The sequence below is a fragment of the Marinobacterium profundum genome (assembly GCF_001528745.1).
Taxonomy (GTDB): Bacteria; Pseudomonadota; Gammaproteobacteria; order Pseudomonadales; family Balneatricaceae; genus Marinobacterium_A; species Marinobacterium_A profundum.
Genome location: NZ_BCNS01000210.1, coordinates 57,318 through 98,762, shown reverse-complemented (window position 1 = coordinate 98,762; position 41,445 = coordinate 57,318). Strand labels below are relative to the sequence as shown.

The 41,445-nt window shown below is 57.4% G+C and carries 33 protein-coding genes (1 of these 33 cut by a window edge); 20 read left to right on the top strand and 13 right to left on the bottom strand.

Features of this window, described 5'->3' with window-relative positions; genetic code table 11:
* Window positions 1–96 precede the first annotated feature (96 nt).
* Window positions 97–1,560: a membrane-bound lytic murein transglycosylase MltF gene (gene mltF, locus MPRO_RS23925; protein ID WP_067298825.1), complete on the bottom strand. Its 1,464-nt coding sequence runs from the start codon at window positions 1,558–1,560 to the stop codon at window positions 97–99.
* 108 nt (window positions 1,561–1,668) lie between these two features.
* Between mltF and purL the strand changes: the two genes are divergently transcribed.
* Window positions 1,669–5,571, top strand: coding sequence for a phosphoribosylformylglycinamidine synthase (purL, locus tag MPRO_RS23920; protein ID WP_067298824.1), 3,903 nt, complete (start codon window positions 1,669–1,671; stop codon window positions 5,569–5,571).
* Between the two features lie 431 nt (window positions 5,572–6,002).
* Here purL and MPRO_RS23915 read toward each other — a convergent pair whose 3' ends face one another.
* The 3 genes from MPRO_RS23915 to MPRO_RS23905 all read right to left on the bottom strand — a co-directional run bounded on the left by MPRO_RS23915 (window position 6,003) and on the right by MPRO_RS23905 (window position 7,681).
* Window positions 6,003–6,617 carry an OmpA family protein gene (locus tag MPRO_RS23915; protein ID WP_067298823.1) on the bottom strand — a complete coding sequence of 205 codons (615 nt, stop codon included), beginning with the start codon at window positions 6,615–6,617 and terminating at the stop codon, window positions 6,003–6,005.
* Window positions 6,618–6,809: 192 nt separating this feature from the next.
* Window positions 6,810–7,109, bottom strand: coding sequence for a YciI family protein (locus MPRO_RS23910; protein WP_067298822.1), 300 nt, complete (start codon window positions 7,107–7,109; stop codon window positions 6,810–6,812).
* A gap of 29 nt (window positions 7,110–7,138) precedes the next feature.
* On the bottom strand, window positions 7,139–7,681 hold the full coding sequence (locus tag MPRO_RS23905; protein ID WP_067298821.1) for a septation protein A: 543 nt from the start codon (window positions 7,679–7,681) through the stop codon (window positions 7,139–7,141).
* Between the two features lie 69 nt (window positions 7,682–7,750).
* On the opposite strand from MPRO_RS23905, the gene MPRO_RS23900 reads away from it, so the two are divergent.
* From MPRO_RS23900 to rluB, 4 genes are all read left to right on the top strand, one after another.
* On the top strand, window positions 7,751–8,587 hold the full coding sequence (locus tag MPRO_RS23900; protein ID WP_067298820.1) for a PHP domain-containing protein: 837 nt from the start codon (window positions 7,751–7,753) through the stop codon (window positions 8,585–8,587).
* A gap of 57 nt (window positions 8,588–8,644) precedes the next feature.
* Window positions 8,645–9,265, top strand: a complete 621-nt coding sequence (locus MPRO_RS23895) for an L-threonylcarbamoyladenylate synthase (protein ID WP_067298819.1) — start codon at window positions 8,645–8,647, stop codon at window positions 9,263–9,265.
* Between the two features lie 165 nt (window positions 9,266–9,430).
* A complete protein-coding gene (locus MPRO_RS23890) occupies window positions 9,431–9,826 on the top strand; it encodes an H-NS family histone-like protein (RefSeq protein WP_067298818.1) in 396 nt (131 codons plus the stop codon).
* A gap of 73 nt (window positions 9,827–9,899) precedes the next feature.
* A complete protein-coding gene (gene rluB, locus MPRO_RS23885) occupies window positions 9,900–10,751 on the top strand; it encodes a 23S rRNA pseudouridine(2605) synthase RluB (protein ID WP_067298817.1) in 852 nt (283 codons plus the stop codon).
* 166 nt (window positions 10,752–10,917) lie between these two features.
* On the opposite strand, the gene MPRO_RS23880 is transcribed toward rluB, so the two are convergent.
* Genes MPRO_RS23880 through ubiG form a run of 3 tightly spaced genes read right to left on the bottom strand, consistent with a single transcriptional unit; the run spans window position 10,918 to window position 13,093 of the window.
* Window positions 10,918–11,658: a YciK family oxidoreductase gene (locus tag MPRO_RS23880; protein ID WP_067298816.1), complete on the bottom strand. Its 741-nt coding sequence runs from the start codon at window positions 11,656–11,658 to the stop codon at window positions 10,918–10,920.
* Window positions 11,659–11,688: 30 nt separating this feature from the next.
* A complete protein-coding gene (locus tag MPRO_RS23875) occupies window positions 11,689–12,375 on the bottom strand; it encodes an HAD family hydrolase (protein WP_067298815.1) in 687 nt (228 codons plus the stop codon).
* A gap of 1 nt (window position 12,376) precedes the next feature.
* A complete protein-coding gene (gene ubiG, locus MPRO_RS23870; RefSeq protein WP_067298814.1) occupies window positions 12,377–13,093 on the bottom strand; it encodes a bifunctional 2-polyprenyl-6-hydroxyphenol methylase/3-demethylubiquinol 3-O-methyltransferase UbiG in 717 nt (238 codons plus the stop codon).
* 214 nt (window positions 13,094–13,307) lie between these two features.
* Here ubiG and gyrA point away from each other — a divergent pair, with 214 nt between their 5' ends.
* The 11 genes from gyrA (at window position 13,308) to MPRO_RS23815 (ending at window position 26,261) form a co-directional block, all read left to right on the top strand.
* The gene (gene gyrA / locus MPRO_RS23865) at window positions 13,308–15,965 is read left to right on the top strand and encodes a DNA gyrase subunit A (RefSeq protein WP_067298813.1); all 2,658 of its coding nucleotides are present in this window, start codon (window positions 13,308–13,310) and stop codon (window positions 15,963–15,965) included.
* Window positions 15,966–16,032: 67 nt separating this feature from the next.
* Window positions 16,033–17,115 (top strand): 3-phosphoserine/phosphohydroxythreonine transaminase, encoded by a 1,083-nt coding sequence (serC, locus tag MPRO_RS23860; RefSeq protein WP_067298812.1) that lies wholly within the window; start codon window positions 16,033–16,035, stop codon window positions 17,113–17,115.
* A 24-nt stretch (window positions 17,116–17,139) separates the two neighbouring features.
* The gene (pheA, locus tag MPRO_RS23855; RefSeq protein WP_067298811.1) at window positions 17,140–18,243 is read left to right on the top strand and encodes a prephenate dehydratase; all 1,104 of its coding nucleotides are present in this window, start codon (window positions 17,140–17,142) and stop codon (window positions 18,241–18,243) included.
* A 187-nt stretch (window positions 18,244–18,430) separates the two neighbouring features.
* The gene (hisC, locus tag MPRO_RS23850) at window positions 18,431–19,534 is read left to right on the top strand and encodes a histidinol-phosphate transaminase (protein WP_067298810.1); all 1,104 of its coding nucleotides are present in this window, start codon (window positions 18,431–18,433) and stop codon (window positions 19,532–19,534) included.
* Window positions 19,531–21,744 carry a bifunctional prephenate dehydrogenase/3-phosphoshikimate 1-carboxyvinyltransferase gene (locus MPRO_RS23845; RefSeq protein ID WP_067298809.1) on the top strand — a complete coding sequence of 738 codons (2,214 nt, stop codon included), beginning with the start codon at window positions 19,531–19,533 and terminating at the stop codon, window positions 21,742–21,744. The genes hisC and MPRO_RS23845 overlap by 4 nt, the downstream gene beginning before the upstream one ends.
* Window positions 21,744–22,442, top strand: a complete 699-nt coding sequence (cmk, locus tag MPRO_RS23840) for a (d)CMP kinase (protein ID WP_067298808.1) — start codon at window positions 21,744–21,746, stop codon at window positions 22,440–22,442. The genes MPRO_RS23845 and cmk overlap by 1 nt, the downstream gene beginning before the upstream one ends.
* Before the next feature lie 28 nt (window positions 22,443–22,470).
* Window positions 22,471–24,144, top strand: a complete 1,674-nt coding sequence (rpsA, locus tag MPRO_RS23835) for a 30S ribosomal protein S1 (protein WP_067298807.1) — start codon at window positions 22,471–22,473, stop codon at window positions 24,142–24,144.
* 108 nt (window positions 24,145–24,252) lie between these two features.
* Entirely contained in the window at window positions 24,253–24,546 is a 294-nt protein-coding gene (ihfB, locus tag MPRO_RS23830; RefSeq protein ID WP_067298806.1) for an integration host factor subunit beta, read from the top strand.
* Between the two features lie 35 nt (window positions 24,547–24,581).
* On the top strand, window positions 24,582–24,887 hold the full coding sequence (locus MPRO_RS23825) for a LapA family protein (RefSeq protein ID WP_067298805.1): 306 nt from the start codon (window positions 24,582–24,584) through the stop codon (window positions 24,885–24,887).
* Window positions 24,888–25,162: 275 nt separating this feature from the next.
* Window positions 25,163–25,876 carry an orotidine-5'-phosphate decarboxylase gene (pyrF, locus tag MPRO_RS23820; RefSeq protein ID WP_216821363.1) on the top strand — a complete coding sequence of 238 codons (714 nt, stop codon included), beginning with the start codon at window positions 25,163–25,165 and terminating at the stop codon, window positions 25,874–25,876.
* A gap of 85 nt (window positions 25,877–25,961) precedes the next feature.
* Complete coding sequence (locus MPRO_RS23815) at window positions 25,962–26,261, top strand: ComEA family DNA-binding protein (protein ID WP_067298803.1); 300 nt, start codon at window positions 25,962–25,964, stop codon at window positions 26,259–26,261.
* Between the two features lie 125 nt (window positions 26,262–26,386).
* Here the strand turns inward: MPRO_RS23815 and MPRO_RS23810 are convergent, their stop codons facing one another.
* The gene (locus MPRO_RS23810) at window positions 26,387–27,280 is read right to left on the bottom strand and encodes an AEC family transporter (protein WP_067298802.1); all 894 of its coding nucleotides are present in this window, start codon (window positions 27,278–27,280) and stop codon (window positions 26,387–26,389) included.
* A gap of 340 nt (window positions 27,281–27,620) precedes the next feature.
* A complete protein-coding gene (locus MPRO_RS23805; protein WP_067298801.1) occupies window positions 27,621–30,482 on the bottom strand; it encodes an FAD-binding and (Fe-S)-binding domain-containing protein in 2,862 nt (953 codons plus the stop codon).
* 573 nt (window positions 30,483–31,055) lie between these two features.
* On the opposite strand from MPRO_RS23805, the gene pdhR reads away from it, so the two are divergent.
* From pdhR to MPRO_RS23785, 4 genes are all read left to right on the top strand, one after another.
* Window positions 31,056–31,817: a pyruvate dehydrogenase complex transcriptional repressor PdhR gene (gene pdhR, locus MPRO_RS23800; RefSeq protein ID WP_067298800.1), complete on the top strand. Its 762-nt coding sequence runs from the start codon at window positions 31,056–31,058 to the stop codon at window positions 31,815–31,817.
* A gap of 311 nt (window positions 31,818–32,128) precedes the next feature.
* A complete protein-coding gene (gene aceE, locus MPRO_RS23795; protein ID WP_067298799.1) occupies window positions 32,129–34,804 on the top strand; it encodes a pyruvate dehydrogenase (acetyl-transferring), homodimeric type in 2,676 nt (891 codons plus the stop codon).
* 48 nt (window positions 34,805–34,852) lie between these two features.
* A complete protein-coding gene (gene aceF / locus MPRO_RS23790; RefSeq protein WP_067298798.1) occupies window positions 34,853–36,823 on the top strand; it encodes a dihydrolipoyllysine-residue acetyltransferase in 1,971 nt (656 codons plus the stop codon).
* A 444-nt stretch (window positions 36,824–37,267) separates the two neighbouring features.
* Window positions 37,268–38,281 (top strand): NAD-dependent epimerase, encoded by a 1,014-nt coding sequence (locus tag MPRO_RS23785; RefSeq protein WP_067298797.1) that lies wholly within the window; start codon window positions 37,268–37,270, stop codon window positions 38,279–38,281.
* A gap of 283 nt (window positions 38,282–38,564) precedes the next feature.
* Here MPRO_RS23785 and galU read toward each other — a convergent pair whose 3' ends face one another.
* The 4 genes from galU to MPRO_RS23765 form a co-directional block, all read right to left on the bottom strand.
* Complete coding sequence (gene galU, locus MPRO_RS23780; RefSeq protein ID WP_067298796.1) at window positions 38,565–39,473, bottom strand: UTP--glucose-1-phosphate uridylyltransferase GalU; 909 nt, start codon at window positions 39,471–39,473, stop codon at window positions 38,565–38,567.
* A gap of 85 nt (window positions 39,474–39,558) precedes the next feature.
* Window positions 39,559–40,125, bottom strand: a complete 567-nt coding sequence (gene efpL / locus MPRO_RS23775) for an elongation factor P-like protein EfpL (protein WP_067298795.1) — start codon at window positions 40,123–40,125, stop codon at window positions 39,559–39,561.
* A 143-nt stretch (window positions 40,126–40,268) separates the two neighbouring features.
* Window positions 40,269–41,174, bottom strand: a complete 906-nt coding sequence (locus MPRO_RS23770; RefSeq protein WP_369406757.1) for a transglutaminase family protein — start codon at window positions 41,172–41,174, stop codon at window positions 40,269–40,271.
* Window positions 41,156–41,445: the 3' end of a circularly permuted type 2 ATP-grasp protein gene (locus tag MPRO_RS23765; protein WP_067298793.1), read on the bottom strand. It continues 2,287 nt past the right edge of the window; the window shows 290 of its 2,577 coding nt (coding positions 2,288–2,577); the start codon falls outside the window, past its right edge; it ends in the stop codon at window positions 41,156–41,158. Before MPRO_RS23765 ends, MPRO_RS23770 begins: the two co-directional genes overlap by 19 nt.

Below are 41,445 nucleotides of genomic sequence, written 5' to 3'. Positions count from 1 at the left end.
TCTCGGACAGCCTCCTAGAGGGGCCCTGCAAAAGCCGCTAACTCCCTACCTGGGAATCCCACCAGTAGCGCCTAGCTGCTTTTTCCTAGTTGGGTATCAGAGTGTCGGTGGCAGGGTTTCCAGCAGGGATTCGCGCGGGCTGGGTTCAGTGGGGGTAATGTCACGATTTTGGCGGATACGGTCCAGTTGTTTTTCCCAGCGCAGCAGGTCGATGTATTTCTGGATATTGTTGACGTAGAGCACGGGCTCATAGCCGCGGGCGTACCCCAAGCGCACGGTGCTATAGTATTTTTCCTTGGTTAGCAGGGGCAGGTGTTTGGCGACATCCTCCCAGCTATCGGGGTTCTTGCCAGCGCGCTGGGTAAGGATGCGGGCATCTTCAAGGTGGCCGAAGCCGACGTTGTAGCCGGCGAGGGCCATCCAGGTGTGATCGGGCTCGGGGATGCGGTCGGGAATCTGGTTCTTTACGCTGATCAGGTAATGGGCCCCGCCTATGATGCTCTGGACGGGGTCCGTGCGGTCTTCAACCCCCACTTCCGAGGCCGCGGCATTGGTCAGCATCATGATGCCCCTTACGCCGGTGGGTGAGACTGCCGCCGGATCCCAGTGTGATTCCTGGTAGGCCACCGAGGCGAGCAGGGTCCAGTCGATATCGGTTTCCTGTTCGGCGATGTAAAAGTACTGCTCATATTCCGGCAGGCGCTCGCGCAGGTCTTTCTTGAAAGTCACGGTATCGAAGTAATTGAGAGCGTTGCTGCGCTCGAAGTACTTTTCCCGCAGCTGGCGGATGAGCTCTCGGGTTTCTTCCTTGGCAAAAAAGCTGTTCAGCGCTTCCAGCATGGAGCCGTCCTGTAGCTTGGGCAGCATCCAGGCGACGGGCTGGGGCTGTTCCAGCGCGAAGGCTTTTTCGAGGCCGGGGAAGAACGAGTACTGGCCGTCGAAGCGGATGCTGTCGGCAATGGTGTAATCGATTTCCTGGTTGTGCACCTGTTCCAGCAGGTCGTTAACGCTAAGCGCGTCTGTTTCTTCCCAGTTCAGTTCCGGAAAGTCCTGCTTGTACTGGCGCAGCAGTTCGCTGTGGCTGGAATTGGCAACCACGCGGATCTGCTTGCCAATCAGGTCCTTGATGGAGGTGGGTGCTGGCTTTCCCTGGGTGACGCGATAAATGAGGTTGGCGGCGCTTTCCATGTAGGGCGGTGCGAAGCTGAAGTCCTGCTGGCGCTCGGGGGTGATGGTCAGGCCGGCGGCAGCGAGGTGGGCGCTGCGCTCGCGAACCTGGCGCAGCAGGTCGGAAAAGTTGTCCGGAATCTGTAGTTCCAATCGCACGCCAATCTCGCTGGCGAAGGCCTGGGCGAGCTCATATTCGAAGCCGGAGGGTTCGCCCTTGTCGAGAAAATAGTCGCTGGGGGTGTTGCGGGTCGCCAGGCGCAGCACGCCGCGTTCCTGGATAACTTCCAGTCGCGTCAGGCTGTTATAACTCACAAGTGCCGGAAAACTCAGCAAAACAAGCAGGCTGAGCAGGATAAGGGCATCTTTGCGGCGATGAAGGCTTAGCAACATAGTTCGGGCTTTTCTGGTATCCGTAGGGCTGTTTCGGTAAAATTCAGGGCCTGTTTTTTCTGTAATCCCTGTCCGTCCAGGCATACTTTCAAGAGGCTCGAAAACGACATGCTCGTACTGCGTGGAGCGCCCGCTCTTTCTGCATTCCGTCACGAAAAGCTGCTGTCAGCCCTGCAATCCAAAGTTGCAGCGGTTACGGCGCTCTACGGCGAGTTCATTCACTTTGCCGACCTCAAGCAGGAGCTGGCGGATAGCCAGCGTAATGTACTGGATCGAATCCTGCGTTATGGCCCCAAAGCCGAAGCCGGTGAGCCGCAGGGCGAACTGGTGCTGGTGGTTCCCCGTCCCGGCACCATTTCACCCTGGTCTTCCAAGGCGACCGATATTGCCCGCAACTGCGGACTGTCCGACGTCAAACGCCTCGAGCGTGGTGTGGCGTACTATATTCAGTCATCCCAAGCCCTGGATCAAGCTGATCGTGCGTTGATTCGTGCTGAGCTGCAGGACCGCATGGTCGAAGCTGTGCTGGGCTCGCTGGATGAAGCCGCGCAGCTGTTTGTGGAAGATGTGCCGCAGCCGCTCAGTCGTATCGATATACTTGGCGGTGGGCGTGATGCTCTGGTTCAGGCCAATACGGCCTTGGGCATGGCGTTGGCCGACGACGAGATCGACTACCTGGTCGACAGCTTCAAGAAGCTGGATCGTAATCCGACCGACGTTGAGCTGATGATGTTTGCCCAGGCCAACTCCGAGCATTGCCGTCACAAGATCTTTAATGCTTCCTGGGATATCGACGGTGAAGAGCAGGATCGCTCCTTGTTTGCGATGATCCGCAACACCAACGAACTGGGCGGTGAGGGCGTGCTGTCGGCGTACAAGGATAACGCTGCCGTTATCGTTGGCAGCCGGGCCGGGCGTTTCTATCCGGATGCTGAAAGCCGTGAATATGGCGCCAATCAGGAAGATATCCACATCCTGATCAAGGTCGAAACGCACAACCACCCCACCGCCATTGCGCCCTATTCGGGTGCGGCTACGGGTTCCGGTGGCGAGATTCGTGACGAAGGTGCGACTGGTCGTGGTGGCAAGCCGAAGGCAGGTCTGACCGGTTTCAGTGTTTCTGATCTTAATATCCCTGGCTTTGTGCAGCCCTGGGAGTCTCAGTACGGCAAGCCGGAGCGCATCGTTTCTGCGCTGGATATCATGCTGGAAGGTCCTATCGGTGGTGCGGCCTTCAACAACGAATTTGGCCGCCCGGCCCTGACCGGCTATTTCCGTACCTTTGAGCAGCGCGTTAACGGTGTTGCCGGTGAAGAGGTGCGTGGTTACCACAAGCCCATCATGCTGGCCGGTGGTCTGGGCAATATCCGCGGGGACCATGTCGAAAAAGGCGAGATCCAGACCGGTGCCAAGCTGGTATGTCTTGGCGGGCCGGCCATGCAGATCGGTCTGGGTGGCGGGGCGGCATCGTCCATGTCCTCGGGTACTTCTTCCGAAGATCTGGATTTTGCATCGGTTCAGCGCGGCAATCCCGAGATGGAGCGTCGTTGTCAGGAAGTTATCGATCAGTGCTGGCAGCTGGGTGAGGTTAATCCCATCGCCTTTATCCACGATGTGGGTGCTGGCGGCCTGTCCAATGCGTTCCCCGAGCTGGTAAAGGACGGCGGTCGCGGTGGTGACTTCGGGCTGCGCAATATCAACAGTGACGAGCCTGGCATGACGCCGCTGGCCATCTGGTGCAACGAAGCGCAGGAACGCTATGTGCTGGCGGTGCAGCCGGAAGACATGGCGCGTTTCGAGGCCATCTGTGCCCGTGAGCGCTGCCCCTATGCAGTCGTCGGTGAGGCGACCGAAGAGCACCACCTGACGCTTGGCGATACGCATTTTGACAGCAATCCGGTGGATCTGCCGATGAGCGTGCTGTTCGGCAAACCGCCGAAGATGCATCGCAGCGTGCAGCGCAGCAGCTACGAAGTGGCGGAGTTCTCGACCGATGATCTTGTTCTGGGTGAAGCGGTTGAGCGAGTGCTGCGCCTGCCGGCGGTAGGTTCAAAGTCCTTCCTGATCACTATTGGTGACCGCTCCATTACCGGCCAGGTTGCCCGTGACCAGATGGTCGGTCCCTGGCAGGTGCCGGTGGCTGACTGCGCTGTCACCACTTCGGCCTACGATACCTATGCTGGTGAGGCCATGGCGCTGGGCGAGCGTACACCGCTGGCGCTGGTGGATGGGCCTGCATCCGGTCGGATGGCGATCGGTGAAACTCTGACCAACCTGGCGGCTGCCCGTATTGGCACTATCGGCGAAGTGCGGCTGTCGGCCAACTGGATGTGCGCCGCCGGTCATCCGGGTGAAGACGAAAAACTGTACGACACCGTGCGCGCCGTTGGCATGGAGTTGTGTCCGCAGCTGGGCATTACCGTGCCGGTGGGCAAGGACTCCATGTCCATGCGTACCGTATGGGATGACAATGGCGAGCAGAAGAGCGTCACGGCGCCTTTGTCGCTAATTATTTCCGGCTTTGCACCTGTGCTGGATGCGCGCAAAACCCTGACGCCGCAGCTGCGTACCGACAAGGGTGAAACCGACCTGATCCTGCTGGATCTGGGTAACGGTCAGAACCGCCTTGGATTGTCCGCGCTGGCTCAGGTGTACAACCAGGTGGGTCAGGCTGTACCGGATGTGGATGATGCCGATCAGCTGGCAGCGTTCTTCGCGGCCGTGCAGGAGCTGAACGAGCAGGGTCTGTTGCTGGCGTACCACGATCGTTCTGATGGTGGCCTGCTCGCGACCGTGGCCGAAATGGCTTTTGCCGGTCATACCGGTGTAGATCTGCATCTTGATCTGCTGGCAGCGGATGAATCCGAAATCGCGGCGGCGCTCTTTGCCGAAGAGCTGGGTGCCGTTGTGCAGGTTTCCAGGGTCGATACCGAAACCGTGCTGACGGAACTGAACGCTGCGGGTCTGGGCGATATTGCCAAGGTCGTAGGTTCGCTGAATGATGATGATCAGCTGTGTATCCACTTCGATGACGAAGAAGTGTATAGCGCATCGCGCATCGAACTGCAGCGGGTCTGGTCTGAAACCTCCTACCGCATTCAGGCGCTGCGTGATAACTCTGAATGTGCGCAGCAGGAATTCGATACTCTGCTGGATGCGGCGGATCCGGGTCTGCATGCCGAGCTGAGCTTTGATCAGAACGAAGATGTGGCTGCGCCTTTCATTAATACCGGCGTGCGTCCGCGCATTGCGGTATTGCGCGAGCAGGGTGTTAACGGTCAGGTGGAAATGGCAGCGGCCTTCGACAAAGCCGGTTTTGCCGCGGTCGATGTGCACATGAGTGACATCATTTCCGGGCGTCGTACGCTGGAAGAGTTCAAGGGGCTGGTCGCCTGTGGTGGCTTCTCCTACGGCGACGTTTTGGGTGCCGGTGAGGGCTGGGCCAAGTCGATACTGTTCAATACAGTCGCGCGGGAGCAGTTCGAAGCCTACTTCAATCGCACCGATACCTTTGCACTGGGCATCTGTAACGGCTGTCAGATGCTGTCCAACCTGCATGAGCTGATTCCGGGTGCCGGACTCTGGCCGCACTTTGTGCGTAACATGTCCGAGCAGTTCGAAGCCCGCGTTGCCATGGTAGAAGTGCAGCAGAGCGCCTCCATTCTGTTGCAGGGCATGCAGGGCTCGCGTATGCCAATCGCCATTGCTCACGGCGAAGGCCGTGCGGAGTTCCGTGACGAAGCGCACCTGATCGGCTTGCAGGGTGCGGGAGACATTGCGCTGCGCTATGTGGATAACTATGGCCGCGTGACCGAGCAGTATCCAGCCAACCCCAATGGCTCGCCGGTCGGTATTGGTGGTGTGACCACGGCGGATGGCCGTGTCACCATCATGATGCCGCATCCGGAGCGCGTGTTCCGGGCGGTACAGAATTCCTGGGCGCCGGATGCCTGGGAAGAAGACGGTGCCTGGATGCGCATGTTCCGCAATGCCCGCGTCTGGGTTGGCTAAGCCGCTTTCCGCTCTCGAAACTAAAACGGCAGCCTTCGGGCTGCCGTTTTTATATACAGGGACGTATGTATCCCGCGTGCGCATGGATGCGCAGGAGCGGGGTTTACAGGGACGTATGTATCCCGCGTGCGCATGGATGCGCAGGAGCGGGGTTTACAGGGACGTACTTTATTGTTATTTGCTCCTGCAATAACAATAGTTCCACCATCCCTGGCTGTCTCCTACGGGCGTATGGATGCGCACGACTGCAGGGATGTAGAAGGTAGGGCGACGCAGGATGCCAAAGCCGAGGAGTAGGGTTTATACAGGATGTATGTACCCCGCAGGCGCATGGGCAGTTTTTTGCTCGACGGGAAGGGGGCTGGCGCGAGCTGGAATAAAAGGCACAAAAAAAGCCGGCAGATGCCGGCTTTTTTACAGCTTAAGAAAGATTACATGTCTTTCTTGTCACCGGAGATCTGCACGTCTACACGACGGTCTGCGCGCAGGCAGGCAATCAGAGCAGCGCCGCGGCCGGAGCAGCTGGCGACAGGTGCGGATTCACCCAGGGAGCTGACGCTGATCTTGCTACCGTCTACGCCGGCTGCACGCAGCTCGGAAGCAACGGCATCAGCGCGACGCTGGCCCAGGCGCTGGTTGTAATCGGCGTTGCCGATGAAGTCAGCGTTACCCACCAGGTCTACGTTGTCCAGTTTGGACATGGAACCGATGTAGTTGACGATAGCGCTGATGTCTTCTTCAACCTTGGCGCTGTCGAAGTCGAAGAACAGGCTGAATTTCTTGTCAGCGCTGACCATCATTGGCGCGGCAGGAGCCGGAGCCGGAGCCGGTTCTTCGGCTTTAGCCATGGCCTGGTAGCCATCGCAGCCTTCAACTTTGGCATCTGCTTCGGTGAAGAAGCCGGTGTGCCAGCATTCGCCGAAGCTGTTGCGCCAGATAGTGGCGGAAGAGTCTTCAACGTAGCCTTGGTTAGTAGGGTGCGCCTGGGCGACGGCAGACAGAGTCATAGCCAAAGCGACACCGGCGGAGAGGGCAAACTTTTTCATAGTAAGATTTCCTTGTGCCTGTTGTGGGTGGTCAGTCTATAAAAATAGCCCAAATTCTCTCCCACGGTTCCTGAATGAAGGTTGAATGTAGCCTTCAAAGTCCGTGGTGGCCAGGGGTACTTTTCACAGATGTAGACAGCTACCGGTTACGGTATAGCTAATCGGCAACATACTAACATACAGATTGTGTGTTTATGGTAAAACTTTTTTGTATGGTTTTACTGTCACGCGCGCGTATACGCCTGCCTTTATATAGGGGTCTTCGTTGGCCCAGGCTTGTGCTGCTTCCAGTGAACTGAATTGTGCAATAACCAGGCTCCCGGTAAAACCTGCCGGGCCCGGGTCTTCACTGTCAATTGCCGGGTGTGGACCGGCTACGAGCAGAAGCCCTTCATTTTTAAGCTGTTCGAGGCGGGCGAGGTGTTCGGGCCGCGCCTGTAGTCGTCGCTCCAGGCTGTCGGGTTTATCCTCGGCCATGATTGCGTAAAACATGTTACCGGTACTCCTCTTTTTTGTATGCGTTATTTTGGGGCGTCGCTCTGGATATGCCGGGACATGTAGAAGCCCTGAGCCAGTATAAATACAAAGGTGAGTCCAAGCATACCGAACAGTTTGAAGTTTACCCAGGCTTCTTCGCTTAGCGAGTAAGCCACTGCAAGGTTAACAATGCCCATGCTGATGAAGAATATAACCCAGGCAATGTTGAGGTTGCGCCATACCTGCGCCGGCAGATCAATATTGGCCTCCATGAGGCGCTGCACAACCGTTTTTTTGCCGATAAACTGGCTGCCCAGAAATACGGCGCCAAAGAGCCAGTTAACGACGGTGGGCTTCCACTGAATAAATGTCTTGTCCTGAAAAAGGACGGTGGCGCCGCCCATTAGTACGACCAGCACCAGGGTGACCAGCTGCATCTTCTCGATGCGATGTGTGCGTATCCAGGTGTACAGCATCTGCAGCATGGTGGCCGGGATCAGTACGGCTGTCGCCATAATGATGTCGCCGCTGGTCTTGTAGACGGCAAAGAAGATGATAATGGGCAAAAAATCGAGTAAAAGTTTCATTGGCTTGATGTCTACTGTGTGGAGCCCCAGTATAAAGGCCTGTTCATGACTTATAAACCGGACCCTGTAATGGTATTACCGAAATATGATCTGCATTGCCACACGACGGCTTCCGACGGCGTGCTGAGTCCTGTCGAGCTCGTGGCCAGGGCGGCGGATCAGGGGGTTGAGGTGCTGGCGATCACTGATCATGACAGTGTTGGCGCCCTGCATGAGGCTTCGGTCGCAGCGCAGGCGGCCAATATGCGCCTGTTGTCGGGGGTTGAGCTTACGGCCAGCTGGGGGTCGCGGGTCGTTCATCTGGTGGGTCTTGGTTTTGATCCGGCGGCGCCGTCGCTGCAGCGTTACCTTGAGGATCTGACGGAGCTTCGCACGGATAGAGCCCAGCGTATCGCCAAGAAACTGATTGGCCGTAAATTGCCGGATGTGCTGCCGGCTGTGCTTGAGCTGGCGGGGGATGGGCAGGTAGGTCGGCCGCATTTTGCCATGGCGCTGGTGGCCGCCGGAGTCTGTGAAACCGAGCAAGAGGCGTTTAAAAGCTATCTGGGCACCGGCAAGGTCGGCGATGTGCAGATGGCCTGGCCGGCCATGTCGGTGGCGCTGGATCTGTTGCATGATACCGGGGGGGTGGGCATATTGGCGCACCCAACCAAATATCGACTTACCTTTACCCGGTTGCGCTCCCTGCTGACGGATTTTGTTGCCGCCGGGGGTGACGGTATTGAAGTAAGTTATTCAGGTATAAAGCCGGAGCATCAGCGAGAGTTGCAAAAGATTGCCCGTAAAATGGATCTTATGGTGTCGGCCGGCAGTGATTTTCACCAGCCAGGCAAACCCTGGGTGGAACTTGGCCGCTTTCTGCCGCCGGATCCTGAGTGTCGCCATGTGTTGTCCTCTCTTCTTTAGTCCTCTGTGCTGGGCTACACTGCGCCTTGAGAGGGAATCAGGACAGGCAGGTTAATCGTGAGTCAATTTTTTCAGATACATCAGGAAAATCCTCAGAAGCGTCTGGTGCAGCAGGCGGCCGAGATAATCAGGCAGGGCGGTGTCGTTGTCTATCCCACGGATTGTGCCTATGCCCTGGGGTGTCATTTGGGTGACAAGTCGGCGATGGAGCGCATTCAGCGTATTCGAAAGCTCGATGACAAGCATAACTTTACTCTGGTGTGTCAGGATCTGAGTGAAATCAGTACCTACGCCAAGATGGACAATCAATGCTATCGCCTTATCAAGGCACATACGCCTGGGGCTTACACCTTTATACTGAATGCGACCAGTGAAGTTCCACGTCGGCTGATGCACCCCAAGCGCCGCACTATCGGTATTCGTATTCCGAATAATCCGATAGCGCTGGCACTGATGGAGGCGCTTGGCGAGCCTATTATGAGCACGTCCCTGATATTGCCGGGGGATGTTGAGCCGCTGGCGGATCCTTATGATATCCGTGATTTGCTGCAGCACAGTGTTGATCTGGTCATTGATGGCGGTTATTGCGGCGTTGAAGCTACAACCGTGGTTAATCTGGTGGAGGGTGTGCCGGAGATCGTCCGTCAGGGTGCGGGGCCGGTCGATACTCTTGTCTGAGGCGGTTTTTCGCTGCGGTATCATTTGTTTTTGAGTTACTGGTGCCGCTGTTTTTAGGGTGATTAAATGAAGTGGCATTTTAATTAAGGCCGCTTTGCTTGAAATTAAGAGTTTTAGAACGATAATTGCCTTACCCATCCTCTCTAATTTGCGAGCATCCGGCCCATGTCTGATTTTGTGAAAGTCCTCACCCGTAAAAATTCACTGCGCAAACAGTGCCAGGATCTGTCTGTATCCGATGTGGAAAAACTACTGACGGACCTGAGTGAAATACTTGAGGAGCGCCATGCTGAAGAAGCCCAGGCACAGGTGGCGGAACAGCAGCGCATGAAAAAGATTGCCGAGATTCGCAAACGCATGGATGAGGCGGGTATCGGGCTGGATGACTTGAAAGCCATCAAGGCCTCGGAAGGCCCCAAGCGCAAGGTTGAGGCGAAATATCGGATCAAGGATGCTGGGGGCGCTGTGCATGAGTGGTCTGGGCGTGGTCGTACGCCGGTAGTGTTTAATGAGTACTTTGAAAAGCACGGTGTGACCAAGGAAGATACCCTTATCAAATAAGTTACGTGCTATTATTCGTCCAAGCTCTCCACGACAAACATGGGGAGCTTTTTCGTTTTAAAGGAAGCGTCAAATGTCAGGTGAAAAACTGCAAAAAGTACTGGCGCGCTCCGGATTGGGCTCACGTCGTGAGATGGAGCGTTGGATCGACGAGGGTCGTTTCACCATTGATGGTGCAACGGCAACACTTGGCGATCGTATTGGGCCTAAGGCTCAGGTTTTGATGAATGGCCGCGAGGTCAAGCTGGTGTTCGAGCGCGAAAGTCAGCGCCGGGTGCTGATTTACAACAAGCCTCTGGGCGAAATATCGACGCGTCACGACCCTGAAGGTCGCAAGACTGTATTCAGTCATCTGCCGCCGCTGAATCAGGGGCGCTGGATAGCGATTGGTCGTCTGGACATTAATACCAGTGGTCTGCTGCTGTTTACCACTGATGGTGATCTGGCTAATGCGATGATGCATCCGTCTGCCGAGATCGACCGTGAATACGCGGTGCGCGTATTGGGTACTGTTGATGAGGCCATGCTGACCCGCCTGAAAGAAGGCGTGTTACTGGAAGACGGCATGGCGCGTTTTACCGACGTGCAGTTCTTTGACGGTGAGGGTGCCAACAAGTGGTATCACTGTGTGGTGATGGAAGGCCGCAACCGTGAAGTACGTCGTCTGTGGGAATCCCAGGGTATTCAGGTCAGTCGCCTCAAGCGCGTGCGCTACGGGCCGCTATTCCTGCCCAGTGATGTTCCGGTAGGCACCTGGAAGGAGTTGGCGCCCAAGGAGATCACCAACCTTGGCAAGATGCTGGAGTTGAAGGAAAAGCGACCGGTTAAGCTTGATACCAAAGAGAAAGAAGTGCTGGAACGTCGTTACAAGCGTCAGCGCAGCCGTCGCGAGGTAGGTGGTCGTCGCAAGCCATCCGGTGAATAAGTGATATGAGTACCCGGTGCGATCCGTTGCGGATCGCACCGCCTTTTACAGAGTTACAGAGTTGCCGCTATACCACTTCTGCTTTATGTCCGGCCTGGTTTTCTCGAAGGGCCAAACCGTTTTACCTTAAAAGTCTCTTCGTATTTTGAACAAGCGGCATTGTGGCTTACTGGGCATCCAGTGACTGGCCGTTGACTGTTTTGCTGTCCGGTCCCATCAGGTACAGATACAGCGGCATGATCTGCTCAGGCGTGGGGTTGGTGTCTGGGTTTTCGGCGGGGTAGGCGCTGGCGCGCATCTGGGTGCGGGTGGCGCCTGGGTTGATGCAGTTAACGCGGGTGTTGCTGGTGTTTTCCAGTTCCTGCGCCAGAATCTGCGCCAGTCCTTCGGTGGCAAACTTTGATACGCCGTAGGCGCCCCAGTAAGCCTTGCCGGTACGGCCAACGCTGGAAGTTGTGAAAACGATGGAGCTATCCTGGCTTTCCTTGAGCAGGGGTATCAGTGCCTGGGTCAGCATAAAGCCTGCATTGACGTTTACCTGCATGACCTGGTTCCACACCACCGGGTCATAGGACTCTATGGGCGTGCGCAGGCCCAGCAGGCTGGCGTTGTGCAGCAGCCCGTCCAGGTGACCGAACTCCTGCTCCAGGGTGTTGGCCAGTTCCTGGTACTCGTGTTCGTTCGCGCTTTCGAGATTTAGGGGCACTATGGCAGGCTGAGGGTGGCCGGCGGCTTCTATTTCGTCGTACACCTGCTCCAGCTTTTCCAGTGTGCGCCCAACCAGCACAACGGTCGCGCCCTGGGCTGCATAGGCGAGGGCGGCGGCGCGGCCAATACCTGCACCTGCGCCAGTGACGAGGATGATGCGATCTTGCAGCAGGTTTTCCGGAGCTTTGTATTCGAACATGAAACTTCCTTCGTGGGCCGGCGGCCGGGTTCAACTCAGGCGATAAAGGGATTGTAGCAGGGGTTTGATTGCATCGGCGTGATCGACGTTGTGATCACTGTGCCAGTCACACGGGTTCTCGTCAGGCCCAATGTAGCCGTAGAGTGCCGCGATGGTGGTGAGTCCTGCTCGGCGCCCTGCGTCTATGTCGCGGATGTGATCGCCGATATAGACGCTGTTCTCCGGGGTGCAATCAAGCTCCTTGCAGGCCAGCCAGATAGACTCCGGATGCGGCTTGCGTTGCTGTACCTGTTCGGGGCAAATAATGCTGCCGGCCCGGTGGTGCAGATCGAGCCGTTGCAGCAGCTTGTGGGTGTAGAGTTCCGGCTTGTTGGTAACAATGCCCCAGGGTATGGCGCAATGCTCAAGCCAGTTGAGCAAGGGCATAATGCCCGCGAAAGGCTCGGTCTTGATGGCCAGATGCTCAAGGTATATATCCAGAAAGCGCTGGCGCAGTGGCGTGACCCGGGGGTGCTGTTCAGGCAGGTTGAAGGCAGTGCAAACCATGGCGGTGGCGCCGTTGGATACCTGCTGTCGCAGCGCCGCGAAATCCAGCGCGCTATGTTGTTCTTCTGCCAGCAGGCGGTTAATCACCCAGATGAAATCCGGTGCTGTGTCGAGCAGGGTGCCGTCCAGGTCGAACAGTACCGCCTGCAGTGGGGTGTCTGGCTGGGGCATATTATTCAGGCTTGCTCGCGGCCATGATGTAGTTCACGTCCACATCATTGGGATCCAGTCTGTACACCTTGGTCAGCGGGTTGTAAGTCATGCCGGTGGCATCATCCAGGCGCAGGCCGGCTTCGCGAATCCAGCGTCCAAGTTCGGATGGGCGGATGAACTTGTTGAAATCATGGGTGCCCTTGGGAACCAGCTTGAGCAGGTGCTCGGCACCGAGGATGGCGAACAGGTAGCTTTTTGGATTCTTGTTCAGTGTCGAGAAGAACAGCTTGCCGCCGGGGCGGGTCAGGCGGGCGCAGGCATTGATAATGGATGCGGGGTCCGGCACGTGCTCCAGCATTTCCAGGCAGGTGATGACATCAAAGCTCTCGGGGGCTTCGTCGGCCAGTTGCTCTACGGTGATCTGGCGGTAGTTGATCATGATGCCGCTTTCCAGGCCGTGCAGTTTGGCGACCTTTAGAGGCGCCTCGCCCATGTCGATGCCCGAAACCTCGGCGCCGCGCTGTGCCATGGATTCTGACAGTATGCCGCCGCCACAGCCTACATCCAGCACGCGCTTGCCAGCCAGGGGCGCGATGCGGTCTATATAGCCCACGCGCAGCGGGTTGATATCGTGCAGCGGCTTGAACTCGCTGTTTCGGTCCCACCAGCGACTCGCCAGTTCTTCGAATTTGGCAATCTCGTCCGGATCGACGTTGCGGTTGTGCGAATCGGTCATGGGGGCTGTTTTCGCTGGCAGTAAAAGGATGGCGATCATTCTAGCATCGGGCTTGAAGTGAATACAGGTCGGGCCCGGCTGCTGTCAACGGGGTCTGACGCAACGCCTTCTTTTAAAGGGAATCTTTGTGTTGCTTTGTGGTATACTCGCCCGGTTAAAAACGCCGGAATACCGGCCCTATCGAGCAGACCGGATCTAAGGAAAGCTGAGACGAATGGGTGATCTAGCCAAAGAGATTCTGCCAGTCAATATCGAGGACGAGCTGAAACAGTCGTACCTGGATTATGCCATGAGCGTGATTGTCGGTCGGGCGTTGCCAGACGTGCGCGACGGCCTCAAGCCTGTGCATCGCAGAGTTCTGTTCGCGATGAGCGAACTGAACAATGACTGGAACAAACCATATAAAAAGTCCGCTCGTGTCGTTGGTGACGTGATCGGTAAATACCACCCCCACGGCGACAGTGCCGTGTACGACACTATAGTGCGAATGGCGCAGAGTTTTTCCATGCGCTATCCGCTGGTCGACGGCCAGGGCAACTTCGGCTCCGTCGATGGTGACTCCGCGGCAGCCATGCGTTACACCGAAATCCGCATGGCCAAGATCTCCCATGATCTGCTGGCGGATCTCGACAAGGAAACCGTCGATTTCGTGCCCAACTATGACGGCACGGAACAGATTCCTGACGTACTGCCGACCCGTGTGCCCAATCTGCTGATAAACGGTTCATCCGGTATCGCAGTGGGCATGGCGACCAATATACCGCCGCACAACCTGTCCGAGGTCGTGCGTGGCTGTATCGCACTGATCGATGACAGCAGTCTGACGGTTGATGACTTGATGGAATATATCCCCGGGCCGGACTTTCCGACCGGCGGTATCATCAATGGTCGTGCGGGTATTCTGGAAGCCTATCGCACGGGTCGCGGTCGCATCTATGTGCGTGCCAAACACCATGTGGAAGAAGATCCCAAGACCCACCGTTCGACGATTATCGTCACCGAAATCCCGTATCAGCTGAACAAGGCTCGACTGATCGAAAAGATCGCCGACCTGGTGAAGGAAAAACGCCTCGAAGGCATTTCCGAGCTGCGGGACGAGTCCGACAAGGACGGCATGCGCATCGTGATCGAATTGCGTCGCGGTGAAGTGCCTGAGGTCGTGGTCAACAACCTGTTTTCACAGACGCAGATGGAAAGCGTCTTTGGTATCAACGTTGTTGCCCTGGTGGATAATCAGCCGAAGATTCTGGATCTCAAGTCACTGATCGAAAACTTCGTTCGCCACAGGCGCGAAGTCGTCACCCGTCGTACGGTGTACCTGCTGCGCAAGGCGCGTGAGCGCGGTCATATCCTTGAGGGGCTGGCGGTTGCGCTGGCCAATATTGACCCGGTTATTGAGCTGATCAAACGCTCGCCGACACCGGCCGAGGCGAAAGAAGGTCTTGTCGCCATGGCATGGGAGCCTGGCAACGTGCTGGAAATGCTCGAGCGTGCCGGCGAAGATGCCTGCCGTCCGGAGGATCTCGAGCCGCAGTTTGGTCTGCGTGAAGGGCGCTATCACCTGTCGCCGGTTCAGGCACAGGCGATACTTGATCTGCGTTTGCACCGCCTGACCGGGCTGGAGCATGAGAAGCTGATCGGTGAATACCGTGAGCTGCTGGAACGCATTGCCGAGTTGCTGGAGATTCTCGGATCCCACACCCGTCTGATGGAAGTCATCCGCGAAGAGCTGGAAGCCGTGCTGGAAGAGTATGGCGATGAGCGTCGCACCGAGATTACGGCATCGCGCCGTGACCTGACGGTAGCGGATCTGATTACCGTCGAAGACATGGTCGTGACCATTTCCCACGGCGGTTATGCCAAGACTCAGCCGCTGACGGACTATCAGGCGCAGCGCCGTGGTGGCCGTGGCAAGTCGGCGACGACGATGAAAGATGAAGACTTCATCGAGCATCTGCTGATCGCCAGTACCCACGATACCATTCTGTGCTTCACCAGCCGTGGCAAGGTGTACTGGTTGCGGGTGTTTGAAATTCCGCAGGCCAGTCGCGCTGCCCGCGGTCGCCCGATCGTGAATATTCTTCCGCTGGAAGAGGGTGAACGTATCACCACCATCCTGCCGGTGAATGAATACCGCGAAGACCGTTTTGTCTTTATGGCGACCGCCAACGGTACCGTGAAGAAAACACCGCTCAACAGTTTCTCCCGTCCGCGTACCAGTGGCCTGATTGCGCTGGGGCTGGATGAGGGCGACACCCTTATCGGTGCTGCCATCACCACCGGTGAAGACGACATTCTTCTCGTGACCAGCGCCGGCAAGGCGATGCGTTTCGAGGAAGATGCCGTTCGCGCCATGGGTCGCTTGGCGCGCGGTGTGCGCGGTGTGCGCATGCAATCGGGCACCTCGGTGATTTCCTTGATCATTCCGCAGCCTGAAGGCAAGGTGCTGACAGCGTCGGCCCGGGGCTTTGGCAAGCGTACTGCCATGGAAGACTTCCCCCGCAAGGGGCGTGGTGGCCAGGGTGTGATTGCGATGCAGTGTACCGATCGCAACGGTGAACTGGCCGGTGCTGTGCAGGTGTTTACCGGCGATGACGTGATGCTAATAAGTAATCGCGGCACCATGGTTCGCACCCGTACCGAAGAGATCTCGGAGCTGAGCCGAAACACCCAGGGCGTGATGCTGATTCGGGTAGCCGAAGATGAAACCCTGGTGGGTCTGGCCCGTATCGAAGAGCCGGAAGAGGTCGAACTGCCAGAAGGCAGTGAGGACCTTGATGGCGAGGCGATTGATGGTGAATCCACAGTCGTGGTCGCTGATCAGGGCAGCGATGCACCAGAGCAGGACCCTGCGCCTGATACCGAGGCGTAATCCCGCGGCGGCCCTTAGGGGCCGCCGTCTTATTATCTGTAACCTTGGATCGAGTGTGAGCGAGAACATGAGTCGCAAATACAATTTCAGTGCTGGCCCAGCGGCGTTGCCGGCAGAAGTCCTGGAACAGGCCCGTGATGAAATGCTCGACTGGCATGGCCAGGGGCTGTCGATCATGGAAATGAGCCATCGCAGCGACGCTTTTGTGTCGGTCGCCGAGCAGGCCGAGCAGGATCTGCGCGACCTGATGTCTATTCCGGACAACTACAAAGTGCTCTTCCTGCAGGGCGGCGCCACCAGTCAGTTTGCCATGGTGCCGCTGAACCTGCTGGGCGACAAGACCAGCGCCGATTATATCAATACCGGTATCTGGTCCAAGAAAGGCATTGCTGAAGCCCGGCGCTATGGCTATGTGCGTATTGCCGGCAGCACCGAATCCGAGCAGTTCACGCGCGTGCCGACCCAGGACGAGCTTGAGCTGGATCCCAATGCTGCCTATGTACACTACACACCGAATGAAACCATCGGTGGTGTCGAGTACAACTATATTCCGGACACCGGATCGGTGCCGCTGGTGGCGGACATGTCTTCCAGCATTCTGTCCCGGGAAATTGATGTCAGCCGTTTCGGCCTCATCTATGCCGGTGCGCAGAAAAACATAGGTCCTGCGGGTCTGACCGTGGTGATCGTGCGCGAAGACCTGCTCGGCAAGGCGGCGGCATCAACGCCCGCCATGTTCGATTATCAGGTGCATGCCGGTGCGGACTCCATGAACAACACGCCGCCGACCTTCGGCTGGTATCTGGCGGGGCTGGTGTTCAAGTGGCTTAAGCGCCAGGGTGGTGTGGCGGCTATCGAAGAGGTGAACCGTCGCAAAGCGGCCAAACTCTATGAATATATAGATAGCAGCAGCTTTTACGCCAACCCCATAGCACCGGACTGCCGTTCCTGGATGAACGTGCCCTTCACCCTGGCGGATGCCGGGCTGGATGGCGTTTTCCTTGAACAGGCTGAAGCTGCGGGGCTGCTTAACCTGCAGGGGCACCGTTCAGTGGGTGGAATGCGGGCGAGTCTTTACAACGCGGTGCCGGAAGCCGCTGTGGATGCCTTGATTGAGTTCATGCAGACATTCGCGCAGCAGCACGCTTAAGTCAGATATGAGAGTGGCATAGCCATGAGTGACCAGGAAACGGAACTGCAGGTTCTGCGTGATCAGATCGATCAGATCGATCAGCAGCTTCAAACGCTGCTTAACCAGCGTGCGGCCTGTGCTCAGAAGGTAGCCGAGGTGAAGCAGAAGTATCAGGGCAGCCGCGATGCGGTGTTCTACAGGCCTGAGCGCGAAGCTCAGGTGCTGCGCCGGGTGATGGAGCGCAACACAGGGCCTTTGCCTGAGCGGGATGTCGCACGCTTGTTTCGTGAGGTGATGTCAGTCTGCCTGGCGCTGGAGCAGCCCATGCGAATCGCTTTTCTGGGACCCGAGGGTACCTTTACCCAGCAGGCGGCGGTGAAGCACTTCGGCCTGTCGGCGATTACTGCCCCTCTGGCGTCGCTGGATGAGGTCTTTCGCGAGGTGGAAGCAGGGACCGCGCACTATGGCGTTGTGCCGATCGAAAACACCAGTGAGGGCATGGTCAATCATACGCTGCACCTGTTTTCGCGCTTTCAGTTGTCGATCGTCGGTGAGGTGGAGCTGAATATCCATCATCACCTGCTGGTAGGTCCCAGTATCGATCGCAATGCCGTCACCCGTATCTATGCCACCCAGACTGCACTGTCCCAGTGCCGTAGCTGGCTGGATGCACACTATCCTTCGGTGGAACGGGTTGCTGTGGCGACCAATGTGGACGCCGCCCGCCAGGCTTCGGTCGAGACCGATGTCGGTCTGGCTGCCGCCATTGGCAGTGAGCTGGCCATCGAACTGTATCCGCTGCAGGTTGCGGTGCGCAATATTGAGGATCAGGCCGAAAGCAGCAGTCGCTTCCTGATTCTCGGTTGCCAGGACGTTGGTCCCAGTGGTCATGATAAAACATCCATTCTTGTATCTGCCCACGACAAACCCGGCGCGCTCTATGATCTGCTGGCGCCGTTTCGCCTGCGTGGCATCAGTCTGACGCGGATCGAAACCCGTACCCTGTCAGGGCCCTGGAATACGGTGTTCTATATTGATTTCGAAGGCCATGTATCCGATGCGCCTGTGCAGGCGCTGTTCAAGGATCTGGAGGCGGAGTCGCTTGAGCTGAAAGTCCTTGGATCTTATCCGCAGGCGGTGCTTTAGCATCCTCGCAGGTGTCACAAGGTTCCTCGGGTCTTACTCGCCGGCGGTGCATTAGCGTCATTGCAGGAATCACAAGATTCCGCGGACTGTGCCCGTGGGCGGCGCTTTAACGTCATTGCAGGAATCACAAGATTCCTCGGATTTTACCCGCAGGCGGTGCTGTAACCGTCATCGCAGGAGTCGCAATATGGGTTGTGATTTTATTGCCCGGGCCACCCCGGGTGTGCAGGGGCTGCAGCCGTACGTCCCTGGCAAGCCGGCACAGGAACTCGAGCGCGAGCTGGGTCTGAGCGACATCATCAAACTGGCCAGCAATGAAAACCCCCTGGGCCCAAGCCCGGTGGCGCTGGCCGCGGCGCAGCACGCGCTGACCGAGTTGCACCTTTATCCCGATGCCAGCGGCTACCGTCTGAAACAGGCGCTACAGCAGCACTATGGCCTTGGTCCTGACTGCATTACCCTGGGCAATGGTTCCAATGATGTGCTGGAGCTGATTGCCCGCACTTTTCTGCGCCCGGGCGATGAGGTGATTTATTCCCAGTATGCGTTTTTGGTCTATCCGATCATCACCCAGGCCAGCAGCGCCACGGCAGTAGTAACCGAGGCGCAGGACTGGGGGCATGATCTGGACGCCATGCTGGCGGCCGTAACCGAACGTACCCGTCTGGTGTTCATCGCCAACCCCAACAATCCTACCGGCACCTGGCTCAGTCAGGCGCAGCTCTGTGCCTTTATGGATGCGCTGCCGGCGTCCGTGGTGCTGGTGCTCGATGAGGCCTATACCGAATACAGTGAAGATCCCGAATTCCCTGATGGCCTTGAGTTGCTGGCACGTTATCCGAACCTGATAGTGACCCGAACCTTCTCCAAGGCCTGGGGGTTGGCGGGGCTGCGGGTCGGTTTTGCCGCCGCCAATTGTGAAATTACGGATCTGCTGAACCGGGTGCGCCAGCCGTTCAACGTTTCGGGGCCAGCGCTGGCCGCGGCCGAAGCCGTACTGCAGGATTCTGACTATCTGATACGCACGCTGGAATGCAACCGTACTGGCATGCGGCAGCTGGTGGAGGGGCTGGAACGCCTGGGGCTGGCGGTGATTCCATCGGCCGGCAACTTTGTTTGTGTCGGACTGGGGCGCCCGGCGGGACCGGTTTATCAGCAGTTGCTGCAGCGCGGAGTCATAGTGCGGCCTGTGGCCAACTATCAGATGCCGGATCATCTGCGCATTAGCATAGGGCTCCAGGCGCAGAATCTGCGTTGTCTACAGGTGCTCGAAGAGGTTTTGTCGGCGTGAAATTTAGCATCGATAACGTGCTGGTTGTTGGCCTGGGGCTGATCGGCGGTTCCCTGGCCAAAGCCCTGAAGCATCGACGTTACTGTAGTCGCGTGGTCGGCTACGACCGTAACCCCGCTGAGCTTGAGGCGGGGCTTGCGCTGGGCGTAATTGACGAGGCGGCGCATGATTTGCGCCAGGCCGTTGCCGCCGCCGACTTGGTGGTGCTGGCGGTACCGGTCAAGGCGACCGATGCGGTGCTGGCAGAAATCAGTTCGGTGCTGCGCCCGCGAACCCTGCTGACCGATGTTGGCAGTACCAAGGGTAATGTGGTGGCGGCGGCCGAGGCGGTATTCGGCAGTTTGCCCGCCACCTTTGTGCCGGGTCACCCGATTGCCGGTTCTGAAAAGAGCGGTGTGGCGGCGGCCGATGCGCATCTGTTCGAGCGTCACAAGGTTATCCTCACGCCAACGACTGCGTCCTCCGCTGAAGCGACTTTGGTGATTGCCCGCATGTGGCAGGCTGTCGGGGCCGAAGTGCTGCAGATGGATGTGGCGCGTCATGATCAGGTGCTGGCAGCGACCAGTCATCTGCCACACCTGCTGGCGTTCTCCCTGGTCGACACCCTGGCCGCAGAAGCGGCCAATACCGATATCTTTCGCTATGCCGCCGGTGGCTTTCGGGATTTTACCCGTATCGCCGCCTCAGACCCCACCATGTGGCATGACATCTGCCTGACCAATGGTGATGCGATACTGGAACAGCTGGATCGCTTTAGTGCCGGTGTTGAAAAACTGCGCCAGGCGATCAGGTCCGCCGATAGCCAGGCGATGCTGGGTATTTTTACCCGCGCCAAGGCATCGCGGGATCATTTCACTCGCATACTGTCCAGCTCCGCCTATTCACAGAATCAACACAGTGGCGCGGTAACTTATCGGGCGCAGCAGGGTGGGGCGCTGGCAGGGCAGGTACGAGTGCCGGGTGACAAGTCGATTTCGCATCGTGCCATCATGCTGGGATCTCTGGCGACGGGGGTTACGCACATAGAGGGTTTTCTTGAAAACGAAGACAGTCTCGCCACGCTGCAGGCATTTCGCGATATGGGGGTGGTGATTGAGGGCCCGCACCAGGGGGCCGTGAAGATCTACGGCGTTGGTCTGCAAGGCCTGCAACCGCCGCCAGGCCCGCTCTATCTTGGGCGCTCAGCCATGTCGATGCGGCTGTTGTGCGGTGTGCTTGCGGGCCAGAGTTTTGATACCGAACTGACGGGCGACGCTTCGCTGTCGAGTTGGCCTATGGAGCAGTTGGTGCGGCCATTGCGCCGGATGGGCGCACAGATAGACACCGCAGAGGCGGGTCTGCCACCGTTGCGGATTCATGGCGGCCAGTCGCTGCAGGGGATTGCGCAGCAGTTGCCGTTGCCTAGTGCCCAGGTTAAGTCGGCGCTGTTACTGGCAGGGCTCTACGCCAGCGGAACCACGGCGGTGATCGAGCCGACTCCGTCCCGCGATCATACCGAACGCATGTTGCAGGGGCTGGGCTGGACGCTGGATCGCACAGTGGGACAGGTGGCGCTGCAGGCGGGTGGTCAGTTACAGGCGGCCCGCATTGATGTGCCGGGCGATATGTCCCTGGCGGCATTCTTTATCGTTGGCGCGGCTATATCGCCGGGCTCGGAATTGCTGCTAGAGCATGTGGGTATTAATCCGACTCGCATTGGCCTGATCGAGATACTGCGCCTGATGGGGGCAGATATTGAATTCGTCAATGCCACTGAGGTGAGCGGTGAGCTGGTTGCGGATATTCGCGTACGCTATCGCCCGTTAAAGGCCATCGAAGTGCCGGGTGTGCTGCTCGCCCGTGCCAGTGACGAGCTGCCACTGCTGATGGCGGCGGCTGCCTGTGCAGACGGCACTACCTGGATTCGGGATATTGGTGAGTTGCGTTACGGGCTGGATACATTGCTGCAGGCCGTGGCGGTGGGGCTGGTTGAGCTGGGGGTTGAAGCTCTGGTGGGTAGTGGCAGTGTTTGTGTCCGGGGCGGCCCCATCGGTGGTGGTGATCTGAATGCTGGGGGCGATTACCGTGTAGCTCTGGCTTTTTCGGTCCTTTCGCTGCGTGCCGGCGAAGAAGTTCATATTACGGAATGTGCCCGTCTTGAGGCTGCGTTCCCCGAATTTGTTGCCCTCGCCTGTCAGGCGGGGTTCAGAATAGGTAAGGAGAGGGACTGATGGTCTCGAAACAATTGAGGGTGCCGGTAATCAGCATCGACGGTCCCAGTGGTTCCGGCAAGGGAACCATCTGCCGCCTGCTGGCACGCCAGCTGGGGTGGCATCTGTTGGACAGTGGTGCCCTGTATCGATTGACGGCGCTGGCAGCCAGGCACCATGGCGTTGCGCTGGACGACGAAGAGGCGCTGGTCGTACTGGCGGCGCATCTGGATGTGAAGTTTGTGCCACGCGGTGAAGAGTCTGAGGTGCAGGTGCTGCTTGAAGGCGAAGAAGTGACCCTGCAGATTCGTACCGAAGAGGCTGGCGCCGATGCATCTCGGGTGGCAGCCAGCGGGCCTGTGCGCGAGGCTTTGCTAGAGCGCCAGCGGGCCTTTCGCGAGGCTCCAGGGCTGATTGCAGATGGGCGGGACATGGGTACTGTGGTGTTTCCCGCGGCTGAGTTGAAAATTTATCTGGATGCCAGTGCGCAAGAGCGTGCACGGCGTCGTTATAACCAGTTGATAAATAAGGGTCTCGGTGCTAGCCTTGAAACGATATTGGTTGATATTCAAGCACGTGACGACCGCGATATGAACCGCGCAGTGGCGCCGCTGAAACCCGCGACCGACGCGGTGATTCTGGACTCAACCCAGATGAGTATCGATGAGGTTTTGAAGGTGGTTATGGATCAGGCCAGACATAAGGGTTTGACTTGGTAAGCTTCTGTTTTGTGAGGATGGGGCGGTAATGAGCGAAAGTTTTGCCGAACTTTTTGAGGAAAGCCTCAAAGACCTGAAGATGGCGCCTGGCTCCATCGTCACGGGAACAGTAGTCGCGATCGAAAATGACTTTGTCATGGTGCATGCGGGCCTCAAGTCTGAAGGCTTTATTCCCCGAGAGCAGTTTTTCAATGAGCAGGGTGAGTTGGACATTGCTGTAGGCGATACCGTGCAGGTGTCACTTGAAGCGGTTGAAGACGGCTTTGGCGCCACCATGCTGTCCCGCGAGAAGGCCAAACGTGCCGAAAGCTGGAATTTGCTGGAGCAGGCGTTCGAGAACGACGAGGTTGTCAAAGGCATGATCGTCGGCAAGGTACGCGGTGGTTTTACCGTGGATCTGGACGCTGTGCAGGCCTTTCTGCCGGGCTCGCTGGTCGATATTCGTCCCATTCGCGATACGGCCCACCTTGAAGGTGTGGAGCTTGAATTCAAGCTGGTGAAACTTGATGCCAAGCGCAACAACATAGTGGTATCCCGTCGTGCGGTACTACAGGCCTCCTACAATGAGGAACGCGACAAGTTGCTGTCGCAGCTCAAGGAAGGCGTTGTTATCAAGGGTATCGTCAAGAACCTGACCGACTACGGCGCCTTTATAGACCTGGGAGGTCTGGATGGGCTGCTGCACATTACCGATATCGCCTGGAAACGGGTGAAGCATCCGAGCGAAGTGCTGCAGGTCGGCGATGAAATCGACGTCAAGGTGCTGCGATTTGATACTGAACGCAATCGTGTATCCCTGGGGCTGAAGCAGCTGAGTCAGGATCCCTGGCTGACGCTGATGGATGGCCATGCGGTTGGTAGTCGTTCGAGCGCCCGGGTCACCAATGTCGCCGATTACGGCTGCTTTGCGGAGATCGAGGCGGGCGTTGAAGGTCTGGTGCATGTGTCCGAAATGGACTGGACGAACAAGAACGTGCATCCCTCCAAGGTGGTGCAGGTGGGCGATGAAATCGAAGTCATGGTGCTTGATATTGACACCGAGCGACGCCGTATCTCACTGGGCATGAAACAGTGCCGCGACAACCCATGGCAGGCCTTTTCCAGTCGTTACAGCAAGGGCGATACCCTGAGCGGCAAAATTCGCTCCATTACCGATTTTGGCGTCTTTATCGGCCTGGATGGTGGTATTGATGGCCTGGTGCATCTGTCCGACCTGTCCTGGGATCTGCCGGGCGAGCAGGTCGCCAAAACCCTCAGCAAGGGTGACGATCTGACCGCAGTGCTCTTGTCGATCGATACCGAGCGCGAACGCATTGCGCTGGGCGTCAAGCAGCTGGCAGGGGATCCGTTTGGGGACTTTGCAGCGCAGTTCGGCAAGGGCGCGCTTGTGACCGGAACTGTGACTGAGGTTGATGCCAGGCAGGTTAGCCTGCAGCTGGCAGACGGTATCACTGGTGTGTTGCGCTCCTCCGAGGTGTCGGCTGAACATGGCACGGCCCATTTCAAGCTGGGTGACAAGGTGGAAGCCTCTGTTATCAATGTGGATAGGCGTAACCGCAGCATCCAGTTGTCGCAGAAAAAACGTGATGCCAAGGTCGATCAACAGGCACTCAAGGCGGTTCAGGAGCAACCGGTGGTATCCGCCGGCCCGATGACCATTGGTGACCTGATCAAGGCACAAATGAACAAGTCGGATAGTTGATCTGCAGGGAGAGCTTGGCTCTCCCTGTTTGTATCACCGGTGTATGGCGGCAAAGCGCCAGTGGAATGAAGGCTTGCCAAATAGCCTGAATCTTTAGGGAGAGTTGTCATGACCAAGTCAGAGTTGATTGAACGACTGATAGATCGTCATAATCAGCTATCTGTAAAGGACGTCGAGCTTGCCGTCAAAACGATGCTGGATCATATGACCGAGGCGCTGGCGCATGGTGACAGGATCGAGATTCGCGGCTTTGGCAGTTTTTCGTTACACTACCGCGCACCACGGGTGGGACGTAATCCCAAGACCGGTGAGTCGGTGCCATTGACGGCCAAGCATGTGCCACATTTCAAACCTGGCAAGGAACTGCGGGAGCAAGTTAATGACAGTCTGTCTGAATACTAGAGTTTGTCTACTCTGTCTGTTGGAGGCTTGATCCAGTGCGCTGGTTGAAAACGCTATTACTCGTTGTTTTGTGTCTCGTTATCCTGTTCGTCGGGATACTCTTCACTATCCATAATACCGACAAGGTTTCGATTGACCTGATCCTGGTGCAGTTGCCCCAGGCCAGTCTGTCGCTCTGGCTGATTGCTGCCTTTGTTTGCGGCGGCATTCTCGGGGTATTGCTTAGCAGTGTTGCTGTGCTGGGTCTCAAAACCCGGCTGCGCTCGGCTCGCAAGCGCCTGGCGGTGGCACAGCATGACCTGGAACAGCAGCGTACCCTCGTGGCCAAAGACAGCGTTTGATGGCTCTATAGGGCAGAACCAAACACAGGCGACTTGAATCGCCTGTGTTTGTCTCTGCAGTGCTTTTGGCTCGCCTCTGCTATTCCCTCCCTGTTTGATATTCTCTCTGTTGGTCGCCTGTATTGACGCTTGTGTGCTCGTTCCGAGACGCGCATCTGTTTGTGTACAATGGGGCCTGCAAACTGCACTTTTGGCTGTATAATAGGCGCCGCGCGGCACTCTATGGCCGCTGCATACCAGCCTGATGGCAGAGTGAAAGCTAACACGAGGGTTTCATGGCAATGGATTCAAAACAGGTACTGGTCGCGCTGGATTATCCCGATCAGGCCCAGGCCGTCGCAATGGCGCAACGACTCGATCCGGCGCAGTGTCGGCTTAAGGTGGGTAAAGAGCTATTTACACGTAGCGGGCCGGCGATTGTGGAAACACTGCAAAGCCGTGGTTTTGATGTGTTTCTCGACCTCAAGTTTCACGATATACCCAATACCACCGCCAAGGCGGTGCGTGCGGCGGCCGAGCTTGGCGTCTGGATGGTGAACGTTCATGCATCCGGCGGGCGCCGCATGATGGAAGCTGCGCGCAATGAAATTGACCGCGTTGCCGGCAGCAAGACCTTGCTGATTGCCGTTACCGTGCTGACCAGCATGGAGCGGCAGGATCTCTGCGATATTGGTATCGATGTCGAACCACTGGAACAGGTAAAGCGACTGGCGCTGCTCACCGAGCGCAGTGGTTTGGATGGCGTGGTCTGTTCGGCCCAGGAAGTGGCACCGCTGCGGAGCCTGATCGGTGCCGACTTCAAACTGGTAACCCCGGGTATAAGGCCGGCCAATGCGGAGGCTGGTGATCAGCGCCGAATCATGACGCCGGGTCAGGCAGTACAGGCGGGTAGTGATTATCTTGTTATTGGGCGACCTATTACCCAGGCGGCAGACCCGCTGGCGGTACTTGCAAACATCCAGCAGGAGCTGGCTCAGATCCGCGGCTAAGTGGCGCAAATTTGACCTCTATGCTATCCCTATTTAACAGCCTAACAGGTAGGTTGGCTGTTAAATAAATAACAAGGAGGTTCATATGAACACTCATACTTTGCGTGAACATCTGCAAGCTCTGGTGCTGACTCTCTGTCTTGCACTGCTGCCGGCCTTTGCAGTACAGGCCGAATCCCTTGATATCAATACGGCGAGCGCCGATCAGCTGTCCAGTGTGATGATTGGTGTCGGGCCTGCGAAGGCAAAAGCGATAGTGGACTACCGCGAAAGCAATGGTCCCTTTGGCAGCATTGATGAGCTCAGTGCGGTAAAAGGGATAGGCGCATCAACGGTGGAGAAAAACCGCGAATTAATCAGCGTGACGTCGGCGCCTGCCAAGTAGCGCTTTTCGCCTTTCAAAAGAAACGGCAGCCTTAGGGCTGCCGTTTTTATATACAGAGATTTATGTATCCCGCGAGCATGCGGGTGTGAAGGGGTTGAAGTCTGGCCCGACAGCATGCGCGGGCTTTACAGAATAAAGGCCAGTGTCAGCGGGATAATCACCAGGCTGGCAATATTGCTCAACAGGACAATGGAGGCGACCTGTTGCGGTTCCTGGTTATAGCGTTCGGCCACCAGGTAGTTCAGCAGTGCCGGGGGCAGGGCGCCGAACAAAATCAGATAGCGAAACTGGGTTTCATCCAGTTGCATGACCTGCTGAGTTGCCAGTGCCATCAGAATACCACTGAGCGGACACAGGATTGCGCCTATGACACCGATGCGCGAATTCGACAAATCAATACTCAGCATGCGCACGCCGAGGGAAAACAGCATCAGTGGGATGGCGATTTGCCCCAGCATGTCGATAAAGGTTTTGATATAGACAGGAAGCACCCAACCGGTGCTGCTAATTACCAGGCCCGCAATGGCGGCGAGGATCATGGGGATGCGCAGCATCGATAGCGGATGCGTGCGTGGGTTGAGCATGTACATGCCGAGGGTGAAGTGCAGCGTGTTTTCAACCAGAAAAAGTACCACGGCTGCGGGCAGTGCGTAGTCCCCAAAGGCCAGCACGGCCAGTGGAATTCCGAGATTACCGCTGTTGTTGAACATCATGGGAGGGAGAAATGTCTTGGGATGAATGCCGATCAGGCGGCAAAAGGGTGCCAGGAGGAGTCCGGAGCCAATGACCACGCAGACAGCTGCGATTGCCAGGGGCTGGTAGAGCGCCAGATCAAAGGACTGGTCCGCCATAACGGACAGAATAAGGGCGGGCGTGAACACATCCATATTGACTCGGTTGGCCACCGACATGTCGGTGTGAATGCGCCGGGCATAGAAATAGCCCACGGTGACTATGGCGACAAGCGGGAAGACGACCTGGAAAATACGTTCCAGCAGCAGGAGAGAAGCGTCGTCCATTGATATTTTTCCCTGTGGAGTAAAAGGCGGTGGCACCGGTCGACGCAGGTCGCTTCGGTATGGGGGCAGGCGGCATCGCATCAGGCGGTGCAGTAAACGCGATCTAGCAGCCTGTCGGACTTACCACTGATCTACTGCGGAAAAGCCGATTTTGGTCATTTTTCGTCCTCTTTTTCGTTAAATAGAACCACTATTTGCCTCAAAAGAGCTCAAAAACTGCCTCAAAACGGACTTTCCCTCGCTACGATCGGCCAAGTCCGACAGGCGTGCTAGGCACGCCGTACCCGGGCTACAGATTGTAGCCTGAGTGCGACATGGTACTGTCCCTGTTTTGCCTGAATCAAGCCTGTTGAATAGACGGAGTTGTCTCTTGGGCCGCAGGCGCCTTGGCGTGGGAGCACTCATCCAGCAGATAGACAATCGAGTGGTAATCAATACCGCTGTGATGCGTCAGGCCTATCTCGCAGGTACGACTGGTGGAGACACCCTGCTGGCAGCCTTCTACAGCTTGGTTGAGGGTGCGCAGTGCCGAGGCATTCAGTGCGGGGGTGGTGAAGCCCTTGTCGCCGGCAAAGCCGCAGCAGCCTATGTTCTCAGGTATTACCAGTTTGCTGGTGCACTGGCCGACGATGCGCTTGAGTGCCTCGGTCTGCCCCATGCGGCTTGCGCTGCAGGTGACGTGCAAAGCAACGGGTTCGCTGCGAGGGTTGAACTCAAGGCGCGGAAGCAGAAACTGGTCGATAAAGTCCACGCTGTCGAACAGGCGGATACGGCTGTCCAGTGATTCCTTCAGTCGCAGGCTGCAGGGGCTGGTGTCCGAGTAGACGGGCAGGGCGCCGTTCTCGCTGGCGGCGAGCAGCATGTCGGCGGTTTGGCGGCGTTTGAAGTCGGCGGCCTCGAACATGCCCTTGGACTGAAACGGCATGCCACAGCACTGCCCCTCCAGTCCCTGTGGATAAATTACCTCATAGCCGGCTTTGCGCAGCAGGGCTTCAGTCACCTGGGCCAGAGAGCGGCTGTCGGCGCTGCTCCTGGCGGGCCCCATGGTTCGGCTGGCACAGCTGGGCAGATAGACCACTCTGGGTCTGTCGCTATTGTGCCTTTCGGCCTTGCTGTGAATTTTGGCAGCGGGCCTTGGCATGGCATCGGTCCAGAGCGGAATGCGCTCGCCACTAAGCTTGCGCAGGGTGCCGGTGATAGTTTTCATGGCCTTGCCGCCGACCAGGCCGTGGGCGCCATCTGCGACGCGAAAGGCGGCTTTGCTGGTGCGGTTGAGGCCAGCGTAATGTTCGGCCAGCCACTGGGCGAGGCGAGTCTGGTTTTCGTTGTCGCGGCTGCGTATAGAGCGGGTCAGGTCGCCGGTATTAATGCCCACAGGACAACTGGTGGAGCAGAGGCCGCAGCCTGCACAGGTATCGGTTCCCTGGTAGCGATACTCCTCGCGCATGAGGGCAAGGCGCTCGGGGTCTTCGTTACTGGCTTCCAGGCGTGCAATTTCACGCCAGATAACGATGCGCTGGCGCGGCGTCAGGGTGAGGTCCCGGGACGGGCAGCTTGCCTCGCAGAAACCGCATTCGATACATTTATCGATGATCGTATCGGCCGCGGGCATAGGTTTAAGGTTGGCCAGGTGGACTCGTGGATCCCGGTTCAGCAGCACGCCAGGGTTCAGAATGTTGAGCGGGTCGAGCAGCTCCTTGAGTTGCCACATCAGCTGATAGGCATCCTTGCCCCATTCGAGCTCCACGTAGGGCGCCATATTGCGTCCGGTGCCGTGCTCCGCCTTGAGCGAGCCGTCGTAGCGCCCAACCACCATCTGTGCGACATCGTCCATCAGGCCTTCATAGCGCCTCAGGGCATCAGGGGTGTCGAAAGCCTGGGTGAAGACAAAGTGCAGGTTACCCTCAAGCGCGTGGCCGAAAATAAGCGCATCGGGGTAGTCCCACTTTTGGAAGATTAGGTGCAAGTCAGCCACGGCGTCCGCCAGCCGCGCTACCGGGAAGGCGACATCCTCGATAATAACGGTCGTGCCGGTTTCACGTACCGCGCCTACAGCTGGGAATAGCCCCTTGCGGATGGCCCAGTACTGCGCGCATTCGGCTGTGTCAGTGCTGAAGCGTGCCGGCTCTAGTGTGGGCAGGTGCTCGATGGCAGCGCAAATGGCACTGACCTGTTGCGTCAGCAGCTCAGGGTTGGCGGCGCGGGTCTCAATCAGCAGGGCGGTGGCACCATCTGGTAGCTGCTTTATAAAGCCCGGCATGCCGGGCTTGTTCTGGACAGAGCGCAGGCCGGCCCTGTCGATCAGTTCCACCGCAGCTACGGGCGTGGGTTTTAAAAGGGCTACGGCCTCGCAGCAGCTTTGCAGCTGTTCAAAGAAAATCAGCGCTGAGGCCTTGTGGGGATGATCATCGACGGTGTTGTAGGTGATCTCGGCCATAAAGCCCAGGGTGCCTTCGGAGCCGATCATCAGGTGCTGCAGAACTTCGATCGGATCCTGGTGCTCGGTGAGGGCGTTGAGTGCGTAGCCGGTGGTATTTTTAAGACGGTACTTGTGCGCAATGCGCTGGCTCAGTGTTACGTTTTCCCGCGTCTGACGAGCCAGCCCGTCGAGGGTTTCCAGCAGTATCCGGTGGCTCTTGCGAAAGGCCGTTATGGATTCGGGTTTTGCCGTGTCGAGTAATGTGCCATCGGCCAGAATCAGGCGCATGCTGGCCAGGGTGTTGAAGCTGTTCTGTGCGGTGCCGCAGCACATGCCGCTGGCGTTATTGGCGGCGATGCCGCCGATCATGGCGCTGTTAATGGATGCAGGGTCAGGGCCTATCTTCTTGTTAAAGGGCGCCAGATAGCGGTTGGCGTGGCCGCCGATTACCCCAGGCTGCAGGCTGATGGCCAGAGCATGATCGTGCAGTCGATGACCCCTCCAGCCGTCACCCAGCTGCACCAGCACAGAGTCGGTCACGGCCTGGCCAGACAAGCTGGTACCGGCTGCCCTGAAAGTGAGGGGTATCAGCTGCGCGCCCGCCAGGCGTATCAACCGGATAACTTCCTGCTCGGACTCAACCCGCACCACTATCTGGGGCACGAGACGATAGAAGCTTGCATCGGTGCCATAGGCCAGAGTGCGCAGCGGGTCTGTGATTAGTCGCGTTTGCGGGATAAAGGCCGCAACTTCCTGCAGGAATGCGGAGTAAGCCGGTTTCATCAGTCGATAGCCTCGCCTGGGCGGCGTGGCCGCGCAGGATATTATTCAGAAGGGTGAAAAATAAAAGTGGTACCGGAATTCAGTTATACGGGCTGCCAGCGCACTCGCGAGTCTGCGATAAACACCAGTACCTGGCTCCAGCTAATGGTGCGCGTAACAGGCTGAACCAGGGCGTCGTTGTGAGTACAGGGGGTGTTTTTGTGAATCGCCGGGAACGACCTTCGAGTTCAGGGTAAGGGCTGAAGCTGATTGTTTTTGTTGGAATTCGGTATTTTTGCATAGAGTTGGGTAACGTATTTCTATAATTGGTAAGACCAATTTACCTTGAATGTGTTGTTACTGTATTTTTTATGTACAGTGATTGTCAACTTTTTCATCACTACTAAGTATGCTTTAGGCGGAGGTGTTGATAAGAGAGACTTGATAGGGTAGAAAACTGGTATTACCAATTTTTGTTCTAGCCTGTGCTGATTCGGCAAATTACAACTATAGGTGCGTTGTGAATAATCGCCGTAACATAACGGCTTTATTGGGGTTTTATCATGGTGTTGGTGCAGCGGGGAGTGGATTAAGGTGGCCTATCAGCGGGTAAAGCAGCCCAAAATTTCCGATGTCATCGTGCAGCAGATGGAGGAAATGATTCTCGAAGGTACGCTTAAGCCGGGTCAGAAGCTGCTGCCGGAGCGGGAGCTGGCGAAGCAGTTCGATGTTTCTCGCCCATCGCTGCGCGAAGCGGTGCAGAAAATGGCGGCTCGAGGTCTGCTGGTAAGCCGTCAGGGGGGCGGTACCTATGTTTGCGAAGATCTGGGTGCTTCCTTCTCCGACCCGCTGCTAGAACTGTTCAAGACGCATCCGGAGGCGCAGTACGACTTGCTGGAGTTTCGTCATGCCCTTGAAGGTGTTTCGGCTTACTATGCTGCGCTGCGCAGCACCGCCGCCGATCGGGAAGAGATCAAGACGCGCTATGAAGAGTTGCAGCGTTTTCACCTTAGCAAGGAGTTCAGCAAGGAGGTGGACGCCGATGTTGAGTTCCATCTTGCCATCGCTGCGGCGACTCACAACATGGTTTTGTTGCACATGATGCGGGCGCTCTTCAGTCTGTTGCGCCAGCACATCACCGACAATCTGCTGAACATTTATCCCAGGCCGGGCTATCGGGAAAAAATCCATGACCAGCACCGAGCGCTGATGACTGCTATCCTTGCCGGTGAGCCGGACAATGCGCGCAAGGCCGCCCATCATCATATCGCCTATGTTGAAGAGGCATTGCTGGAAGGGGAGCGGGAAAATACCCGCCAGGAACGTGCGCTGCGCCGGGCCAATGCCGGAGTTTGATGTTATGTTTGAGACGCAATGTCGCAACTACAGGGACCTTGACGTGTAATGCGGGCTTACAATGGAGTCCGTAGTCACAGGAAGCCTGCCAGGGCTGAGGGAGCATGGATTATAGTTTGGTATTATTACTACAAAAAGTTAGCCTGAAGACGGTTTTCTTGCCATCAATATCCGAGATGTGCATAATAATGGCGCCATTATGTAGTAATACTACAAGATAATAAGAACGAGAAGATGGTAGGGCGCGGGAAAGCCTGAATAACAGGCTGTTCCGTCTTAACGCTTAAGTGGGATTGACTGCTCGAATAAGAATGAGTGGAGAAAGCAAAGTGCAAGAATTCGTTGAAGATATTGATCCGATAGAAACCCATGAATGGTTGGATGCACTGGAGTCAGTTGCCAAAAGCGACGGCGATGATCGTGCACGGTTTATTCTTAAACAACTGGGGCGCAAGGCCGTTGATATCGGCGTAGGTAGCGCCGGTGCCACTACGACCCCATACCGCAACACTATCGCCCCGAAAGACGAAAGTCGGATGCCGGGCGATTTGTTTGTTGAGCGTCGCATCCGTTCCTTTATACGCTGGAACGCGATGGCGATGGTCATGCGCGCCAACGACAACAAGGAAGGCCTGGGTGGTCACATCTCGAGCTTCTCGTCGTCCGCCACGCTATACGATATTGGCTTTAACTACTTTTTCCGCGGTAACGAAGGCGAGCAGGATGCCGACATGGTGTTCTTCCAGGGGCATATTTCCCCCGGTATTTACGCTCGCGCCTATCTTGAAGGTCGTTTGACCGAAGAGCAGCTCGACAACTTCCGTCGTGAAGTGGACGGCAATGGCCTGTCTTCTTACCCTCACCCCTGGCTGATGCCGGACTTCTGGCAGTTCCCGACCGTATCCATGGGTCTGGGGCCGATTCAGGCAATCTATCAGGCGCACGTCATGCGCTACCTGTCTGCCCGCAGCCTGATCAATCGCGGCGACCGCAAGATCTGGGCATTCCTGGGCGACGGTGAGTGTGATGAACCGGAAACCCTGGGCGCCATCTCCCTGGCCGGCCGTGAGCACCTGGAAAACCTGATCTTCGTTATCAACTGCAACCTGCAGCGCCTTGATGGGCCTGTACGCGGTAATGGCAAGATCGTGCAGGAACTCGAAGGTATCTTCCGCGGCGCTGGCTGGAACGTGGTCAAGTGCCTGTGGGGCCGCCACTGGGATCCGCTGCTGGAGAAAGACACGACGGGTCTGCTGCAAAAACGCATGGACGAAGTCTGTGACGGTGAATTGCAGAACTACAAGGCCAATGGCGGTGCTTACACCCGCGAGCATTTCTTCGGCAAATACCCGGAACTGCTTGAAATGGTGAAGGACATGTCCGATCAGGACATCATGAACCTGAACCGTGGCGGACATGACCCGTACAAGGTTTATGCCGCTTACCAGGCAGCCTATCAGCACAAGGGTCAGCCTACTGTTATCCTGGCGCAAACCGTCAAGGGTTACGGTACAGGCACTTCCGGCGAAGCCAAGAACGACACTCACTCGATCAAAAAAGTGGCTGTCGACGACCTGAAGGACTTCCGCGACCGTTTCAACATTCCGTTGACCGATGAGCAGCTGTCTGAAGTTCCGTACTACCGTCCGTCGCCGGATTCGCCGGAAATGAAGTACATGTTCGAGCGTCGCAAGCAGCTCGGCGGCTTCTACCCGACTCGCCGCACCGAGTTTGACGTACTGGAAACGCCGGCACTGGACGCATTTGCCAGCCAGCTAAAATCCAGTGGTGAGCGTGAGCTCTCGACCCAGATGGGCCTGAACCGTGTCTTGAACGTGCTGGTCAAGGACAAGCAGATTGGCAACCGTATAGTGCCGATCGTTCCGGACGAAGCCCGTACCTTTGGTATGGAAGGCATGTTCCGTCAGCTGGGTATCTACACCTCGGCCGGCCAGCGTTATGTACCGCATGACTCTGACCAGATCATGTTCTACAAGGAATCCAAGACCGGTCAGGTGCTGGAAGAGGGTATCAACGAAGCCGGCGCATTCTCTGCCTGGCTGGCCTGTGCCACCTCCTACAGTAACAACAACTGCCCGATGGTGCCGTTCTACATCTTCTACTCGATGTTCGGTTTCCAGCGCGTCATGGATCTGATCTGGGCGGCCGGCGATAGCCAGGCGCGCGGTTTCCTGATCGGTGCTACTTCCGGTCGTACCACCCTGAACGGCGAAGGCCTGCAGCACCAGGATGGCCACAGCCATCTGATGGCGCAGATGATCCCGAACTGCGTCAGCTACGATCCGACCTACGCCTATGAAGTAACCGTCATCGTGCAGGACGGCCTGGAGCGTATGTACAAGAAGCAGGAAAACCGCTTCTACTACATCACCACGATGAACGAAAACTACACGCATCCGGAAATGCCGGTGGGGGCAGAGGAAGCCATCATCAAGGGCATGTACCTGCTTGAAGAAGGCAAAAGTGCCGACCTCAAGGTACAGCTTATGGGCTGTGGTACCATCCTGCGTGAAGTGCGTGAAGCCGCGATAATCCTGCGTGAAGAGTACGGTATTGAAGCCGATGTCTGGAGCACCACCTCGATCAATGAACTGCGCCGCGAGGCACAGGAAGTCGATCGCTGGAACATGATGCACCCGACGGACGAGCCGCGCGTGCCTTACGTGACCGAGTGTCTGAAGGACCGTCAGGGTCCGGTTATCGCCTCGACCGACTACATGCGCATGTTCGCCGATCAGCTGCGTGAATTTATCCCGCACCGCTACAAAGTGCTGGGTACCGATGGTTTCGGCCGTTCCGATACGCGCACCAAGCTGCGTGAGTTCTTCGAAGTTAACCGTTACTACGTCGTTCTGGCTGCGCTCAAGGCGCTGCAGGAAGAAGGCAAGGTGCCTGCAACCGATGTTGCCAAGGCGATGCAGAAGTTCAATCTGAACCCGGAAAAACCGGCGCCCTGGACCGTTTAAGGCTCCTGTGAACTTCGTAACGGTTGAGAATTAGTAGAGGACATTATCGTGAGCACAATCACAATTAGCGTTCCAGACCTCAGTGGCGCCTCGGATGTCGATGTCGTTGAGGTACTGGTCAAGGCGGGCGATGTTATCGCCGAGGGCGACAGCCTGATTGCCGTTGAGACCGACAAGGCCTCGATGGAAGTACCATCTACCCATGGTGGTACAGTCAAGGAAGTGATTATCAAGGAAGGCGGTACCTGCAACGAAGGTGACCAGATTCTGATTCTGGAAACTGGCGCGGCAGCGGCCCCCGAAGCTCCCGCAACAGCAGCTCCGGCTCCTGCTGCAGCAGCACCTGCTCCAGCTCCCGCGGCGGCACCTGCCGCTGCTCCGGCAGCGGCAAGCATTGAAGAAGTCAGGGTACCGGATCTCAGTGGTGCCTCTGATGTCGATGTGGTTGAAGTGCTGGTCAAGGCCGGTGATGTGATTGCCGAGGGCGACAGCCTGATCGCGGTCGAAACCGACAAGGCGTCGATGGAAGTGCCGGCCCCGATGGGTGGCACGGTCAAGGAAGTAAAAATTGTCGCCGGCGGCACCTGTAATGAAGGTGATCTGATCCTGACGCTGGAAGTTGCAGGCAGTGCAGCACCGGCACCTCAGGCTCCGGTCGCTGCTGCGCCCGCAGCAGCCCCTGCACCTGTTGCGGCAGCTCCGGCAGCTCCGGCTGCTGCCGGTGGTATCGAAGAGGTTCGCGTACCGGATCTCAGCGGTGCGACCGATGTTGACGTGGTTGAAGTGCTGGTCAAGGTGGGTGATGTCATTGCCGAGGGCGACAGCCTGATCGCAGTGGAAACCGACAAGGCCTCAATGGAAGTACCGGCGCCCAAGGGTGGTACCGTCAAGTCCGTTAGCATCAGTGCTGGTGGCACCTGCAATGAAGGCGACCTGATCATTACGCTGGAAGTGGCCGGTAGTGCTGCTGTGGCGGCACCTGTTGCTGCGGCCGCTCCGGCTCCGGCTCCCGCAGCTGCTCCTGCGGCGGCACCGGCACCTGCTGCGCCTGTCAAGGCAGCGGGTACAGCTGTTAATCAGGCACTGGAACAGAAGAATCGTGCCGTGCACGCAGGCCCGGCTGTTCGTGCCCTGGCCCGCGAGTTCGGGGTCGATCTGTCGCTGGTGACGGGTAGCGGTCGTCGTGGTCGTGTCGTCAAGGAAGACGTGCAGAACTACGTCAAGGTATCGCTCAAGGCGCTGGCTGAGAAGCCTGCTGCTAATGCGGGTGTAGCCACGGGCTCTGGTATTCCAGCCGTCCCTGCAATCGACTTCAGCCAGTTTGGCGAGATTGAACTGCAGAAGATGAGCAAGATTGCCAAGGTGACGGCGGCGAACATGACTCGCTGCTGGCTCAATGTGCCGCACGTGACTCAGTTCGACAAGTCCGACATCACCGAACTGGAAGCCTTCCGCAAGGAAATGAAGGATGCAGCGCTGAAAGAGGGTGTTAAGCTCACGCCGCTGCCATTCATCATCAAGGCTGTGGCTCAGGCGCTGAAGGAGAATCCCAAGTTCAACGCCTCACTGCATGCCGATGGCGAGCACATAGTGCTGAAGAAATACATCAACGTCGGTTTGGCGGTGGATACGCCGAACGGCCTGATGGTGCCGGTGATCAAGGATGCGGACAAGAAGTCCATCTACGAGCTGTCCCGTGAAGCAAACGAACTGGCTGGCAAGGCCAAGGATCGCAAGCTGAAACCCAACGAGATGCAGGGCTGCTGCTTTACCATCTCGAGCCTGGGTGGCATTGGTGGTACTGGCTTTACGCCAATAGTGCCGGCGCCGGAAGTTGGCATCTTGGGTGTATCCAAGGCCGACATAGAGCCGCGCTGGAATGGCAAGGAGTTTGAGCCACGCCTGATGCTGCCACTGTGTCTGTCCTATGACCACCGGGCGATTAATGGCGGGGATGCAGGACGCTTCCTTACCTATCTGAACAGTCTGCTGAGCGATATCCGTCGCTTGGTGCTGTAGCACTTTGGAAAGACCCACTTCCAAAACCTTAGCGTCAGGGCCCTGTTTGGGGTCCTGATTTTTTACCGGCTTGCGTTAATGCCGTGCAAGGCGCAGGACGAGGGTGTGACAAGTCTGCAAACTGATGTAATACCGTGATGTGCAGGCTCGATCTAATTGAGTCATGTAATAAAAAGGCCACTCAACTGAGTGGCCTTTTTTGTATCTGCATTGGGCCTCTTCGGGCCCAACGCTTTAGTAAATTAGCTCCGTCCCGATGACATTCTGCAATGAATAGAGGCTCAGCCATCCCTCATTTTGCGACGCGCTTGCCGTGCAGGTCATTATGGCTGAGGTTATCCCAGAGAACGGGCTTAAGGGCAGGGCGGCGTTAGTGATATAGTGCGGCTTCAAGGACGGGAGCGCGGGCGCTTCTGCCGCATGGGCTGAGTCAAGGGTTGGCAGATGAAGGTACTCATCACCGGGGTTGCAGGTTTTATCGGGTTTCATGTGGCCCAGCGCCTGTTGTCTGAGGGCTGCGAAGTCATGGGGCTGGATAGTCTGAATGACTACTATGACCCTGCGCTGAAGAAAGCGCGTCTTGCGCTCCTGACGCCAGAGGCAGGTTTTCGCTTTGTTGGTGTGGATCTGGCGGATAGGACGGCAATGGCGGTGCTCTTTGCGGATCAGCGTTTTGATCGGGTTATTCACCTTGCCGCCCAGGCCGGGGTGCGTTATTCGCTGGAAAATCCCCATGCGTATGTGGATGCCAACCTTTCGGGGATGCTGAACGTACTCGAAGGCTGTCGGGCGCAGCAGGTGGCACATCTGGTTTATGCCTCGTCGAGCTCAGTCTACGGGCTCAATACCCAGGTTCCCTTTGTCGAGTCGGATGCGGTTGATCATCCGGTGTCGCTGTACGCCGCTACCAAAAAATCCGGCGAGCTGCTGGCCCATTCCTATTCCCATCTCTATGGTCTTCCCGCCACCGGGTTGCGCTTCTTTACGGTCTACGGTCCCTGGGGTCGTCCGGATATGGCGCCGATCAAGTTCGCCCGGGCTATCTGTGCAGGCGAGGTGATTGATGTCTACAACCAGGGGGATATGAGCCGAGATTTCACCTACATCGATGATATTGTTGAGGGGGTGGTGCAGGTACTGGATCAGATTCCCGCAGCGCAGCCTGGCTGGACGCCGGAGCGGGGCGGTCGCGGTCAGAGTTCGGCGCCCTATCGCATCTTCAATATAGGTGCGGGTCAGCCGGTGGGGCTGCTGGATTTTATCCAGACGCTGGAGCTTGCTCTGGGCATGGAGGCCCGCAAGAATTTCATGCCGATGCAACCAGGCGATGTGGCGCGCACCTGGGCTTCAACTGAAGCGTTGTACCTTCAGACTGGATTTAGTCCTGCGGTGGGGCTGGAAGAGGGTGTCGGCAAGTTCGTCGACTGGTACCGGAGCTATTATGGTCCATCGGTCTGAGGGGATTAAGGCCGAATAAAAGGCTGTTGCGAGGCTTGCGCGCCGCCTAACCCTTCAGGGTGTCAGGGTGTCAGGGTGTCAGGGTGTCAGGGTGCCAGGGTGTGCGTGCTGGCTGATGCCCTCTTGATGGGGTGCACCGCCCTGAACCCCGGTGCGAGCCGGTTGCGCAAGCAGCCATGGCGGTTTCCCCCATCCTACGATTTCTTCATTTTCCCCTGCTATCCGCGAAGAAACAAAAAAAGGGGCAGCGTGCTTGGCACGCTGCCCCTTTTTCCAGGTTGGATCAGGCCTGATCCAGCTCGTCGAGCTGTTGTTTGAGAAACTCACGCAGCGCAGGGCCTGTGTGCGGGCTTTGCAGGCCGAACACCATGTTGGCTTGCAGGTAGCCCAGCTTGTTGCCGCAGTCATAGGATTTGCCTTCCATATGGTAGGCTTCCATTGGCGTTTCCTTGAGCAGTGCGGCCATGGCGTCGGTCAGCTGGACTTCACCGCCAGCACCGCGAGGGGTGGTTTTGAGCAGCTGCATAATGCGCGCTGGCAGTATATAGCGGCCCACGATCGCGAGGTTTGATGGTGCCGTGCCCGGGGCCGGCTTTTCCACCATGCCCTGAATCGGGTGCGCATCACCGCCCTGCAGGACAGCACCCGCGCAGTCGACAATACCGTAGCGTTCGGCGTGTTCGTGCGGCACCGGCTCCACCATAATCTGCGGGTGTTCGTTGCGGCTGAACGCGGCCATCATGCCTGCCATGTCGACGTGGCCGCTATCGGCGGTGCGGTTGTTGATCAGCACATCCGGCAACATCACCGCGAAGGGTTCGTCACCGATAATACCGGCGGCGCAGAGTACCGCGTGGCCAAGGCCCTGGGCGCTGGGCTGACGCACCGAGATAATTTCCACGTCAGGCGGCTGGATGTTGCGCACAGACGCCAGTTCTGCAATCTTGCCCTTTATCTCCAGTTGGGCTTCGAGCTCGTAGTGGGCATCGAAGTGATTTTCAATGGCTTCCTTGCCGGAGCGCGTCACCAGAATAATCTTGGTGATGCCTGCAGCGACGGCTTCTTCCACCACGCGCTGGATGACGGGCTTGTCGCCAACCGGCAGCATTTCCTTGGGAATTGCCTTGCTTGCAGGCAAAACACGCGTGCCGAGTCCGGCAACGGGAATTATGGCTTTGGTCACTTTTCGCATCGGTGATGGGGCTCCTTGGGTTTCATTTTCCTGGAACACCGGATGACACAGCGTCAGCCAGTGTGTTTGCTTTTAGCGGGCGATTTCAGGCGCGGGTCATAAACTTCCCGGTTTCCGTATTGATCTTGATCTTCTCGCCCTGCTTGATGTATTCCGGTACCTGCAGCTCAAGCCCGTTGGTCATTATGGCGGGTTTGGTGCGCCCTGTGGCGCTTGCGGCTTGCATGCCGGGCACGCACTCGGCCACTTCCATGATAACGGTGGCGGGCAGTTCGATAGTGACGATCTCACCTTCGATCAGCAGTGCGATTATGCCTTCAAGGCCGTCACTGAGAAACGGCAGCTGGCTCTCGATACTGCTGCCGTTGAGATAATACTGGCTGTAGTCTTCGGTATCCATGAAAGTAAAGTGGTCGCCTTCACGGTACAGATAAGAGACCTTGCGCCGTTCCAGCGAGACGTTCTTGACCGTGTCATCACCGGTGAAGGTGACTTCGTGCTTGCCGCCCTCTGGCAGCAGGTTGAAGCGAACCTTGTAGAGGGTGCTGGCGCCACGGGAGGTGGGGTTGCGCACATCGACATGCTGCACCACATAGACATGTCCATTGAGCTCGACGACATGGCCCCGCTTGAGTTCGGATGCTTTGGGCATCGGATAAAACCTCGTGATCACAATATTGGGAGCCTGGCTGACCGCTTTGGGGCGGACAGTTTTCTACAGACTCCGGGGTTGGCATTTTAGGAGAAAACTACAGCGCCTTGATACTGATTTAAACGCAGGCACATGATTTCCCTTCAAGCCTCAAGGCGCTGCACATCCACTGCGACCCGGGGGGCCTGGGGTTTGCCACCATCAAACAGTACGCCGCGCAGTGGAGCTACATCGGAGTAGTCCCGGCCCCAAGCCGTAGTGATGTGCTGCTCGGCCGGCATGTTGTCATTGGTGGGATCGAATTCGAACCAGCCTTCTTCCGGTGAGTAGAGCGAGAACCAGGCGTGGGAGGCGTCTGAACCCACCATCTTCACCTGTCCCGGCGGCGGCAGGGTTTCGAGATAACCGCTGACATAGCGCGCCGGGTAACCCAGCGCCCGCAGGCAGCCAATGGCCAGATGAGCAAAGTCCTGGCAGACGCCCCTGCGGTGCTCCAGCACATCGGACAGTGGCGTGGCCACCGTAGTGAAGTTTGGGTCATAGGTGAAGTCGGTGAAGATGCGATGCGTCAAATCACGGGCTGCCGAGAGCAGAGGACGGTCAGGGGTAAAGGATGGCGCCGCATAGTCGCGCAGTGCATCCATGGCCTTGATCATGGGCGAGTCGAGCACGAACTCGCGCGCCATCAGGGTGGGCTTGGTCTGGTTGCTCTTCAGTGCCTCCAGTGCCTGAGCGCAGGTACTGCCCATATCCAGGTTGAGCTCCGGGCTGGCGCGGCTCTCATCAATGCGAATATCGCTGGTGATCTCGACCGACAGCTTGCGATGGGGCACTTCGATAGAGAAGTGCACTATGTTGTTGCCGAAGTAGTCCTTGCGCTTGCGGCTGTAGGCAGGCATGGGGCTTATCTGCAGCTTGCTGCTCAGACAGTTCTGGTAGCTGGTGTTGCGTGGCTGCAGATGGGCCAAGTTGTAGCACAGACTGACCGGTTGCTGGTATTCGTATTCGGTCAGATGTCTTATGCGGTAAATCATAGTTCGCCATTCCATCCGGTGTTCACCAGCTGCTGAGGGCCGCCGGTGTGATCGAAGAAGTCTTCACTTACCGCTACGGCGGTTTCGTTCAGGCGCTGCTGTACCTGCTGTAGCAGTTTGTCGAGCTGGACACGGCTTTGCAGTTTTTCATCCACCACGGCCAGCTCGCGCATGTCGGCCAGGCGCACCGCCGCCGAGATTTCCAGTACCAGCCGCTGATTGCGCGGCAGTTCCGGCCCTTTGCCACGATTGGGCAGTTCGCTCAGATCCTTGAACAGCTTGTCGA

What these genes read in the sequence shown, in the direction of transcription:
- efpL (WP_067298795.1), bottom strand. Translation starts at nt 40,125, where the DNA reads ATGCCCAAAGCATCCGAACTCAAGCGGGGCCATGTCGTCGAGCTCAAT.
- ubiG (WP_067298814.1), bottom strand. Translation starts at nt 13,093, where the DNA reads ATGACCGATTCGCACAACCGCAACGTCGATCCGGACGAGATTGCCAAA.
- galU (WP_067298796.1), bottom strand. Translation starts at nt 39,473, where the DNA reads ATGCGAAAAGTGACCAAAGCCATAATTCCCGTTGCCGGACTCGGCACG.
- aceE (WP_067298799.1), top strand. Translation starts at nt 32,129, where the DNA reads ATGAGTGGAGAAAGCAAAGTGCAAGAATTCGTTGAAGATATTGATCCG.
- MPRO_RS23785 (WP_067298797.1), top strand. Translation starts at nt 37,268, where the DNA reads ATGAAGGTACTCATCACCGGGGTTGCAGGTTTTATCGGGTTTCATGTG.
- pheA (WP_067298811.1), top strand. Translation starts at nt 17,140, where the DNA reads ATGAGTGACCAGGAAACGGAACTGCAGGTTCTGCGTGATCAGATCGAT.
- mltF (WP_067298825.1), bottom strand. Translation starts at nt 1,560, where the DNA reads ATGTTGCTAAGCCTTCATCGCCGCAAAGATGCCCTTATCCTGCTCAGC.
- serC (WP_067298812.1), top strand. Translation starts at nt 16,033, where the DNA reads ATGAGTCGCAAATACAATTTCAGTGCTGGCCCAGCGGCGTTGCCGGCA.
- pyrF (WP_216821363.1), top strand. Translation starts at nt 25,163, where the DNA reads ATGGCAATGGATTCAAAACAGGTACTGGTCGCGCTGGATTATCCCGAT.
- MPRO_RS23915 (WP_067298823.1), bottom strand. Translation starts at nt 6,617, where the DNA reads ATGAAAAAGTTTGCCCTCTCCGCCGGTGTCGCTTTGGCTATGACTCTG.
- MPRO_RS23880 (WP_067298816.1), bottom strand. Translation starts at nt 11,658, where the DNA reads ATGTTCGAATACAAAGCTCCGGAAAACCTGCTGCAAGATCGCATCATC.
- MPRO_RS23805 (WP_067298801.1), bottom strand. Translation starts at nt 30,482, where the DNA reads ATGAAACCGGCTTACTCCGCATTCCTGCAGGAAGTTGCGGCCTTTATC.
- hisC (WP_067298810.1), top strand. Translation starts at nt 18,431, where the DNA reads ATGGGTTGTGATTTTATTGCCCGGGCCACCCCGGGTGTGCAGGGGCTG.
- rluB (WP_067298817.1), top strand. Translation starts at nt 9,900, where the DNA reads ATGTCAGGTGAAAAACTGCAAAAAGTACTGGCGCGCTCCGGATTGGGC.
- purL (WP_067298824.1), top strand. Translation starts at nt 1,669, where the DNA reads ATGCTCGTACTGCGTGGAGCGCCCGCTCTTTCTGCATTCCGTCACGAA.
- cmk (WP_067298808.1), top strand. Translation starts at nt 21,744, where the DNA reads ATGGTCTCGAAACAATTGAGGGTGCCGGTAATCAGCATCGACGGTCCC.
- rpsA (WP_067298807.1), top strand. Translation starts at nt 22,471, where the DNA reads ATGAGCGAAAGTTTTGCCGAACTTTTTGAGGAAAGCCTCAAAGACCTG.
- MPRO_RS23815 (WP_067298803.1), top strand. Translation starts at nt 25,962, where the DNA reads ATGAACACTCATACTTTGCGTGAACATCTGCAAGCTCTGGTGCTGACT.
- MPRO_RS23905 (WP_067298821.1), bottom strand. Translation starts at nt 7,681, where the DNA reads ATGAAACTTTTACTCGATTTTTTGCCCATTATCATCTTCTTTGCCGTC.
- ihfB (WP_067298806.1), top strand. Translation starts at nt 24,253, where the DNA reads ATGACCAAGTCAGAGTTGATTGAACGACTGATAGATCGTCATAATCAG.
- MPRO_RS23890 (WP_067298818.1), top strand. Translation starts at nt 9,431, where the DNA reads ATGTCTGATTTTGTGAAAGTCCTCACCCGTAAAAATTCACTGCGCAAA.
- MPRO_RS23900 (WP_067298820.1), top strand. Translation starts at nt 7,751, where the DNA reads ATGGTATTACCGAAATATGATCTGCATTGCCACACGACGGCTTCCGAC.
- MPRO_RS23875 (WP_067298815.1), bottom strand. Translation starts at nt 12,375, where the DNA reads ATGCCCCAGCCAGACACCCCACTGCAGGCGGTACTGTTCGACCTGGAC.
- gyrA (WP_067298813.1), top strand. Translation starts at nt 13,308, where the DNA reads ATGGGTGATCTAGCCAAAGAGATTCTGCCAGTCAATATCGAGGACGAG.
- MPRO_RS23810 (WP_067298802.1), bottom strand. Translation starts at nt 27,280, where the DNA reads ATGGACGACGCTTCTCTCCTGCTGCTGGAACGTATTTTCCAGGTCGTC.
- MPRO_RS23770 (WP_369406757.1), bottom strand. Translation starts at nt 41,174, where the DNA reads ATGGAATGGCGAACTATGATTTACCGCATAAGACATCTGACCGAATAC.
- MPRO_RS23910 (WP_067298822.1), bottom strand. Translation starts at nt 7,109, where the DNA reads ATGTTTTACGCAATCATGGCCGAGGATAAACCCGACAGCCTGGAGCGA.